The 51769-nt window shown below is 60.6% G+C and carries 73 protein-coding genes (1 of these 73 running past the window's edge); 37 read left to right on the top strand and 36 right to left on the bottom strand.

Features of this window, described 5'->3' with window-relative positions; genetic code table 11:
* The 14 genes from BM116_RS00615 to BM116_RS00545 form a co-directional block, all read right to left on the bottom strand.
* Positions 1–900 carry the 5' end (the start) of a hypothetical protein gene (locus BM116_RS00615; RefSeq protein ID WP_139222347.1) on the bottom strand. Its footprint begins 975 nt before the window's first position, so 900 of the gene's 1875 nt are visible here — the first part of the coding sequence; its start codon is at positions 898–900; its stop codon lies beyond the left edge, outside the window.
* Positions 897–2771 (bottom strand): hypothetical protein, encoded by a 1875-nt coding sequence (locus tag BM116_RS00605; protein ID WP_083728396.1) that lies wholly within the window; start codon positions 2769–2771, stop codon positions 897–899. Before BM116_RS00605 ends, BM116_RS00615 begins: the two co-directional genes overlap by 4 nt.
* 167 nt (positions 2772–2938) lie before the next feature.
* Complete coding sequence (locus BM116_RS00600; protein WP_139057005.1) at positions 2939–3391, bottom strand: hypothetical protein; 453 nt, start codon at positions 3389–3391, stop codon at positions 2939–2941.
* Positions 3384–3776: a phage tail fiber protein gene (locus BM116_RS00595; RefSeq protein ID WP_083728394.1), complete on the bottom strand. Its 393-nt coding sequence runs from the start codon at positions 3774–3776 to the stop codon at positions 3384–3386. The genes BM116_RS00600 and BM116_RS00595 overlap by 8 nt, the downstream gene beginning before the upstream one ends.
* A gap of 10 nt (positions 3777–3786) precedes the next feature.
* Complete coding sequence (locus tag BM116_RS00590; protein ID WP_083728393.1) at positions 3787–4299, bottom strand: hypothetical protein; 513 nt, start codon at positions 4297–4299, stop codon at positions 3787–3789.
* Positions 4296–5465: a hypothetical protein gene (locus tag BM116_RS00585; RefSeq protein ID WP_083728392.1), complete on the bottom strand. Its 1170-nt coding sequence runs from the start codon at positions 5463–5465 to the stop codon at positions 4296–4298. The genes BM116_RS00590 and BM116_RS00585 overlap by 4 nt, the downstream gene beginning before the upstream one ends.
* A gap of 3 nt (positions 5466–5468) precedes the next feature.
* Positions 5469–6107: a phage adaptor protein gene (locus tag BM116_RS00580; RefSeq protein ID WP_083728391.1), complete on the bottom strand. Its 639-nt coding sequence runs from the start codon at positions 6105–6107 to the stop codon at positions 5469–5471.
* Complete coding sequence (locus BM116_RS00575; RefSeq protein ID WP_083728390.1) at positions 6107–6535, bottom strand: hypothetical protein; 429 nt, start codon at positions 6533–6535, stop codon at positions 6107–6109. The genes BM116_RS00580 and BM116_RS00575 overlap by 1 nt, the downstream gene beginning before the upstream one ends.
* Positions 6536–6594: 59 nt before the next feature.
* Complete coding sequence (locus tag BM116_RS00570) at positions 6595–6990, bottom strand: hypothetical protein (protein WP_083728389.1); 396 nt, start codon at positions 6988–6990, stop codon at positions 6595–6597.
* A gap of 26 nt (positions 6991–7016) precedes the next feature.
* On the bottom strand, positions 7017–8123 hold the full coding sequence (locus BM116_RS00565; protein WP_083728388.1) for a N4-gp56 family major capsid protein: 1107 nt from the start codon (positions 8121–8123) through the stop codon (positions 7017–7019).
* A gap of 237 nt (positions 8124–8360) precedes the next feature.
* Positions 8361–9428, bottom strand: a complete 1068-nt coding sequence (locus BM116_RS00560; RefSeq protein WP_083728387.1) for a hypothetical protein — start codon at positions 9426–9428, stop codon at positions 8361–8363.
* Between the two features lie 23 nt (positions 9429–9451).
* Positions 9452–9631, bottom strand: coding sequence for a hypothetical protein (locus BM116_RS00555; protein WP_083728386.1), 180 nt, complete (start codon positions 9629–9631; stop codon positions 9452–9454).
* On the bottom strand, positions 9628–11781 hold the full coding sequence (locus BM116_RS00550) for a portal protein (RefSeq protein ID WP_235846660.1): 2154 nt from the start codon (positions 11779–11781) through the stop codon (positions 9628–9630). The genes BM116_RS00555 and BM116_RS00550 overlap by 4 nt, the downstream gene beginning before the upstream one ends.
* A 1-nt stretch (position 11782) precedes the next feature.
* Complete coding sequence (locus tag BM116_RS00545; protein WP_083728385.1) at positions 11783–13324, bottom strand: carbohydrate kinase family protein; 1542 nt, start codon at positions 13322–13324, stop codon at positions 11783–11785.
* A 174-nt stretch (positions 13325–13498) separates the two neighbouring features.
* Here BM116_RS00545 and BM116_RS00540 point away from each other — a divergent pair, with 174 nt between their 5' ends.
* Positions 13499–14047, top strand: coding sequence for a hypothetical protein (locus tag BM116_RS00540; RefSeq protein WP_083728384.1), 549 nt, complete (start codon positions 13499–13501; stop codon positions 14045–14047).
* Between the two features lie 2 nt (positions 14048–14049).
* Here the strand turns inward: BM116_RS00540 and BM116_RS00535 are convergent, their stop codons facing one another.
* The 6 genes from BM116_RS00535 to BM116_RS00510 are packed head-to-tail and all read right to left on the bottom strand — an operon-like array spanning position 14050 to position 16479.
* Positions 14050–14625, bottom strand: coding sequence for a hypothetical protein (locus tag BM116_RS00535; protein WP_083728383.1), 576 nt, complete (start codon positions 14623–14625; stop codon positions 14050–14052).
* A gap of 42 nt (positions 14626–14667) precedes the next feature.
* A complete protein-coding gene (locus tag BM116_RS00530) occupies positions 14668–15030 on the bottom strand; it encodes a hypothetical protein (RefSeq protein WP_083728382.1) in 363 nt (120 codons plus the stop codon).
* Positions 15027–15323, bottom strand: coding sequence for a hypothetical protein (locus BM116_RS00525; RefSeq protein WP_083728381.1), 297 nt, complete (start codon positions 15321–15323; stop codon positions 15027–15029). Before BM116_RS00525 ends, BM116_RS00530 begins: the two co-directional genes overlap by 4 nt.
* Positions 15324–15341: 18 nt before the next feature.
* The gene (locus BM116_RS00520) at positions 15342–15824 is read right to left on the bottom strand and encodes a lysis protein (protein WP_169847301.1); all 483 of its coding nucleotides are present in this window, start codon (positions 15822–15824) and stop codon (positions 15342–15344) included.
* On the bottom strand, positions 15821–16282 hold the full coding sequence (locus tag BM116_RS00515) for a lysozyme (RefSeq protein ID WP_083728379.1): 462 nt from the start codon (positions 16280–16282) through the stop codon (positions 15821–15823). The genes BM116_RS00520 and BM116_RS00515 overlap by 4 nt, the downstream gene beginning before the upstream one ends.
* Positions 16279–16479, bottom strand: coding sequence for a hypothetical protein (locus BM116_RS00510; RefSeq protein WP_083728378.1), 201 nt, complete (start codon positions 16477–16479; stop codon positions 16279–16281). Before BM116_RS00510 ends, BM116_RS00515 begins: the two co-directional genes overlap by 4 nt.
* Positions 16480–16609: 130 nt before the next feature.
* Between BM116_RS00510 and BM116_RS00505 the strand changes: the two genes are divergently transcribed.
* The gene (locus tag BM116_RS00505; protein ID WP_083728377.1) at positions 16610–16867 is read left to right on the top strand and encodes a hypothetical protein; all 258 of its coding nucleotides are present in this window, start codon (positions 16610–16612) and stop codon (positions 16865–16867) included.
* Here BM116_RS00505 and BM116_RS00500 read toward each other — a convergent pair.
* The 8 genes from BM116_RS00500 to BM116_RS00465 form a co-directional block, all read right to left on the bottom strand.
* A complete protein-coding gene (locus tag BM116_RS00500) occupies positions 16864–17187 on the bottom strand; it encodes a hypothetical protein (RefSeq protein WP_169847298.1) in 324 nt (107 codons plus the stop codon). The two genes, BM116_RS00505 and BM116_RS00500, sit on opposite strands and share 4 nt — an antisense overlap.
* A gap of 21 nt (positions 17188–17208) precedes the next feature.
* Complete coding sequence (locus tag BM116_RS00495) at positions 17209–17646, bottom strand: RusA family crossover junction endodeoxyribonuclease (RefSeq protein WP_083728376.1); 438 nt, start codon at positions 17644–17646, stop codon at positions 17209–17211.
* Complete coding sequence (locus BM116_RS00490) at positions 17634–18011, bottom strand: Ref family recombination enhancement nuclease (protein WP_083728375.1); 378 nt, start codon at positions 18009–18011, stop codon at positions 17634–17636. The genes BM116_RS00495 and BM116_RS00490 overlap by 13 nt, the downstream gene beginning before the upstream one ends.
* The gene (locus BM116_RS00485) at positions 18008–18529 is read right to left on the bottom strand and encodes a hypothetical protein (RefSeq protein WP_139057004.1); all 522 of its coding nucleotides are present in this window, start codon (positions 18527–18529) and stop codon (positions 18008–18010) included. The genes BM116_RS00490 and BM116_RS00485 overlap by 4 nt, the downstream gene beginning before the upstream one ends.
* The gene (locus BM116_RS00480) at positions 18516–19082 is read right to left on the bottom strand and encodes a hypothetical protein (protein WP_139057003.1); all 567 of its coding nucleotides are present in this window, start codon (positions 19080–19082) and stop codon (positions 18516–18518) included. The genes BM116_RS00485 and BM116_RS00480 overlap by 14 nt, the downstream gene beginning before the upstream one ends.
* Entirely contained in the window at positions 19039–19866 is an 828-nt protein-coding gene (locus tag BM116_RS00475; protein WP_139057002.1) for a DnaT-like ssDNA-binding domain-containing protein, read from the bottom strand. Before BM116_RS00475 ends, BM116_RS00480 begins: the two co-directional genes overlap by 44 nt.
* A 94-nt stretch (positions 19867–19960) precedes the next feature.
* A complete protein-coding gene (locus BM116_RS00470) occupies positions 19961–20425 on the bottom strand; it encodes a YmfL family putative regulatory protein (protein ID WP_083728371.1) in 465 nt (154 codons plus the stop codon).
* 46 nt (positions 20426–20471) lie between these two features.
* Positions 20472–20702: a transcriptional regulator gene (locus BM116_RS00465; RefSeq protein ID WP_083728370.1), complete on the bottom strand. Its 231-nt coding sequence runs from the start codon at positions 20700–20702 to the stop codon at positions 20472–20474.
* Here BM116_RS00465 and BM116_RS00460 point away from each other — a divergent pair.
* The 4 genes from BM116_RS00460 (at position 20701) to BM116_RS00445 (ending at position 23323) form a co-directional block, all read left to right on the top strand.
* Positions 20701–21555, top strand: a complete 855-nt coding sequence (locus tag BM116_RS00460; RefSeq protein ID WP_083728369.1) for a S24 family peptidase — start codon at positions 20701–20703, stop codon at positions 21553–21555. The two genes, BM116_RS00465 and BM116_RS00460, sit on opposite strands and share 2 nt — an antisense overlap.
* A 24-nt stretch (positions 21556–21579) precedes the next feature.
* Entirely contained in the window at positions 21580–21753 is a 174-nt protein-coding gene (locus BM116_RS18750) for a hypothetical protein (RefSeq protein ID WP_169847300.1), read from the top strand.
* 206 nt (positions 21754–21959) lie between these two features.
* The gene (locus tag BM116_RS00450; protein WP_083728367.1) at positions 21960–22409 is read left to right on the top strand and encodes a DUF6932 family protein; all 450 of its coding nucleotides are present in this window, start codon (positions 21960–21962) and stop codon (positions 22407–22409) included.
* Complete coding sequence (locus tag BM116_RS00445; protein ID WP_083728366.1) at positions 22406–23323, top strand: hypothetical protein; 918 nt, start codon at positions 22406–22408, stop codon at positions 23321–23323. The genes BM116_RS00450 and BM116_RS00445 overlap by 4 nt, the downstream gene beginning before the upstream one ends.
* Before the next feature lie 56 nt (positions 23324–23379).
* Here BM116_RS00445 and BM116_RS00440 read toward each other — a convergent pair whose 3' ends face one another.
* Positions 23380–23709 carry a hypothetical protein gene (locus BM116_RS00440; RefSeq protein ID WP_083728365.1) on the bottom strand — a complete coding sequence of 110 codons (330 nt, stop codon included), beginning with the start codon at positions 23707–23709 and terminating at the stop codon, positions 23380–23382.
* A gap of 415 nt (positions 23710–24124) precedes the next feature.
* Between BM116_RS00440 and BM116_RS00435 the strand changes: the two genes are divergently transcribed.
* From BM116_RS00435 to dapD, 24 genes are all read left to right on the top strand, one after another.
* A complete protein-coding gene (locus BM116_RS00435; RefSeq protein WP_083728364.1) occupies positions 24125–24331 on the top strand; it encodes a hypothetical protein in 207 nt (68 codons plus the stop codon).
* A gap of 11 nt (positions 24332–24342) precedes the next feature.
* Positions 24343–24564 (top strand): hypothetical protein, encoded by a 222-nt coding sequence (locus BM116_RS18605; protein ID WP_139057001.1) that lies wholly within the window; start codon positions 24343–24345, stop codon positions 24562–24564.
* Between the two features lie 290 nt (positions 24565–24854).
* On the top strand, positions 24855–25226 hold the full coding sequence (locus tag BM116_RS00430; protein WP_169847299.1) for a hypothetical protein: 372 nt from the start codon (positions 24855–24857) through the stop codon (positions 25224–25226).
* Complete coding sequence (locus tag BM116_RS00425; RefSeq protein WP_139056999.1) at positions 25204–25662, top strand: hypothetical protein; 459 nt, start codon at positions 25204–25206, stop codon at positions 25660–25662. The genes BM116_RS00430 and BM116_RS00425 overlap by 23 nt, the downstream gene beginning before the upstream one ends.
* A gap of 26 nt (positions 25663–25688) precedes the next feature.
* The gene (locus BM116_RS00420) at positions 25689–25877 is read left to right on the top strand and encodes a hypothetical protein (RefSeq protein ID WP_175494021.1); all 189 of its coding nucleotides are present in this window, start codon (positions 25689–25691) and stop codon (positions 25875–25877) included.
* Positions 25874–26089 carry a hypothetical protein gene (locus BM116_RS00415; protein ID WP_083728360.1) on the top strand — a complete coding sequence of 72 codons (216 nt, stop codon included), beginning with the start codon at positions 25874–25876 and terminating at the stop codon, positions 26087–26089. Before BM116_RS00420 ends, BM116_RS00415 begins: the two co-directional genes overlap by 4 nt.
* Entirely contained in the window at positions 26086–26358 is a 273-nt protein-coding gene (locus tag BM116_RS00410; RefSeq protein ID WP_083728359.1) for a hypothetical protein, read from the top strand. Before BM116_RS00415 ends, BM116_RS00410 begins: the two co-directional genes overlap by 4 nt.
* Before the next feature lie 111 nt (positions 26359–26469).
* Positions 26470–27522 carry a hypothetical protein gene (locus BM116_RS00405; RefSeq protein ID WP_083728358.1) on the top strand — a complete coding sequence of 351 codons (1053 nt, stop codon included), beginning with the start codon at positions 26470–26472 and terminating at the stop codon, positions 27520–27522.
* A 7-nt stretch (positions 27523–27529) separates the two neighbouring features.
* Positions 27530–28390, top strand: coding sequence for a hypothetical protein (locus tag BM116_RS00400; RefSeq protein ID WP_083728357.1), 861 nt, complete (start codon positions 27530–27532; stop codon positions 28388–28390).
* Between the two features lie 8 nt (positions 28391–28398).
* Positions 28399–29043, top strand: coding sequence for a lambda exonuclease family protein (locus BM116_RS00395; protein ID WP_083728356.1), 645 nt, complete (start codon positions 28399–28401; stop codon positions 29041–29043).
* A gap of 3 nt (positions 29044–29046) precedes the next feature.
* Complete coding sequence (locus BM116_RS00390) at positions 29047–29295, top strand: hypothetical protein (protein WP_083728355.1); 249 nt, start codon at positions 29047–29049, stop codon at positions 29293–29295.
* Positions 29296–29324: 29 nt separating this feature from the next.
* The gene (locus BM116_RS00385; protein WP_235846659.1) at positions 29325–29603 is read left to right on the top strand and encodes a helix-turn-helix transcriptional regulator; all 279 of its coding nucleotides are present in this window, start codon (positions 29325–29327) and stop codon (positions 29601–29603) included.
* 8 nt (positions 29604–29611) lie between these two features.
* Positions 29612–30109: a hypothetical protein gene (locus BM116_RS00380; protein ID WP_083728354.1), complete on the top strand. Its 498-nt coding sequence runs from the start codon at positions 29612–29614 to the stop codon at positions 30107–30109.
* Positions 30110–30388: 279 nt separating this feature from the next.
* On the top strand, positions 30389–31972 hold the full coding sequence (locus BM116_RS00375; protein ID WP_235846658.1) for a class I SAM-dependent methyltransferase: 1584 nt from the start codon (positions 30389–30391) through the stop codon (positions 31970–31972).
* A 24-nt stretch (positions 31973–31996) separates the two neighbouring features.
* Positions 31997–32209 carry a hypothetical protein gene (locus tag BM116_RS18600; RefSeq protein WP_139056998.1) on the top strand — a complete coding sequence of 71 codons (213 nt, stop codon included), beginning with the start codon at positions 31997–31999 and terminating at the stop codon, positions 32207–32209.
* Positions 32199–32453 (top strand): hypothetical protein, encoded by a 255-nt coding sequence (locus BM116_RS00370; protein WP_083728352.1) that lies wholly within the window; start codon positions 32199–32201, stop codon positions 32451–32453. Before BM116_RS18600 ends, BM116_RS00370 begins: the two co-directional genes overlap by 11 nt.
* Positions 32450–33217: a hypothetical protein gene (locus BM116_RS00365; RefSeq protein ID WP_083728351.1), complete on the top strand. Its 768-nt coding sequence runs from the start codon at positions 32450–32452 to the stop codon at positions 33215–33217. The genes BM116_RS00370 and BM116_RS00365 overlap by 4 nt, the downstream gene beginning before the upstream one ends.
* A 210-nt stretch (positions 33218–33427) precedes the next feature.
* Entirely contained in the window at positions 33428–33964 is a 537-nt protein-coding gene (locus tag BM116_RS00355) for a Lar family restriction alleviation protein (protein ID WP_083728349.1), read from the top strand.
* 183 nt (positions 33965–34147) lie between these two features.
* Complete coding sequence (locus tag BM116_RS18925) at positions 34148–34534, top strand: hypothetical protein (protein WP_211276302.1); 387 nt, start codon at positions 34148–34150, stop codon at positions 34532–34534.
* Positions 34535–34561: 27 nt separating this feature from the next.
* Positions 34562–34810: a hypothetical protein gene (locus BM116_RS00345; RefSeq protein WP_083728348.1), complete on the top strand. Its 249-nt coding sequence runs from the start codon at positions 34562–34564 to the stop codon at positions 34808–34810.
* A 17-nt stretch (positions 34811–34827) separates the two neighbouring features.
* Positions 34828–35091: an excisionase gene (locus tag BM116_RS00340; protein ID WP_083728347.1), complete on the top strand. Its 264-nt coding sequence runs from the start codon at positions 34828–34830 to the stop codon at positions 35089–35091.
* Complete coding sequence (locus BM116_RS00335) at positions 35045–36127, top strand: phage integrase Arm DNA-binding domain-containing protein (RefSeq protein ID WP_083728346.1); 1083 nt, start codon at positions 35045–35047, stop codon at positions 36125–36127. The genes BM116_RS00340 and BM116_RS00335 overlap by 47 nt, the downstream gene beginning before the upstream one ends.
* 67 nt (positions 36128–36194) lie before the next feature.
* The gene (locus BM116_RS00330) at positions 36195–36551 is read left to right on the top strand and encodes an ArsC family reductase (protein WP_083728345.1); all 357 of its coding nucleotides are present in this window, start codon (positions 36195–36197) and stop codon (positions 36549–36551) included.
* Between the two features lie 28 nt (positions 36552–36579).
* Positions 36580–37614: a 2,3,4,5-tetrahydropyridine-2,6-dicarboxylate N-succinyltransferase gene (gene dapD, locus BM116_RS00325; protein WP_083728344.1), complete on the top strand. Its 1035-nt coding sequence runs from the start codon at positions 36580–36582 to the stop codon at positions 37612–37614.
* 252 nt (positions 37615–37866) lie between these two features.
* Here dapD and tcdA read toward each other — a convergent pair whose 3' ends face one another.
* Positions 37867–38643, bottom strand: a complete 777-nt coding sequence (gene tcdA / locus BM116_RS00320) for a tRNA cyclic N6-threonylcarbamoyladenosine(37) synthase TcdA (RefSeq protein WP_083727249.1) — start codon at positions 38641–38643, stop codon at positions 37867–37869.
* 210 nt (positions 38644–38853) lie between these two features.
* Between tcdA and rlmF the strand changes: the two genes are divergently transcribed.
* The 6 genes from rlmF to trxC all read left to right on the top strand — a co-directional run bounded on the left by rlmF (position 38854) and on the right by trxC (position 43212).
* Positions 38854–39810, top strand: a complete 957-nt coding sequence (gene rlmF, locus BM116_RS00315) for a 23S rRNA (adenine(1618)-N(6))-methyltransferase RlmF (RefSeq protein WP_083727251.1) — start codon at positions 38854–38856, stop codon at positions 39808–39810.
* A 131-nt stretch (positions 39811–39941) separates the two neighbouring features.
* Positions 39942–41078 (top strand): succinyl-diaminopimelate desuccinylase, encoded by a 1137-nt coding sequence (dapE, locus tag BM116_RS00310; protein ID WP_083727253.1) that lies wholly within the window; start codon positions 39942–39944, stop codon positions 41076–41078.
* The gene (locus BM116_RS00305) at positions 41078–41881 is read left to right on the top strand and encodes a putative RNA methyltransferase (RefSeq protein ID WP_083727255.1); all 804 of its coding nucleotides are present in this window, start codon (positions 41078–41080) and stop codon (positions 41879–41881) included. The genes dapE and BM116_RS00305 overlap by 1 nt, the downstream gene beginning before the upstream one ends.
* Positions 41882–41907: 26 nt before the next feature.
* The gene (locus BM116_RS00300) at positions 41908–42285 is read left to right on the top strand and encodes a hypothetical protein (protein ID WP_083727257.1); all 378 of its coding nucleotides are present in this window, start codon (positions 41908–41910) and stop codon (positions 42283–42285) included.
* A gap of 5 nt (positions 42286–42290) precedes the next feature.
* The gene (locus BM116_RS00295; protein WP_083727259.1) at positions 42291–42752 is read left to right on the top strand and encodes an ion channel; all 462 of its coding nucleotides are present in this window, start codon (positions 42291–42293) and stop codon (positions 42750–42752) included.
* 34 nt (positions 42753–42786) lie between these two features.
* Entirely contained in the window at positions 42787–43212 is a 426-nt protein-coding gene (trxC, locus tag BM116_RS00290; protein WP_083727261.1) for a thioredoxin TrxC, read from the top strand.
* A 96-nt stretch (positions 43213–43308) separates the two neighbouring features.
* On the opposite strand, the gene BM116_RS00285 is transcribed toward trxC, so the two are convergent.
* From BM116_RS00285 to BM116_RS00265, 5 genes are all read right to left on the bottom strand, one after another.
* Positions 43309–43518 carry a cold-shock protein gene (locus BM116_RS00285; protein WP_065336063.1) on the bottom strand — a complete coding sequence of 70 codons (210 nt, stop codon included), beginning with the start codon at positions 43516–43518 and terminating at the stop codon, positions 43309–43311.
* A 148-nt stretch (positions 43519–43666) separates the two neighbouring features.
* Complete coding sequence (locus tag BM116_RS00280; RefSeq protein WP_083727263.1) at positions 43667–44635, bottom strand: DUF4340 domain-containing protein; 969 nt, start codon at positions 44633–44635, stop codon at positions 43667–43669.
* A 10-nt stretch (positions 44636–44645) separates the two neighbouring features.
* Complete coding sequence (locus BM116_RS00275; protein WP_083727265.1) at positions 44646–46487, bottom strand: GldG family protein; 1842 nt, start codon at positions 46485–46487, stop codon at positions 44646–44648.
* A 16-nt stretch (positions 46488–46503) separates the two neighbouring features.
* Positions 46504–47238 carry an ABC transporter permease subunit gene (locus BM116_RS00270; RefSeq protein ID WP_083727267.1) on the bottom strand — a complete coding sequence of 245 codons (735 nt, stop codon included), beginning with the start codon at positions 47236–47238 and terminating at the stop codon, positions 46504–46506.
* Positions 47235–48164 carry an ABC transporter ATP-binding protein gene (locus BM116_RS00265; protein WP_083727268.1) on the bottom strand — a complete coding sequence of 310 codons (930 nt, stop codon included), beginning with the start codon at positions 48162–48164 and terminating at the stop codon, positions 47235–47237. Before BM116_RS00265 ends, BM116_RS00270 begins: the two co-directional genes overlap by 4 nt.
* A 306-nt stretch (positions 48165–48470) precedes the next feature.
* On the opposite strand from BM116_RS00265, the gene plsB reads away from it, so the two are divergent.
* The gene (gene plsB, locus BM116_RS00260; protein ID WP_083727270.1) at positions 48471–50948 is read left to right on the top strand and encodes a glycerol-3-phosphate 1-O-acyltransferase PlsB; all 2478 of its coding nucleotides are present in this window, start codon (positions 48471–48473) and stop codon (positions 50946–50948) included.
* A gap of 28 nt (positions 50949–50976) precedes the next feature.
* On the opposite strand, the gene BM116_RS00255 is transcribed toward plsB, so the two are convergent.
* The gene (locus BM116_RS00255) at positions 50977–51765 is read right to left on the bottom strand and encodes a class I SAM-dependent methyltransferase (RefSeq protein WP_083727272.1); all 789 of its coding nucleotides are present in this window, start codon (positions 51763–51765) and stop codon (positions 50977–50979) included.
* Between the last annotated feature and the right edge of the window lie 4 nt (positions 51766–51769).

Here is a 51769-nt window from a genome sequence, read left to right as displayed (position 1 = left end):
GAAGCAGATGTTCCAGGTCAAGCCATCGACCGAACTCACAACATCGCCTTCAGCCCATGGCGCCGCGATCCCCTGCCCGACCGTATCACCCGGCATAGTGAAAAATGAGATGCCGTCGTAGGCTGGATCAGACCGGTCTATAGCTGAGGCAATGCGCAGGCCAGAAGGCAGGTGGCTCTGGAGCCATTCGCTGTCGATCTCCAAGCCTGGCCGTCCTGCAGTGTTGGCGGCGACGTTCGGCAACGCCTCCACATCCATCTCGTTCAGCGCCTGTGCATGCTGCAGATCGCAAACATCGAATGTGTAGACGGCCACCTTATCCACGTCTTCGGTTGTGAATGGGTAAAGGCTAGAAGTGTTCTGATCGGTAAAGGTCGGGCGATAGCCGGTTCGACCGAAAACGGCCAACGAGCCGTGCATTGTCATGCCGTGGTCGTCGTACTGATATGCTCCATAGCCCACGGACGACAACGCGACACCGCCGACCTTGGCGCGACGCAACGCCCGAAGCTCTGACGCCTCAGACTCCAAGGGTGGCGCGCCGGCAGATACCCAATGAAGTCGGTCCCGAGCTACTGCAACAAAGACACCTTGCAGCCCATGGCGGGGGTCACCCGCTTGCGGCTTGGACTGGTAGCCAAAAAAAGATCCCTCGTATCCATAGAACTCCTGCGCGCCTCTATCGCCAGCAACTGCATTGGGGCCGAATACGAACAAGCGCCCAATAGGGTCAATCACCGTCGCTTTGCGGTTCCCACCCACTCGACGCCCTTCCACAATATAGCCATCCAGTATTTCACGGCGCACGCCCACATTCAGCTGGATAGACAGAGCTAATGCCTTGGCTCGTCTCAGGAACCGCGCACCGCCGATTGAGTCACTTAGCAGCGGGCATCTCATCTTCCCGACCTCAAGCGGCGCTGGCTCACACCTATTTCAATCTCAACATTGTCCAGATCCGCATAGGCAGCATCGACCAGTTCCAGGCGCAACCGCCAGTGCCGGGCCGTTACGCCTTTGGCCGTGCGCGCGCGCCGCTCAACGCCATCGCCAACGGCCTTGTAGATAGCTTCCTTGCCGTCGTCGCCGGTCACTCGCAGATACACCTCGCCATCGGTGGCAATGCCTGCGTAAACACTGCTGATGCGCTTGCTGCGCGCCGTGCCAAAGTCCGAAGCACCAAAGTCGATCATCGCGTTGATGGTCTGGCCGTCGTCGCCCTCGGCACCCAGGCGATAAAGGCCCGCATCGGTAATGGCATAGGTTTCGCCTCCCATGCGGGCGAACTGCTTGAAGCCGAAGTTGCGGTATTCACTCAGGGCGCCTGTGACCGCGTTCACCGCGTACTGAAGCGCCTCGCGCCGGGCGTCTGCTGCACTACCGCTTATGCGCAGGCGCTCTTCGATAGCCATTTGCACGATGTACGACAGCGGCACATCGGCGTGAACGCCAACAAACTCCTCAATCTCAAAGTTGACGACAAGGAACACGTCAACGAACTCACCCACCTGCAACGACTCAGCCACGACAAAGAGCGCGCCGCCCTGCAGGATGATCTGGTCGTGAGCAACTACTACTCGCCCCGCGTCCATCATCCACGACGGCATGTATTGCCACCAGTTAGTGCCCTGGTAGCTGGTTGCAGCAGGCGCTACCCCGCCCATAACGAAGCGTTCCGAGCCTTTGCCTGCGCATCCAGCTGACCCGGCGCCCTGCATGCGGCGCAGCACCTTCAAGCGACCAACGCCGCTGCCGGCGGGGAATGCACCGAACCCTTGGGTGGGCAGCGCCTCTTCCCGATTAAGGCGCCCAAGCCCCCGCGCTGGCGGCAGCTCCCCGCGGCCAAACATCGGTTTAGCGGTAGCAGTCACGCCCATCATGCCCATACCGCCAGCGCCCAGGGCGCCATATCCGTAGGCATTGACGCCATTGGAGACGAGTCCGTCCCCGTCGACGTAAACAAAGCCTGTCAACTCAGCTGTCGCGTTAAAGATAGAGGTCGCGCCCACGGCATAGACCGCATGCGCGGATGCCTCTGACTTCACCTGCAAAGAACAGATGCCGCCTGTCAGCGTCAGGCCGTCCAGCTGAACCAGGGCCAGAGACTCAAGCGCCACCTCTGCCACGCCGCCTGCATCCTCGGCAAAAGCAGTCACAACGGATAGTGCAGCGGTGCCGCCTGTTTCGTGATACGCCCCGATAATAGGATCGTCCACAAAGTCGGCCACTGAGTAGAGGGTCACATCACCGTAGACCTTGCCTGCCGCGCGCACCGGGGAGTCATAAATGACAGCATCGTCAACAATCATCCGCACGCCGTCTTCGCGGCGGACCAGGCGAACAACAGCGCCCACTGGCTGCTCGGCAGCAACATCACGACCATACTCCACCGGAGTAATGCCCGACGGCCTGGCGACCAGTGCATGCGAGGCGTGGCCATAGCTATGGTCAAAGGCGCCATCTGACAGCCCGACAGACACGCCGTAAGAGGTCAGGTGCAGGCTCACCTGAAAGTAGCTGCCGACAGGAACCTGCTTTACACTCCGCGCGCCACCGTTCCACCCGTTATTTTCATGAATATCAATCCGGCCAGGGGTGCCGGGGATAGCCGCTCTCGCCGGGTAACAGACTTCAACCTCTTGGTAGGTCGGTATGCGGCTGGACGGCCTGGACATATCAACCATCCACCCGATCAGCTGCTGTACCGGCTGCCCGTCCTGGTCATAGCGAGTCTCGTAAACAGGCGTCACATTCCCGCCGCCAAAGTCCATATTGACGTCAGTACCTATCGCGGACACGAAAAACGGGCCACCACCCGACCTTCTTATATAGCCGGATAGCAGCAGTGTCATCTCGCAGAACGCTGGCCTCGCCGGAATGGCCGACACCGCCGGCACATAAGTGAGAACCGGCTGCTTTTGCAGTCGGTTAGCCATCCTCAGACGTACTCGATCAGGGCAATGGCGAAATACTCAAGAACGCGGGTCTCGCCCAGCTCAATGAGGGTCGTGCTGACGACAATATCCGCATCAGGCCCGCCGACCGTGGCTTGAACCCGCACCGACTCAGTTCCGGCTGAGCCAGTGTCGCCTGGCTTTTCGAGACGCATGAAAGCCATAGTCCCACCAGCGATAGCATCACCAGTCCAAATCTCGCTGAGCGACTTCTTTAGGGTCGCGCCTTCCGCGCTGGACTCAAAGGTCAGGTTGCCGCCTACGCTTGTCTTCAGCTCCAGCAGCAATGTGTTGCCAGACAACGCCGAATCAGAGGACGCCGGCACAGGCCCCGAGTAGAACCGAGCAACACACCCATCCAGAATGCTCTTGAGTGAACCGCTTACGGCCTGTTGCCGGCGCAGCTCGGTCGAAAATTTAAAAGCCATATCAAACACCTCGCACTTTGATCATCCCGGCAGGCATGGAAATGATGCCCCCTTCGACGACCGGGATCGGTACCGGCAACGCAGCAATGGCCAGGCACTCACCAGATGCACCGTCGCGAATCGTGTAATGGGTGGCGGTGTAGTCCGCGGCTGCAGAAGCCGCAGGGAACACCACGTCTGCGGCGCTCGCACCCTCCCAGTAAGCCCCCTGATCAGACGCAGCGAAGGTAACGGCCTGCCGCGCATAGTTGCCGTCCACAACCTCGTTGGCATCACCGGTGCCCGGGTTACCGGCGTGCAGCGCGATCACCCAACTGTTTGGGCGCGTGGCAACGGCGTCGCCGGTGTAGAAGTGTTTGATGTACTGCTCGCTGCCGTGCTTACTGGCTGCCATGTCAGGGCCCTCAGATCGAATCGACGGGAATGTAGGTCAGCGACGCGGCCGCCTCGGACGTTTGGCCAGCCTCCACCGATTTGGGTGAGGCAAAGCGCACACACGACAGGATTCGGCCGCTGCCGCTGCCCTTGGTGCTCTCCGAGACGAGAAACGCGCCCAGGATCGTGGCGTTCTGCTGGAAGGTGAACTGCGCCTTGTTGCCATCGTTGTGGTAGGCATCCGCGCCGTTGAAGGTGCGCGTCCATACAGGGCGTGTTGCTTGGGTGTAGCCGGCGAACTCACCCATATTGATCGGGATGTCAGTCGCCTTGGTCGAGTTGGTCGGCGAGTAGTTACCGGTGAACAGGCCGATGTAGAAGCTGCTGATCGGGGACATATCGCCAAACGGCGCCTGCAGCAGAAACGCCAGGCCTTCAGCCGGGATCAGATTGTGCTTCTGCTCGCGCTCAATGGGCTGGCCAGTAGTGTCAAGGATGCTGAAGTCCCAGACGAAGCCGTTGATGCCTACGCCTGCTTTCATTGGATAACCTCCAGGTCGATATGGTCAGCCGAGCGCAGGCCAGAGCCGCTGACCCCGCCTTGCATGGTGGTGACAACCATCTGGTTGCCGTTGTGCTCCAGCAGCCCAGCGGCGCCCCGTGGCGCGGTCAGGGGTGCATAGCTTTGTCGGTTGGGTAGCTCAACGCTTCCATCAGCACGGCCAATCACTTGGCCGTAGCGGCTGAACCAAGCCACAGCGCCGTCAGGTAACGTCAGCTCGGTACCGCCGATGCCTCCGAACTCCAGCACCGTGCGGCTGGTCATGTCGGGTCCGCCCAGCCCGGTGATGAAATAGGTCTTGTCCGCGCACACGAATACGCCACCCTCAACGCTGGCAATCAGGCTGATCGGTGCGGGGAATGGGATGTAGTCCGACTCGGGGTTGTGCAGATGCGGCCACATAGGGTGCGTGTGGTACAGAAACTTGCCCTGGGCGCCGACGATCAGCGCCTGATGGCTGATCAGGTGCTCGCAGAACGGCAGGCTGTAAAGCCCAGCCGTCTCAAGCCGCGCAGAATCATCGAGGATGCGGGGCGGGATTTTGTTGGTGCCATAGGCAATGCCTTGGTGATACAGCGTCAGGCCGTTGGGCGTGCTGCAGTACAGCCGGCAGTCGCGCGCATCGTCCACGTTGACCCGGATGGCCTCGCCCTCACCCACGCTGATAATCGCCGGCTGGCAGCCAGATTCAACGCCAGCCTCCACCGCGGTCACCGCCACCTTGTAGATGCCAGGGCGCATACTCCCCGCCTCCACACCTACGTCGAACGCCGGCGCAGGCACTGCCCAAGAGCGCCGGCTTTCGCCGATGCGCACGCTATCGGCCACGGTGTTCAGAAACAGCTCACCCGCATGCCAGACCGCAGCCACAGGGCCATCAGCAACGGCACCCAGCAGGGTCTCACCAACCGGCGTGACCTTGATCAGCTGGTCAGCAACAATCAGTGCCAGGGCATCACCGCCCATCTCAAACACCGCGCGCGTATCGGCCTCTTCGCGCACCGGCTCAAAGCCAGCCCGCAACTCAGCCTTGCCGCCAGCCGTAAAGTCGACATTGATCGCCTCAACAACGGCGCCTTCCGGCAGCCGCTCGGCCTTGGCAATGTTGTTGCTCCCGGTGAATTGGTTCTTGTTGATGATATCCATGCGTCACCAGCTCGATTTGATAAGACCAGCACCCGGTGCAGCGCGCGCGGTCTCAAGGTGCTCTTGGCACTCGCGCTCGAACTCAGCCAAGTAGTTGTCAGCCTTGGCGGGATCGAACAGCTCAGCATCGTGGACTCGGTAAGCGCGATGCTTCATGTACAGCAGCAGCGTTTCACGGGCGTGCGGTGGCACATCCGTGAGGCGCGATTCCAGCGTCAGCAAGCGAACAGGCCTGCGGATGACTTCTAGTTGCAGCACACAGTCGGTAGCCGCCGGCGGATACAGGCGCAGGTCGTGGCTATCAACCACCAAGAGCCGTGTCATGCCGGAAGTTGGCAAACAGGAGCGCGGGGTGCGCCCAGGGGGCTCAACTGCTAGATCGCGCTTGTTCGGCGGCGGAAAGGACGCTGAGACGATGTCGATGATGCTTGGGTGCCGAGGCACGCTGGTGTCCCCGGCTTTCAGCTCGGCACAGGTAAAGGGGCTGGTGCTGTCATAGACGCTGCGCGTTATCTCGCAGTAGCGGTCAACAGCCTGCCTGGCCCAGCGGACCAGCTGCGGATCACTCCAGAACGCATTGGGACCTGCCGCGTCCTTCTCGTCGTCCCGGAATGCTTCGACCAGCTCCTGTACGGTTTCCATCAGGCTTCTTCCGGGCCGTCGTCGTTTTCCAGCTCGTTAACGAACTCACCCCAAGCCTTGTTGAACTGGGTAGTGGTGACGTTGAAACCGACGATTTCGGACAGGACCTCAACCTTTGGGCGGTCATCACCCTGCAGCTGCTCCTTGTCGTCCTTCTCAACCACGGTGCGGATTGCGTCGACGATAAGAGACTGCTTGGTCGTCTTCTTCCCTTGGTCGGAAGTCTTATTCTCGTCGATACCCACGATGCCGCAGCCCAGCGCGACCGCTTCACGGCGGAAGCGATCAGGAATGCAGGTGCCACGCTCACCATCGACCGGCGAGACGGCGTGGACTCGGCAGGCGTGGCCGCTGGTCAGTGCAATATGGGTGCCCTCTGCCTCGTCTCCACGAGCAGGCAAAAAGCGCGGTGCGTTGGTGTTACTCATGATGAATGCCCCTGTGTTGGGAAAAGGAAGGGACCAGCACCAGCCGGCCCCCTACCAGATCAGCCCTGCGTCCACTCGGACTTGTTGGCCTCGATGTACTCGATCACCAACAGCAGTTCGCCTTCCGTGGCGGCTGCGCCGGTACTCGCGTAGGTGACGATTACATCGCCCTTCTCGGGCATGACGTAACCAGTCGGCACCAGAGGCTTACTGCCCGCGGCACTGACATCCAACGGGGTGCCGCTGTAGCGGTCGTCGTCGTCAGCATCGCCAACCTTCAGCGTGGCGGTCGTCTCAGCATCGAACGCGGTGGTCACCAAGGCGCTACCACCAACGACGATGGCGCCGGCCGGCAGCTCAATAGCTGCTTGCACGGCACCGTCGCTGAAAGCAGACAGCGCAATAGCGATGTGGGCCATGGCCAGACCCTGGCGGTTGTAGTTCTTCTGGATCATGTTGGTATCTCCTGTGGTACCCGGCTCTAGAAGCCCAGGTAGTGGTCGATAGCCAGCACGCCGAAGTCCTCAACCGAACGATCATAGATGCTGTAAAACTTGGGCTTGAGGAAGCCCAGCATCTTGTCGATCGAGATACCCGGTTTGCTGTCGTAGTCGAATTTTTTCTCGACCCACTCGGGCGTGCCCAGGTCAGCCATGCCCAGCGCCTGCGCGCCACACAGCAGAGTGCGGGTGCCATTAACGTCGCCAGCAGCGCCCCACTTCTCGCCATCAGCAGCGCCAGCAGTGTTGAACACCAGGCGGTGCTCGTGAATGACAGCGCCGTCGATGGTGACGGTACCGCCGGTGAACCACGGGCTTTTTGCGCCATCCTTCTGTGCCAGAGCTACGACTGCACGCTGGTAGTCGGGGTCTTTCTTCAGCTGAGCCAAAGTCCCCGGCTGCAGCAGGATGACGTAGTACTCTTTGCCGCCCGCCATCAGCGGCTTGATGTAGTGGGTCTTCGCGTAAGCGACGATGTCCACGATCATCTTGTAGTTGGCCACGAAGGCCACAGTGATCGCAGTGGTGTCACCAGGGATCAGAGAGGAGCCGTTCCACGAACGATGACGCTTGGACGAGGGGGCAGACACGTCGGCGGCAAAAGACAAGTTCGGGAACGGCGAACCGGTACGGGGGCGGCCATCGTTGTGATAAGCGTAGGACACACCCGACAGAGTAAGCATCGCCAGCTGGTCACAGCGATTGCTGAGCCAGTAGGACAGACGGCTTTTGGCCATTTCGCGGAAGCTGATAACAGTCTTCTGCTCGGCCATCTTGCCCTTGGATTTAACCTGGTGGCTGATCAGGTCGATGTTGATGACCTGCGCATAGGACATCATCTCTTCCTCGTTGCCCTCCCGCTGGTCGTCGCCTACGACGCCGTCCTCCACGAGATCAGCAACAAGGTGCATGATGACCTGCTCACCCTTCTCAGTTTTGGTGAGTTCGGTGATGCGCTGGATCATGGCGCCGTCGCCTTTGCCCAGGAATTTCTTGATGAACATCCCGTCGCGGGCGGCTTGCCATACGTCACGCGACCAGACGATCTTCTGCTTCGGCGTCAGCCGTGCAAAGTTGGTAACAGCCATTGCTGTTCTCCTTCGTCAGTTAATTTCGATGCGTGGGATGTGTCGCCACCCGAGCGAATACGGACGTTATTGCGTGTCCGGGACGCTGCAGCTTTACGCCCTGCGCGGCGAGGAACGCTGTGACTCAGCGAGCGAGCACCATGCGGTGCGGTGGTTAAGCAGGTGGCCCGAAGGCCACCCAGGCGCGGCAGCTACGCGCCGCCGACAGGTTGCAGTTGATGTGACTGAAACGCGGTGTCAAGAAACAAAATCGCCTCGCTCCTTGCGCTTGACGGACTCCGGCAGGTTCTCGAACTCTTCTTCGGTCAGGTTCTCCCAATCGATGTCAGAGGCACGCTCACCCAGGCCGCCATCGCGCGGCGGGATCTTCCGGGAGCGCTCGTCATTGCGGCGTAGCTGCTCGGTCGTCGGCTTGGCATCGGGCTTCAGCTTCTTGCCGGCCGGCTTGGCATCGCTATCGCCTGCATCGTCCTTGGAAGCGGTGCCACGACCGGCCACCTTGTCCGCTGCCTTGGTGATCGCCTCGCCGGGGCTCATGCCTTTCTGATGGATGTAGAAGTTGCGCAGTGCGACGACCTCCTCCAGCAGTTCCGGATCATGGCCTTCGACCTCCGGGTTCAGCAGCGGGTATTTGGTCATTGCTGCAGTTGCCGCAGCTTGCACCTCAGTCTGGATGCGCTTCGCTTCATCCGCCGCCTGGCGAGATTCGAACAGCTGCTGAGCCTTCGCCTCTGCGCGGCGCTCAAACTCGGCAGCTTTGGCCGCTTCAATCTCGTCTTCCAACTGCTCGGCCCGCTCTTCGTTGCCCTCGTACAAGGCGTCACGCAGCTCCTTGCGCTTGGCCTTGAAGTCGAACGCCGGCGGCTGTTCCTCGTCCTTGTCCTGTTGGGCGTCAGCATCCTTCGGAACACGGCCCCTGGTGCGAGCCAGCTCTTCCTCAAGCTGCAGGCGCTCTGCCCGCTCCTTCTTCAGCGCTTCGTTGACCTCGTTGAACCGGGCATGCGGGATCATGGACGGCTTCCTGTCACCACCCTCGCCAGCCAGATCGGCCAAGTCGTCAGCGTCGAAGTCATCCGCATCAGCATCAGCGTCGGCGTCACCGTCGGCGTCTTCACCGGGCAGATCGTCATCGTCGTCAGGCAGGTCAGGGTCTACTTCGTCGCCCCGATCTTCGTCCTCTTCCGGGTCGAACTCGTCGTCATCGTCAAGTTCTTCCTCCTCCTCTTCCTCCTCCTCGATGTCTAATGCATCCAGCAGCAGGGTTTCCAGCTCTTCAGCGATCATCTCTTGGGTTTTCTTGCTCATGGGTCTGCCCCCTCGGTTGTGATTTACTGCTTGGTCAAGGCCTGCATGTCGGCCATCTTTTGCTTCGCCAGTGCGCGGACCTTCGCCATACGCTTGGCGTCCTTCTGGATCTTCTTGGCCTCCAGCAACGTGCGCAGATCGTCCTGTGCGCGCCACTCGTCTTCTTCCTTCAGTGCTGCGGCCTTCACCTTGTTTGCGCTCATTGCATGGCTCCGTCTGTTTCAGGTGTGCGGATACCCCGAGTCACGCCGACGGCAGGGTTAGCGGGCGTGAGCGGGTCGGTATTGGTGGGTACTGATCCGGCTGCAGGGGCGAACTCAGCGGTAGCCCCATAGCTATCAACGACTGGTGCGCCGTTCTTGTCCTCGAAGCCAGCAGAGGCAAGCATCTCGTCAGCCAGTGGCGCGACTGCGGGGTTCTGCGCGACTACCCCGGCCGCCTGCATTGCGCTGTATAGCGCCTCGACGGCTTTGTTGACGGCTTCGCTCGCGGTCTTGTCCTTCTTCGAGGCTTCGGTCAGGGTCTGCGCGCGCAGCAGCATTACCTTCGCTTCCAGCAGTGGGTCCGGCTTCTCCTGAGCCTGGCGCTCCATGGCGTCGATCATTTCCTGCTTGTGCGCCAAGTTGGAGTAGCGCAGCACGAACGGCCAGGGGATCGGTGCGCCCTTCTCCATCATCTCCATGACTTGGACAAACTGGCTGTTCTCGAAGGTGATCTGCATCGGCTGCTCGGTGACCACCACGTCGTACTCACCCAGCGTCAGGTTGTTGAATATGCCGCTGCCGTCCTCAAACGGCATGTTGACCGGTAGCGACTGCGTGATGGGTCGGCCACGGTCATCTGTCTCGGTGATACGCAGAATGCGTGGCTCGTCGTAGAACGACTGGATGATTTCCAGCATGCGGCCGGCCAGCAGGTGCCGGGTGCGTGCCAAGTTGTCGAGCGGGACGGACAGCTGCTGCTGCGCTGCAAACTGGCGGGACTGGATGGCAATGCCGGACGTTTCCGGGCCGCGCTGCCCCATCATCGCCTCGTTGATGCCGGTAGCCTGCTCCAGCAGCATTGCGCTGCGATCGACAATGCGGTCGAGCCCCTGCGGGATCTGGTTCGGCTGGATCTTGCGCGGCATCTGCTCTTGCGGCGTCTTGGCCTTCATCTCGATGTGAAGGCCGCTCTCCGCGCCGCGCTCTTCCAGCTCGTCAGGTCGCATGTTGTTGATGGTGCCTGCCCAGGTGATCCACCCGGAGTTGGCCGTAGTGTTGATGGTGTGCAGGTACTGGCTGAGCGACTTGTTCAGCATCTGCTGCGGGCCAACCGCGTTATCCACCAGGCCCCGGGTAAGTCCGCGCCGGAAGAACGGGAAGAACGGCACGATCGTGAAGTGGTTGAAGGGTGACCAGTCGTCATGCAGGATGTGATTCATCGTGGACACAGTCCAGCGCACACGGCGGATGCGGCGCTTGGTACGAAAGCCACCAGCAGCGATGATGTCGGCAATGCGTTGCTCTGGCATGCCCTCGACCGGGCGGATGTCACCAGTGTCAGTGACAATGCACTCTGCCCGCTCCATGCGCCAATACTGACGGTCGACCACGCGAACGCGCTTGCAGCCATCCCCGACGGTCATCTCGCCCAGGCGGTCTACCCCGATATTGGTGCTGTCGCCAAAGCGGTTTCGCTCCTCGTCATCGAAGTCGTCGCCGAAGTCCTCTTCGTCAGGTGCCTCTACTTCCAGCTTGGCGCGGGCTTCCTCGCCATAGTTGGCCTCGATTTCGTCGTAGGTCATCCAGCGCAGGACAACGACATCAGACCAGCTGTCCGGGTCGTAGCTCTTGGCATCTGGGTCCGGGATAACGTCCATCGGGTCCAGCGCTTCAACGCTAATCTCGCCCAGCAATGAGTCTTCGTAATCGACCTTGATTTCAAAGTACCCGCGCTGCTGGATCAGCCCGTCGGCGTAGACCTGCGTTTCCTTCCAGTGCAGATCCACGTTGTCACCCACCTGCATCGCTACCTTCGACAGAGTGCCAGCCACGTCATCAGTGGCCTGGCCGTTGCGCGGCTTGAATGCGATGTCCATGCGATTGGCGATCTGGTAGCCCAGAGCCGCGTTCACCTTCGGCAGAATCTGGTTGAACTCGAAGCACGGCTTGCCCGCTTCGAGAAGTGCCTGGCGGTCTTCTTCGCTCCACTGAAGGCCGCCGCCGAGGTACATACCCTCATTCACTCGGGCAATCTTGCAGAACTCACGGTGCCCCCGCTCTCGGCCGTACTCGTAGCGGTGCCAGTTGCGACGTGCAACCGCTCGCTCGTCCCTCTCCATGCTCTCGGTCTTGTCGGTTTCGTCTGTCATGTCAGGCACTCATGGCTGATTTGCGGCGCCGGCTGCGCAGCAGCTTCTCGCGCCAGCTCTCGGTGTGTACGTCGTCTGCGGCCACAGGCTCGGCAAAGGTCAGGGCCAAGGCGTCGCCGTCGTCTGGTGAGCGCCCAAGCTCTTTCTTGATCTTTTCCTTCTCGATCAGCTTCAACTGGCCGTTGGAGCTGTACTTGTCACGGCTGGCGGACGTGAGGTCGCCGTGCAGCTGGTCGTCATCTGGAATGCTCGGAGTGATGTCATCCTCGACCCACTCGGCCATCTCGCCCCACATCTCCGCGCGCTTGTTGAAATACTTGCGGTCGTCGTTGGCTCTTGCGCCAAAGTTCACCGCGGTCACCCGCTCGCCATAGCCCAACTCGACAAGGCGGTCGTAGATGCCGGCACCGATGCCACCGATGTCGATGAACATCATGCGAATGGTCTGGTCGTCCTCCAGCATCCGAGCAGCGTGGCCAGCGACCGCCATGGTGTCGCGGATGTCGATGCGCTCGATTCCCCATGCAACACGGCCCTGGCGGTGAATGAACGTCGAGGTGTCGCCGCCGCGCGCAGGGTCGAGCCCGACAACGTGCGCGCCGATGCGGCGCATGTGCGCTTGGTTCTTCTTGCGGGCTTTCTGGACCTTGAGGGTGTTGATCAGCGCCTTGTGGCCGACCTTGAGGAACGCCATATCGGGCGTGGCTGGGTACTCTTGGTTGAACCAGTCCACGTCGCCGGTAAAGTCGGTGTCGATCTTCGCCTGCCGCCAGGCCATCTGTTCCATGTCGAGGTCAAAGGCCTCCATGTACTCGATGTCCTCGTCACTCAGCTCGAAGTCGGCAGGAACCTCGCGGCGATAGCCTTTCTCGATGAACCACGGGATGAACACCGACATGTAGTCGGACTTGCCGGCCACCGCCATCACCCACATCGAATGGAACTTGTTGCCGAGCCCGTTGGCGGTCGTCTCCATGATCGCCTCGGTACCCAGCTCCAGCGGTAGCGTCTGCCCAAGGCCGGCCATGATCTTCTCAGCGTTCGGCCAGAATGCGACCTCTGACCCATGGAACAGCTGAACGGTGTCGGACCGGCCGGCGTTCTTCGACCCTGCGGTGGCCACCCGGTAGTCGCTGCGAAGGCCGCCGAACGCGAGACTGGTGGCGCTGTCGTTCTTAGACTTGGGCTTGAGCGTCGCGTCCCCCAGCTCGTGGTACGTCTTCACCATGCCAAACAGGTTCTGCGTGGCCGCGTCCATGTGCGTGATGATCTGGCAACGTATGCCGAAGCTGGTGGTCACTCGTTTGTAGAAGCGCGCCGCAACGTAGGTAGAACACCCCTGCTGTCGGCCTTTCAGTACCAGGGCGCGCACCCACCCCTTCTCGGCCTTCTGCCGCTCCAGAGCTGTGTGCAGGATGCGCTGCGTGTCGTTCCACTCGAAGGCGACGATAGCGCCCGACTTCGTGCGGATCTTGAGGTTAATGCGGCAGTAAAGCTCGTCGTCGCTCAGCACCTGCGCCAGCATCTGATCAGCTGTGCTCATGCTGTCACCCGCGCACGCCAAAGCACCGGGCTGGCCGGTGGCTGGTCATCGATAAGGTGAAAGTGCGTCATGGCGGCCCATCGCTGAATTGATGGGCATGACGCTATGTGACTGAATTAGGGGTGCAAGGCTGAGCTGTGCTATAAACCTGAGCAGACATGGGAGGCGCACGTAATGGAATTCGAAACCAAGCACGAGCTACTTCAATGGCTCAGCGAGTTAGGTAAGTGCACAATTTTGGCGTTCAGCTTAATGAGTTCCGGCGCAAACCTTCATTCAAATATGCCCATGACACCAGAGCAAATGGGTTACACCCTAAATAGACAGGAGCTAGACGTAGGCGAAGGTCCGTATAGAGTGCGGGTTTCGACCCAAGCGAACGATGACCAGCTCAACATACAGCTTTCATTGCAAAATAAGATGGTGCTGTTTTGGGGCGACATGAGATACGCATCCTCTGGCGAGCCAATGGGAGGCTACCCGGAATTACTGGAAGAGCTCTCAGGCTTTGATTATGTATCACGAGAGACTCGAAAAGGCCGTGTCAGTACCGGCTGCTTTATCGTCCCGATACCCAGCGACCCCGTGCTGCTCAGTATTCTGCAGCGGGTTGCTGCCACTCATGCAATCACATGGATTGTCGAAGACGGCTCTGGCTACATTCACCCAGGCAACACATTCTTTGGCAATGGCAGTCAGCCAAGCTCTTGGCGCAAGGCGTAGTTTTATTCTTTGGACATCAGCCGCTTCAACCGCTCCTCATAAGTCTCTTCGGCGTTCGTCTCGTCCAGGTTGTAGGCCTGCCGCTCCAGCGGTATCAGGTTCTTCATGGCTGCGGACAAGTCTCTAACTACACCGGCATGAGTAGGCAGGCTCACGGCCTTCAGCATACTCGTGCGCCGGCGAGTAGATTCGTCGTCCTTGGTCTCTTCGTGAATTGCCTCTTCGAGCTCTTCACGCCTGGATGCAGCGTCAAGCAACTGCGCCATAAGCATTTCAGCCATGCGGGATGCCGCTCGTATGTCAGCTCGGTGAGCTCGCACTACAGAAACACCGGTTGCGGCAACGCTATCAACGACTTCGTCGTCATTCGCGTTGGGGTCTCGCACCTCGTCTCGCACCAGCTTTTCTCGTACCCGCTTCCGAACATCCGAGGCCAGGTCTTTTTGCCACCCCTCCTTCTTGGCGCGCTTCCGGATTGCAGACTCAGATACGCCGAACTTCTTGCCAAGCATCACATTCGATAGCTGTCCGGCACGGTACTCCTTCTTGATCTGCTCCCAGTCAGGTTCAGTCGCCACTGCCGCGCCCCCTTTCCATCAGGGCTTTCCAGATGTTCTGAGTCATGGCACCACCTTCATCGAAGCCTTACGGGCCTTGATCATCATGCCCCGCTGCTCGTTGATGATCAGGGCCATGATGTTCAGGCTCTCGGCCACAATCTCGTGCATCACGTTCCATGGCGCATTGGCCTTCCCGGTGTTCACCACCTCGTCCGTACCATCAGGCCGGGTGACCAGAATGCTGACCGGCCAGCGCGGGAGCCGGCCACCAACGCCCTTCTCGGGCTTGGACATGACCAAGCGGAACGTACCCAACACGTCCGCATCCTCTTCGTGGATGGTCAGCTGCTTTGCCGTGAAGACTTCCGGCACGCTGGCGTCCCGGTACTTCTCGGCGATCTGTTCGATTTGCTCGGGAGTCATTGGGCACCCCGCTTCATCCGCGCCAGCTCGATACCTAGGCGGCGATCGGCTTCAGCCTGGGCCGCTCGCCGTGTTCGCCACAGGTCGGTCTGGCTTACTGCATACACGGCAATCAGCGGGTGCATGCGATACGGATGCGCGGTACCCGGTTCCGGCTGGGGTTCGCGCTTGCTGGCCACCAGGTACTCGGCAACCCCGTAATGGTTCACCATCTGTCCCGGTACCCGGGTGACGATGAACAGTGTGGTGCCGGCGCGGATTTCCTCTGGCCGGTAGGTCTTGCGCTTCGACATGGTCTGCCCCCTTGTCGGTTATTGGTCACCCGGCATGGCCAGGCATACTGTCCTCACGTAATCCTGCAGCCCGGCCAATGCCAGCTCGGTGTCTGTCAGTTGGCGTCTGAGGGCGTGATAAGTTGATCGAGCAGCGGGATCGAGCTCGGCTGCGCTTTCATCAGTGCTGCGGGCGGTGCTGGCGGTAGTGGGCACTCCTGCTGGACATACCGCACTGACTCGCAACCGCTTAGCGCCAGCATCAACGTCAACGCGAAGACTCTCGTTCTGTTCTTGAGCATCAGCTTGTCCCTCGGTATGGTTCTGATCTATCCGGCCAACCTCGGAATACAGCTGTCGTTGGAGGCGCAGGGTGTTACGCAGGCTTTCAACGCGCGCTTGGCTTTGTTCGAGCCCCTTTGTGAGCTCACCGAGCTTCTCGGTGTTTTGGGAGTACTGCCACCAAAGCAAGCCAGTAGCGATAGCCAGGCCGGCGACGAGCGATAGCAACAGCCGATTCACTGCTCCAGCCCCTGCAGGCACAACTCCCGCTCAGCGGCTCGCCGACGCACCAATCCGGTCAGTTGCCTACCACCCGCATATACCCAGCGAGGTAACTCGTTGCAGGCGCCAACCAGATCCCCTGCCTTGGCTTTTCTCAGCAGGGTCGAACTGTTGAAGTTGCCGGCACCTGCGTTAAACACGAACGAGCCCAAAGCGGCCCGCGTCAGCGGAGGTAGGTTTGGTAGCTGGCTGTCTACTGCTGCAAGCGCCTCCCCCAGGTCCTGCGCCAGCAGTTGCTCGCACTCTTCCGCTGTGCGCTGCTGCCCAATTTCGGCAGTTGCGGTGTGTCCGTAGCAGACGGTTGGAATGCCAACCGGGTCGGCATACCCGATCAGCTCCCGGCCCTCGAAATAACCAACCAGAGCAACGGCAGCAGAAACCGATGCTGCCGCGACCGACTTCTGGACGATGTTCACGACTTCCGCCACTCCTTGAACATGGCCCGGTACTTCGGGACCAGCAACAGGATCTGCAGCACCATGTAGGCAGCCGTAAGCATGTAGGCGACATCAGACCAGTTGATCACCCCCGTAGCCCCGGTTGCGGCGACCCCAATGGCCGGAGCGGCCTTAACTGCGGCAACGGCCACATCATTCGCTACCTGCTGACTCATATTTTTCTCCACAGCCGTGCCCTCAAGTGATGGAGAAAACGCTATGTGACTGAATCACCCTTGCAAGCCAGAACCAGTCACATCCACTGAAAAGCCTCTGCCTAAACCAACCGACCAAGGGGCAATCCACATGGCAAACATCGACACAATCAGCGACGAGACATTCATGCAGGTCACCGAGGCCATGGGCCTTGCTGGCGAAGTGATGGAGCAGCACCAGACCGAAACCCTGCTGGTCGTCACCCTCTGCGAAGAAGGCAATAACGCCATCCTGGGCGGCGACACCTCTCCGGAAGCACTCGAAAAGCTGCAAAACATGCTGGATGAGCTGCTGGAGCGCGCGGGTACCGACGATGACGGCGAAGTCCTGCACATCCGCGGCAGCTAACCCATACTCCAACGCTGCATGTAGGTGTTGTGCTTCATCCCCGGCTGCAGGGCGTCGCGCCAGTTATCGCCCCGCAGCCGGCGCATCTTCACCGTCTGCCATTTCAGGCCGCGCTCAGTTGCCCACACAAGCGCCGGCTTTGTTACTCCATCCAGCGTTACTTCCGTAGCGCCCGCGCAGGTAGTCGATCGCCGCGGCGGTCGTGGAATGTGGTCGAAATACAACTCGATCTGCATACCCTTGCGCTCCTCTGGGGCCGACTCGTTCGGCCGTTTCCGTTTCAGCGGTACAAAGTGCAGGTCAAAGCCAAGCTGCTGCATGGATTTACCTGTCGTCCCTGGTCAGCTCGTGCCAGACCCACTCAGCGGCACGACACGAACGCGGACGCCAGGCGTCTCGCCGTAACGCTTACGCTGGTGACCATCGACGGCCTGAACGTCGTCCTTCCAAACGATCCCGTTGATACCGTCGTAAATGGCCTTGATGACGTTGTCTTTGTCCGGCTTGGTGGTCGGGAATATCTCGCCGGCCAGCGCCAGGGATTTCCGCTTTTTCGACCACGATTGAGGTATCTGGACGGTTATATCCATCTCGACCATTACCGGGCCGGTGATCAGCGCTCTGCCCTGCATCGCCTGCTGCGCGGCCATGGCCACCAGTCCTTCGTAGTTCACCGTCTTCTCTGGCGTGAACAAACGGGCATGCGCGCCGATCTTGCCAACGCGTGGCCTTCCCTTTCCGACCGGTTGCCCCGGCACAACAAACGTCACAGCTCGCATCTGGTTACTCCTCTGGTATCGGGAAGCGAAGCAAGAATGCCCGGCACTGGATCTGGCAAAACAAACCCCTTGGCGGCCAGAATCTCAGCGCACTGGCGCAGCAGCTCCAGCTGGGCCCCATAGCGCTGTTCGAATCGGAACTTGTTGATGTGCACGGCAATGACGTTACCGCCGGTGCCCTGGTGATGCGGCGCACAGAGCGGAAGCACCAGCCAATGGGCGTCCGGCTTGGTGCGGCCTTCGATGTGGTGGACCGAGCACCAGTTGTTCAGCCGGTCGTCTGCGCGGCATGCGATGCAGCCAACGTGATCACACAGCAGCGACCAATAGGCCTGTTGAGCCTTGGTGACAGGGGCGCCCTTCACACGGCCTCCGGCATGAACTTGGCCATCTCGGCAATCTGGTCCTGATTCATGGTCGGCCAGTACCGGTCGCTGATGTGCTGGCAGATACCTTTCCAGAGCGCCTGAAACTCGCCCTCGTCCATCTCGTCATAGGCGATGGTCTTTGCGACGTTGACCTGGATGGTGCCGATGCCAGGCAATACTATGTCCTGCACCTCACAGCACACGCCCGACTCACGCTGCAGACGCTTGATGACCTCGTGGCAGTCCACGCCGGTGAACTCCTCGATGTGATCCGCAGCCAGCGCGCCCAAGGAATGCACCATGCGGTGAAACCCTGAATTACGCGGCTTCTTCAGGTCCGCCCGCAGCTCATTGCCGACGCAGTAACCACGCTCTCGCATGATCCGCTGGTCAATCCGGTGTCTTGGCACCAGCGCGCCGACCTCCTCGCCAGTCGCGGGATCAACCAGCCGCCGGACCTGGAAATACACGGGCCGGCTTGGCTTCTTCGCGCGCTTCGGCTTAGTGGCTTGCATGGCTATCACGCTTGATACCAAGGGCCGCTAGCATCGCGGCGCGTGCTGCAGCAGGGTCGGACGGCACGCCTTGTTGCTCAATGCGCTGGCGAAGCAGCTGCTCGTGGTACTCGTTCGACAGCTCTGCCGGTGACTTCTGGCTGTCGTGACCAATCCCGGCCAGTACCTCGCCGGCCAATGGCTCGCCTTTGCGCAGACGCTGGCAGACAATCGAGAAGTTGCGATCAAACTGCTGCTGCAGATGGCGATCGCACAACCGAGCCTTGCGCAGCTCGAACGTGCCGGTCAGCTCTGCGGCCACCTTGACCGTTTCGTGTGTGTAGTTCCCGCTCAAGGCCTGAGCCCACGCCTCAACGGCAGACGGCAGCCCGGGAATGTGCAGGCACATGCGGCGGAACTCCGGCGCTGATGGCGGCCACTCCAGTCCACGCTCAACCAACACGTTCAGCCCGTTGGCAATCTCCCGGCCGTTCAGGCCGCCCAACACAGTCGACCACGCATGATCCTGGTCAGGGCAATCGCCGACACTCGCCGTCCAGCGTGTTCCATACATCTCCGTCATCTTCAGCCAGAGCTTGTCCAGCAGAGTCTGCGCCAGCTTCTGCTGCTTGTCGGTTGGCGATGTTCCGTTTGACGCGGTCGACGGCTGAGCTAGCGCCTTTTTTGCCAGTGCGCTGCCCTGCTGCGGGCTTGGAGGTTTGAGATTGGCCATTGCGATAGTTCTCCTTCAGGCGTTGAGCCAGTGCGTGCTCCCACTTCGCCTGCGTGCGGTGCTCGTCAGGTGACGCGGTCCAGAAGGACCGGAACTCAAGCAGAACATCTGCATCGAGCGTCACGTTGGTCAGGCCGTTCATGTGCAAAACGGCCTTGAACGTTTTGGGATCCGGCTGCCACTCCGGGTGCATGGCAAATCGCTTCGGCGCGCGCCCTGATGGTGGTGGTGTAGTTCCGGTATCCGGAGGTAGGTTGCTGATCGGGAAGTCGGCTGATTCTGATCCGGTTGCTGATCGGTCGTCCGAATGGCTGAAACCCGCGCCATTGCTGGTGTCGTCTTGGTTGGTGATCGGTTGCTGATCTGGTTGCTGATCTGGTTGCTCATTGGTTGCTGATGGTTTGGACGCACGGTCCCTACTGGCGAGCGGCAGCTCGTAAACCATTGGCCCAACAGGCACCATGATTCCCTTGGCGATCAGCCTGGAAAGCAACGAACGCACGTGCTGGCGGGTGGGTGAGCCTGATTTGTGTCGCCCTCTCAACGGCTCTATGTACAGCGTCTCAGAAAGCATCTGCTCGCTGATTCGCCGCTCAAGGCCTGACACGCCCGTTCGGTAGTTCATGTACCGACGTATGGCGCAGTAGACGCGGAATAGGTCTGAGCTCTCCCCATAGAAAGCCCCCCACTCTTCGTCGTTGATCTGGAATGACGGCATCTCAAGCCTGCCGCTGATGGGCCACGATCACGGCGTCGACTTCTGCGTGCCGAGCCGCCAGGTGCTTTGCATGAACCGCTCGAATCTCCGCCGCCTCGACCTCGTCAATCTCGCCGTCAGCCAGAGCCTTACGAATCAACAGATCCACGGTGCCGCGCGCCGTGCTCGTAGCAAACGAAAGGTCGTACAGATCGGCGTGCGTTACTTCAGCATCCGGCAACGGCACGAAGACGCCGCCGTACAGCGCGCAGATATAGTCCGGCAGGTGGGTTGTTCCCTCCTCCCGCTCCAGCACGCTGATTTCAGTGTCATCCAACGGCTTGACGCCGGCAGTTCCATAAATCTGGTTTTCCAACCGTTTGAGTGGTATTCCCAGCCGAGCTGCAGCGCACTCCCGTCCACCCTGATAACCGTTGGCGACCGCAATCATCACCGCACGACGGCTATCTAGAATCGGTGTTTTCATCGTCTAGTTTTCCCCTGGTGCCGTACCCGGCACCATGTAATCGTGGTCAGGCGGCTACCAGTTCGGGCCAGATAACAGCCCAGTCATCAGGACGAAGTTGTTTGCGGGTGACTTGACCGCCGGTGACGCTCTCAAGACGTGATGCAAGCTCAGCCGATGCTGTCTTGTTGCCGTAGGCGACCTGAAGCAAATAGCCGCGAGTGGTTTTGGTTCTGTCGATCTGCTCTTGGGTGGCCGTTTTGACCCACTTCAGCAGCGATTCTTGTCTGGTGCTCATGGGGTTCCTCCGTCATGCACCCTTTGATTATTACCGCACGGTAATCGAGTTGCAATACCGAATGGTCATTTACCAATCAGTAATGGAGGGCGAATATTGCGACATGGAAATTCGCGACATTCGCAGAGCCAACCTAAAAGCACTGATGGATCATTACTTCGAGCCTGGAAGTCGTGGTCAGCAATCGCGTTTCGGTGAACTGCTCGGCAAGCCACAGAACCTGATTTCTCGCCTGTTGATGGATCCTGAAAAGAAAGGCTCCAAAACCGTTGGCGAGGATTTGGCTCGAGACATCGAAACGTCTCTAGGGCTTGACCGCTATGCGATCGACGACCCGGAACTACCTAGGAGGTTGGCTGGACTTGTAACCAAGGAAAAGGAGAGCAACGTGATCGCTGCTGATTTCTCCAGCAAGAAGACAGGGATGGTCGACATTCCACGACTCAACGTGGCCGGCTCAATGGGTAGTGGTTTGACCCGGCCAGAAGACTATGAAGATGTAATAGATCGGATGCGCGTCAGCACTGGCTGGCTGCGGCGCAACGTCAACGCCACCGCCCCTTCCAACCTGGCCGTCATTACCGGTTATGGCGACTCAATGGAAGGCACCTTCAGCGACGGCGACCTACTGCTGGTTGACCGCGGCGTCACTGAAATCAAGATTGATGCCGTCTACGTTCTGTCCCTCAAAGGTGAGCTGTATATCAAGCGCCTTCAGCGCCGGCCGGATGGCGTTCTGCTCATGCTGTCCGACAACGAGAAGTACAAGCCCTACGAAATCAAGAATGGTGAGCTGGAGCAGTTCGAGGTGCTCGGCCGCGTGCTGCTGGCCTGGAACGCTAAGCGACTTTGAGATAACAGGCCAAAGGAGATGGCTGTGCAAACGAAAACCCAGCTACGCCTTATCGGCGGCGTGATTCTGCTGTTCAACTTCTGGCTGATCGGCACCTACGACCTACAGGGCATTCCTGTACTGCTGCTGACGTTTGGCTTTGCGGCGTGTTACGAGTACTTGGTTGTGCGACAGCTCACCGGAGCAGGTAAAACCTGATGTTCGGCCCTAACTTCCGGCGGGCATTGCTTGAGGGGAAGCGCAGGGCCAAGCGACAGTAGGCAGAGGCTCTGGTTACTTTGTTCGCCGCGTTGCTGTTCGGGTGGTTGGTGAGGACCTATACGTGACCCGCTACGCAGGCTGCGCGGCGGGTTTAGGCGTTCAGAACAAGATTATGGCGACGGATTCGCCACATAAGGCTTATCATGGTTAAACCTGACTTCCCGATGCTTCTTCAGCCCGGGGTCCAAAAACTATCAATGGCAGACTTGCATGCATTGGCTGTAGCGCCGTTTACGAGCCAAAGGCGTCAAGACCTTTTCCAGCTGTTTACCAATTGGCAAAACGCAATTCGCCAAGCTGGCGTTTCTGGCGCTCTCTGGGTGGACGGGTCCTACCTGACAGAAAAGCCTGACCCCGGTGACATTGACTGCGTTCTTTGGCAGCCTCAATGGACGAGGAATACGCCTATGACTCCAGCGGACCAACAGCAAATCGCGAGTCTAATGGATCATAACGGCGTGAAAGCTGTCTACCATCTAGATTTATATGTGGAACGTGTGGTTGATTTTCATAGGCAAGCCTATTGGAGCGGTGTGCTTGGCTTTAGTCATGATCGCACCACAGCAAAGGGCTTTGCGGAGATCACATTATGAGCATTGAGTTTCTGAGATCGCATGCTAAAAGGCTATCTGAGTTTGCCAAAGAGACTGAGCTCAAAGCCAAAGCAAACCCCGATGATTTTTTCTTGCAGATAGCCGCAAAAAATCAACGAGACGCTGCTGCCAGTGTCCGAAGTGAGTGCGCGCTATCAACCGCCGAGCGCAATGGTGCCCTGGTTGACCTACGCCTTATAGGGCCCAGGGCAGACGGGAGCGTGTCTCTTGAGACTTTTGTTAAGGCCATGCATCCGTTCGTAAACGCTTGCAAACTGGCTGCCTACAAAATCAGGAACGGTCAAGAGGCCGCAAGCAGGGTTTCCCGCGAAATATCGAGCACCCTCAATATAAAACTGGCGGGGCTCGCTCCTGGATCTACACATATCCTAATGACCGGAAATGCTTCGCCAGACCTTACTGGTGAGTCGCTTTTCAATGAAACGATCAAGCAGCTTTTCGAGTTATTAAACTCAGACAACGCTAGCTTTTATGACTCCATTGACACTGTTGGGGGCAAGGCCGCCCACCACATTAGCGAGCTGATGAAGTCTCTTGATTCAGCAGGTTTGGCTGCCGAGCTTTCGTGGAACGGACCTGGTGGAAGGAGAGTTTGGGCGGGAAGACCAGATGAGATCGTAAGGGTGAGAGCGCTTATCGAAGCAGTGCAAGAGCCCACTACCTTTGATGAGAAAATTGAGGGCACGGTCGCGGGTATTAGAGACACCGGGCGACTCCATGTGCGCACCGATGACGGGATGATATCGATTCGCTATCCTCTGAAGCTCACAAAAGAGGTGCAACTGTTGCGCATATCCAGTCCTGCAGTGCTTAACGTTAAGACTACTCGATACTGGGACGCAGCTAGCAAACAGCACGTTTCAAAACGAAGGCTGATTTCTGTTGTTCCATAGCCATTAGTACCCTCCCCCCAAGCCCGCCCCGCGCGGGCTTTTTTGTGCCCTGCGTTTTACCCTTCCCTTTTCGCACCGCACATCCTACAACGACGGTAGGGTCCGTATTTCCCGTCGAGTTTACTTTCGGCACCGCCACAGTTGGGGCAAGTGCCGACAATCGAGCCACGCTCCCAGCGGTCCATTTGAAACAGCGCCCAGATCATCCAGAAGACCCCGAACACAGCAGCACCCAGCCCACCGAAAGCCAGGTAAGGCGCCACACTCGCCAAGAGCAAAGCATCCTTCGCCTTCACTCCAACCGCGACCGATATGCCCCCAACCACCATTAAAAAAACCGGCAGCGCCAACACGCCAACGTACCGTTCAATCTTTGTGATGTTCATTCAGATCCATCCTTTGACCATTAGCAAGTAACCCGACCAATCGTAGCAACTGGCCATGCAGATGTCTTGGCTCCCCCCCCTGCCCGCTTCGGCGGGTTTCTTTTGCCTGCGCGAAATTATTACCATTTGGTATTGACTTTAATTATTACCGAGCGGTAATGTTTGTAGCAAGCCAGCACCAACGGCCTGGGCAGCGAGCCGGAGCCCGAATTCGGTACAGGGGATGCCTCACCCCGCCAGTGCAGCGTCGATCTGGAAAATTGAGTGTCGGCAGGAAGACGTGGCCGACTGTCGGGACCACAGGTCCCCCGAAAGCCGAAAGGCAGGCCAGCCCACCGTGCCGAACAACGGAGGCAACAGATTTCCTCATGCCGGTTCATTGAGCCGGCATCGGGAAGCGCAACAGGAGCAGCACATGAGAAAGCTATTCAAACCGATGCGCGGCTGCCGAATCTTCGCCAGCCAAAAGCACATGACAGAAAAGCCGGGCACCTTGCTCGGCTGGTGCGAAAAGGTCGACGGCAACATCTGCATCTACAAGATGCCAGCATCTGAAGAGACTGACCGCTTTATTTGGCGGACCAGCAACGGACTGAACGACTGGTATGAATATGCAGCTTGATAGGAGGCTTCATGAACACTGACATTGATTGGGACTTCTTCCCAGAAATCCCGCCCGGCCCCGCCCTGATTCACGGCGCAGCGCACTTTACCCAGCTGGAATGGGTTGAAGAGGTTTACACGGTATGCCGAGGCGGTCGCCCTCTTCCGGCGATCACCCATCGCTACCGGGTAACAGGTCACGGCGTCCGGTGCGGGTGCGATGCCAAGCATCACGTCTGCACCAAGCATTGAGCACGACTACCCCAGCCGGCGGAGGGGCATATATCACCGGCAGTCAGGGCGCGGTTTCATCGTCAATCACCTGCCGCGTGACCTGATACCGGCCCCAGCAGCTGTATATCTGCTGGGCATCGATTAGCACCTTGGGCAGGGCCTGGAGTTCCGGGCCGCAACGCCACCCGGGCAGGGTGCTATTCGATGCTACTCGCATCATGGCGTTCCTACACGGCTATTAACCCCGCTCCGGCGGGGTTCTTTTTCCCCTTCCCTACCCAGCGCCCAGAGGCATGCACGCTATGCCTGTGGGCGTTCATCTGGAGGTCAACATGATCAATGGACAGATTTACCGCGACCAAACGGCGTATGAGCTGGCGTTGCCGGCAGACGAGCCGGAACCACCAAACATGAGCAGCGAAATCGGCGACCTGATGGCAGGCGTTGATACCGAGCTGGTCAGCTACGAAGCGTTCAAGCGATGCGCTGATGAAGAGCTGTACGACCTGGTGCCGGACGGCTTTTGTGTCGACCTGATCCTGGCCGCCAGCCGGTCAAGCGATCCAGCCATGAAGCTGATGGCGAAGGCGGCCCGCAAGGCCTTGGAAAATCACGCCGGCACCATGTTGGATGCCGCATGGGAGAAGGAGCAAGGACGTGACCGCAGCAACAACTTCTAACCCTGATTTTTGGCGCCCCGTAAAGCTCAACCGCGAGCAGGCCATGAGCATCATCGAGTTGCGCCGGGCGCTGCTCAAGTCATCCAAGAAGGCGCAGCTTAACGGCTACATCGTCGCGGGCCGCGAAGAGCTGCGCCAGATGGTCGACTGCGGCGCCATCAGCCAACGCGAGCATGACGATCTTGAGATGGAGTACAGCCGGCTGTTCTCGGCTCGCCTGCTGGATTTTGTGCCGCTTTGCACGCCTACCCCGGTGACGCCGGCGGCCAATGAGCCAGTACCAGCAGAGCCCACACCGCGCCGCCGCATCACATGGCGCACAGCTGCTCTTGTCGCTGGCTCCCTGTCCCTTGGGCTGGTGGCCGGTATCTACATCGAAGAATGGCTGGGCATGCTGCTGACTGCGGCGTGCCTGGTGTTGGGAGGTGATCAGTGAGCGAAGTCGCAGAAATGTATGCGGGCATGAAGAGATTTAACCAGAAGCTGCGCGCCAAATACGGCATGCCCTGCCCTGAATGTCAGCGCCTGCTGCCGAAGGCGCACCCGAAAATCCTGCTGCCTGGGCATCGCTGCAAGATGCATCGCTACACCGACCCGCGCCCTGAGCTGACGCAGGCCGACTACGACGCGGTTTCAGGAGGTGATCAGTGAGCATTGACGACTTCAAACGATCAATGGCGATCGAGAAGATCCATAGCGCCCTTCGGTTGACGCGTAAAAACGACGGATTTTCATTCCTGTCGTATTCGCATGGCCTGATCGACGGTCTGCGCGTGTCCGGCATGCTCGACGCGCTGGAGGCTGACCGGCTCAGCGATCTGGCTTTAAACGCCCACCAGTACGCACGGAGGGACTCGCAATGACCATCCAAAGCACCACCGATGACTTGATTGCGGAGATTGAACTGGACTTCCAAAGCGCTCGCAAGCTGGGGCGTGAAGCCTATATCGACATGCAGGACGGCGAGGCGCTGATCGCCCGCATCCGAGAGCTTGAGGACGTTCTTCGCATGTACTCGCTCCCGATTGGCGGCGACCTGAATCAGGACTGTGCAGAGTTCGGTGGCGATGCCGTGCATAGAGAGATCATGCGGCGAACGGTGCTGGGCTTGCCCAAGGTAACGCCGCCATGATCCGCCGCATCTGCCGCAAGACGGCAGCCAATCTCACACTCTGGGGCGTCCTGTTTTTCGCATGGGCGCTGGTGGACGCAATCGAAACCGCATTCAAGTAGGTAATCAATCATGACAGCACAACAGCAACTGGTGTCGGTCGACGACATCAGCGAGGACAACGCGCCTCTGATTTATGTCTCTGGCGGCCTGAAGCCGTTTATTGATCGCGTTCGTGAAGAGGTGTCTGGCGAGGTGCCGGACCTGTCAACCAAGAAAGGTCGAGACCGCGTGGCCAGCCTGGCGGCCAAGGTGAGCAAGTCCAAGGTCGCCGTCGAGAAGCCTGGTCGCGAGTATCTGAAGCGCCTCAAGGAAATGCCGAAGGTGGTAGAGGCCGAGCTGCGCGAGTTCGTCACCAGCATGGATGACCTTCGCGACGCAGTGCGCAAGCCTTTGACCGACTGGGAGGCGGCCGAGGCGGCGCGTGTTGCGGAGCACAAGGCCAGCCTTGAAAGCCTGCGCAATACGGACACCACCGACGCCAGTGCGGCAATGATCAAGTCGCTGATCGCCGACATGGAGGCGGAAGAGATCGGCCCGGACTGGGAAGAGTTCGAGGCCGAGGCCCACCGGGTGAAGGCCGCCAGCCTAGCCACCCTGCGCGAAGCCCTGAGCAAGCGCGAGCAGCACGAAGCCGAACAGGCAGAGCTTGAACGACTGCGCGCAGAGCGGGAGGCCCAGGCACAACGTGAGCGCGAGGCCCAGCTGGTGCGTGAAGCTGAAGAGCGAGCCCGTCGCGAGGCTGAGCAGGCCGCCCAAGCAGAGCGCGAAGCTGTCATCCGCCGCGAAGCTGAAGCCAAGGCGCGCGAACTGTACCTGAAGCAGCAGGCAGAGGCAGCAGAGCGCGAGAAAGCGGTAGCCGAGCAGCGGGCCATGCAGGCGGAAATTGACGCCAAGGCCAAAGCTGAGCAGGCGGCCGCCGCTGAGCGCCAGCGCTATCTCGACGAGCAGCGCGAAGCCGCTAAGGCTGCAGCTCTGCGCGAAGCTGACCAGGCGAACCGGGCGGCCGTGAACCGCGCTGCGCTGGATGCCTTTATCGCTGGTGGATTGCCGGAAGAATGCGCAAAGCAGGCGGTCATCCTGATCGCCAAGAAACAGATCCCCAACATCACCATTTCATACTGAGGTTCCCATGGGACAAGAAATTGCAGTGGTCGCGCAGCGTGAGACTGCCGGCCTTGTTGCCAGCGAAGCGCACCGCTTCTCTGTCGTTGAGATTCGCCAGCGCGTGAACCTGGTGCAGGAAGTCATGCAGAACATCATGAAGCGTGACACCCACTACGGGACGATCCCCGGCACCCCGAAGCCCACGCTGTACAAGCCCGGCGCCGAGGTGCTGTGCGTGACGTTTCGCATTGCCCAGGAATACCGCATCGAGGATTTGTCGAGCGACGGCAACGCCCGCTACCGCGTGACCTGTATCGGCCGCCACCAGACTACTGGCATCACTCTTGGCGAAGGCGTTGGCGAGTGTTCGTCCGGCGAAGAGAAATACAAGTGGCGCAGCGCTGCCTGCAAGGCTGAGCTGGACTACACGCCCGAGAACATGCGACGCAAAAAGTTCTACAAGAACGGCAACAGCGTTGATCAGATCCGCACCGAGCCTGCCGACCTTGCAAACACCATCCTGAAGATGGCCTGCAAGCGCGCCATGATCGCCATGACACTCAACGTCACCGCCGCTTCGGACATCTTCACCCAGGACATCGAGGATATCCCCGAGGAACTGCGCACCGAAGAAGCCAGCCAGCCGGCAACCAATCCGGAGCTGACGGCCAAGTGGGTAACCATGGCGAACGGGGCGACCAACCCGGAGGCGCTTACCGAGATCTGGCAGGCGGGTGTCAAAGAGCTGCAGGACGCCAAGGATATGACCGCCTATAACGCCTTCAAGGCTGCGGTCGCCGCGCGCGGCGAAGCGCTCAAGAAAGAGCAGCAGCCAGCCCCTGAACAGCAACCAGCGTTCGACGATGACGACGTTCCTTTCGAGTGAGGTGACCCATGCTTGCTATCCAATGCCCGCAGGGCTCTGATCAATGGCACAAGGAGCGCGCAGGCTGTATCACGGCCAGCATGTTCGCCGACGCGCGCGCCACCCTCAAATCAGGCCCGAACAAAGGTCAGCCAACTGCCAAGGCGCTCGATTATGCATTCCGCCTGGCCGTCGAGCGCATCGGCGGCGAACCGCTGGACGGAGGCTTCGAGACTTGGCAGATGCGCCGGGGCCATGAGCTGGAGCCTGACGCCCGTATGGCGCATGAAATCAGAACCGGCCTGATCGTCCAGCAGGTCGGCATCGTCAAAACCGATGACGGCGTGTTTGGGGCCAGCGCTGACGGCTTCATCGGTGACGACGGGGTGAGTGAGTACAAGTGCTTCCTTGCCCCCGAAAAGCTGCGCGCCTTCCACATCGACCGCGACGCCGACAGCATCAAAGACCAGGTGCAGGGCGTTCTGTGGATCACCGGCCGCAAGTGGGCTCACATCGGCATGTACTGCCCTGCCCTCAAGTCTGTTGGCCGAGAGCTCTGGCTTGGCGAGTACGACCGCGATGAAGAGTACATCGAGGAGCTGGAAGCCGATCTGTGGAAGTTCAAGCTGCTGGTCGATGAGTACGAAGCCCGGCTGCGCGATAAAGCCGCTTAACCCATGGCCAAGTCAGCCAAAGAGCGTAAGCGGGAGCAGCGGGCGCGGGAAAAGCTCAAGGCAGAAGAGCGCCGCGCCCGCCTGCTGGCCTACAGCCTCAAGGTCGACGTGTACCAGGGCACCGCCGACAACATCGAGCGCATCAAGCAGGTGACCGGCATCGACGAGGTGCAGGACCTGCTGACCCGCGCAATCCACAACATCAGCCGCCTTGATGACGACGCGCTGCGGGCCTTTCTCGCTGAGCCGTAGTGTCACGGCGGCATGTCACGGAGATAGATATGGGACTACAGCAAACACGCCGCGACAGCAAGATTCGCGCGCAACAAATGATAGATGAGGCAAAGAATATGACGAAGCAAAGCAAAGAGTCTCAGCGCCGCATCATGCGCTTCCCTGCCGTCAAGGCTGCTACCGGCCTGCCCCGCTCCACCCTCTACGACATGATGAAGGACGGGCGTTTCCCGAAAGGACGCCGGATCGCCGGCAGCAATATCACCGGCTGGGATAGCCTGGAGGTCGAAGCCTGGATCGCCAAGCAACTTGACTGCGAAGAATGAGGTCGGCCATGTCCAGACCAGCAATCAACAACGAAAAGTCAGACGACCTTGCCGCCCAAGTAGCGGCCTTTACCGCCGCTGGTGGAAAAATCACCCAGGGGCCAGAGCTCAAGCAGGTGCCACGGCGGCAGCGATCAGAGCCAAAGGCCGCCGAGCGCCCCAGGCCGCCATCCACGCCAAAGCAAGACGAAAGCAAAGCCAAGAAGCGCCAGCGCCAGCACGCCGAAATCATGCGCAGCTATGAAGGGCGCCTGAGTGCGGAAGAACTGGCCGCCATCCTCTGCGTATCAACCAGTCAAGTGCGCAAGCTGGCAGAGACCTACGGGGTCGAGATCTTGAAGAAAGGCAGCAGGGCGGGGCCTTCCGCTGAGCAACTGGCGGAAATGCGGCGCCTGTCTGCCGAGAACTCCACCCTGCGGGACGCTGCCAAGTGGATTGGCGTGCGACCACACACCCTGCGGCGCTGGGGCGATGATCGCGGCATTACGTTTGGTCGCAAGCCATGAGCTGCACCGTAACCTGCATCAGCGTCGACGGCGTAACGCGGCGAGACAGTGCACACCCTTATACCCATCGTTGGCGCCCTTATCGACAGCCTGATAGCTGACTGCGGCAACGTGGTCACCAGCGCAGGCTGGAGCGCCAGCACGCATTAACGGCCGTCCGGCCAGAGGTAGATCATGAATGCAGTCACCCATGTCGGCGAACTGGTCGACGACGTGGCGCAATTCTTTGCGCCTGTTTCATCCGATCTGGTGGATAGCCTGGTTGGTGAGTATCGCGGCATGCGTGAGCGTATCGAGGCGTTGGCCGCAGCAGTTGAGAAGGAAGAGCACGCCGGTGCGCTGACGCACTTCATCAACGGCAATTTGCGCGATGACCGCAACGTCATTCCGCATCACATCGGCAACCTCTTCGATCTGGCCGGCGCTATCGGTCACCTGAACGGCATGTACTGGAACAAGGCGCTGCACATGACTGACGTGCTGGACTACATGCCACAGGCGCGGCGCAGAGAGTGGGACGAGCAGATCCGCAACCCGCTGGGCATCAAAGCCAACTCCCGCACTGGCGAAAAAGAGCAGCCGCCACTGCCTGAGTTCGAGGAAGAAACGGTCCGATCCACGCTTTCACACTTGCTGCACAGCCGGTCGCAATTCTTTGCTGAGCGTATCGACGGCATCTTTCGGTCATTGAGCAAGACACACGTCACCAACTGCCCGGAAGGGTTCAGCAAGCGAATGATTCTGAACCGGGCAATCACCCATTACGACACGGTAGACCATGATACTGCGGGGGTTATCAACGACCTCCGCTGTGTGATCGCCAAGTTCATGGGGCGAGAAGAGCCTAAATACTATGTCACGGGTGATACCGTCAGCCGCTGCCGATACCCGAACGGCCAGTGGCACACCATCGACGGCGGGGCGCTGCGCATGCGCATATACAACGGCGTGGGCACCGCCCACCTTGAGGTTCACCCCGATATAGCTTGGCGGCTGAATGGGGTACTGGCGAGCATCTATCCAGCAGCCATTCCCGAGAAGAACCGGACCCGGCCAAAGCGTCAGCGCAAGATCAAAGATTTTGAGTTGATGGAGCGGCCTTTGCCCTTCTCGGTCATCGGCCTGCTGTCCGGAATGAAGCCAGCCGTTCGCCCGCGCGAAAACCCCGGCTTCCAACAGTCTCGGTTTGCCGATATACCGCATACGCTTCGATTCGCGCACGGAGACCACGATAAACACGCTCTGGCTGAAGCCGAGAAGGTGCTGGAAGCCATCGGCGGCGTGCCAGACAAGGAAGATAATTTTTCGTTTTGGCGATTCGATTACGAGCCGAGGCAGGTTATCAGCGAGATTATTGTCAGCGGCTGCATTCCTGACCACAAAAGCCACCAGTTTTACCCGACTCCGACGGCGCTGGCAGAGCGCGCAGTTGATCTGGCAGGCATAGGCCCGGAGGACGACTGTCTGGAGCCATCGGCAGGCACAGGCAACCTGGCCGAGCTGATTCACGGGGCGCACTCGCTTTGCTGTGTTGAGGTCAGCCCGCTGCACTGCAAGATTCTGGAAGCCAAAGGCTTTAAGCCGCTGACCACCGACTTTCTCAAGTGGCATGCACCCATCGGCTTCGATCGAATCGTAATGAACCCGCCATTCGATCAAGGGCGCTGGCAGGCCCACCTGGAGCACGCTGCATCTATGCTGCGGCGCGGAGGCAGGCTGGTTGCAATCTTGCCCTCTGGCGCCAAGAACAAAGACCCGCTGCCAGCCCTCCAGTGCCAATGGTACGGGCCTTACGACAATCAATTTGCCGGGGCTTCCGTGTCTGTTGTGATTCTCGTCGCCGACCGCAGCTACACCGCTTAACCGCCCTTCCCCGAGGTAACCCCCATGACCACCCAACTCACAGCCCGGCACATAGCCGGGCGCAACGGGCAGCCCTTGGCCGTAGTAAACGGCCTGCCGGGGCTTGATGCCCGGATGACGCCAACTCAGCTGCGCCAACTGGCGCGGCAGGCAAATCAGATCGCTATCGACAGCGAGTCAGGCGTTCGCGGCATGCGGCGCTATCCAGAAACTGAGGAGCAGAGCAATGAAAACTGAGCAGCAACATGAGGTCGTCCCGCAAACTGAGCAGCAGCGCATTGAATGCGCGATTGATACCGCGCTGCTGAATGCCGATCTGCTGCGGGAGCAGGTAGCAGAGCTGGAAGCGGCACTTTTGGCAGAGACTCAGGCCAAGCATGAGGCGGTGGAGTGTCTGCGCCGGGTGCTGGATGGCGAGCGCTCCGAGGCACTGGAACGCCTGATCGCGGGCATTGTTGGTAAGCACCCGGAGGCGGCATGACTGGAAAAGAAGAACTGACCCGAGGCGATGCGCTGGCACGGGTGGCTGTGCTGGAGGCTGAGAACGCAGCCCTTCGCAAGCGGGTTTGTGTGCCTGACGCGACCGCCGCACTTGAAGAGCTCGTAACTGCATGCTGGGATTTTTCAAGCGAATCAGTTGAGTGTAAATACGACGGATTTCATTCAGAGGTTGTTGCTTCTCGCGAATGGGACAAGTTTCGCGCTGCGGTTGAGGCGGCTGACGGCGTGCTCGCCGCCGCCCCTGCGCCTGTTGAGCGCTGCGATACCTGCCACGGGTATGGTGAAGTGCCAGCAGGTGAGACGCAGCGCTTCGGTGACTTGCAGCCGCCTGAGCCGATTATGATGGCGTGCCCGGAGTGCGACGGGCAGGCGCCTGTTGAGCGGGTGGAGCAGGAGACCCGGAGCGCCGGGAACCTCCCATGCCCTTTTTGCGGCTGCGATGTAGACCCGAAAGGGTGGTTGCGAGGCGACGGCGTGCGAGGCCCGGAGTGCGATAATTGCGGGGCAACTGCGGCCAGCTTGGAAGCGTGGAATAAACGCACCACCCCACAACCCGCACCCACTGCCGCGCAGGATGTGGCGGGGCTGGTTGAGGCGCTGCAATCTATTTACGACGAGGACTATCAGGTGGGTCACGACGCCACAGATTCAGAGGTATCAATCGCCCGCAAGCAATGTATTTATCGCATCCGACGTAAAGTGAAAGACGCCCTCGCCGCCCACCAGAGCGGAGGTGCTAAGTGATGGAAGGATTTATTGTTGCGTGCATGGCAACAGCCGCCGCCGCCATATTTGCTCACACGGTAACGACGCGGACCATTGAGCCGGAGGACTGGGCGGAGGCGGAAGAGCTGTGCGCTCAGAACGATGGCGTCAGAAATATTCGTCTCGGTAACGGGCCGCCTGAGATCAGGTGCACCAACGGAGCGCAATTCGTGATTAAGGAGCAGCCCCATGAGTAAGCCGGAGGTGTTGCCATGCCCGTTTTGCGGAGCGGAGCCGTTGATGCGCGAAATCGAGCCGCATACCCATAGCGGCCCACTTAAAGCACTGGGCATTCCTGATCACCCTGGCTCGCACGTCATCGAGTGTGGCTGCGGCGCAGGCATGATTGCCGAAGCGAAACAGGCCGTCAGGGATATGTGGAATCGTCGGAAAATGTACAGCTACGTCCAGCCACGCGCGGGCGTGCCTGATGTAGCCGGGTACGACGTGTTTGAAAGCGAAAGCTGTTCGCATGTTTTGTTGCTACCGGAAGAAATTGCCAAGGTTCGGTTGCGACTTTCAGCGTCAGCAACTGCGCTTATCCGCCTGACTGACCACGAGACCGCCCGCGCAGCAGACAAGGCGCGGATAGCGGAGCTGGAGGCGGCTCTGAAGGCCGTCAAGAGCTACATCCAGTATGGCCCGCACGGGGCGCATCCGGCGCTGGAGGCAATCGCTGCCATCGACGCAGCCCTATCCCAGCAGGGCAAGGAGGGTGAGACGTGAGCACACTGGTTTTCTTTGCGTACGTCTACGTGATCTGGCCGCTGCCTTTCCCTCGATACTGCGCCGCGTTGCTCATGCCATTCTTGATTGGCGCGCTCGCTACCGGGCAGCAATAACCCACCCCGCTATACCCGCCCTATCCCCTATTCCAACGTATCCGGCAGCGCCGGAGGGAGAAGTATTGTGTCTGACATTGAAAAGAAGGTTCTGCACTGGATTGCCACCGGCAGAGTTGGGTCCAGCTCGAAGGCAATGGCGCTCGCTGCGTGCGAAGTGCAGAGCGCCAAGTCGTACCCACTGGACCCCGGCGACCTGAATCGCTGCCTGCTGATGCTCCAGCAGGTGCCTGAGGTGCGCCATCATTTCGACAAGATTGCCGCGCTGAGCGAGGTATGGGGGCGGCTGATTGATCGCTGGGGCGAGATTGAGGCGACGTTCCTTGAAGAGGCCGGGCTCGACTGGTCGAAGCAGCGGCGCGCACCAGATACCTACCGGCTGATGAAGGAGGTGATCGGCAACGACCCCAATGTGATCCAGCTTGGCCCGGGCGCCCAGATCCGATTCCAGTAACCACCCTACACGCCGGGAGGCATAGCAATGCGTACAAGCAAGTCATTCAGAGCCAGGAAGCGCGAACACCTGACTCCCCTGCTCTACCTCCCGACCTGGGAGACGATGGCAGCGATAGACGAAATGAAACCGAGAAAGCTGCGGGCATTGTTGAGAGTTATGGCCGAGCTGAACCAGTTCAATTGCTGGTGGGCTGAGTATCAATTCGCCGAGATATTCCGTTGCCGTGTCATTGCGCAACTGGGTATGGCGACAGAAAAACGCAGAACGAACTGAGCCGGGAGGCATGACCGATGAAACTCATCACGCTTGAGGCGTGGGCCGAACGGCTCGACCCGCCGCCCACCATCAATACGCTGCGGGCATGGGCTCGTAGCGGCAAGTTCGACCCCCCGGCCCAGAAGATGGGCCGCACCTACTACGTTGACGAGAATGCCGAGTATTGCGACTCTGACCCGCTACCCGATATTCCTGACGCCCCATTGATCAACCGAATCGAGCGCGCACGCCATGGCACCCAGACCCCGCACGGCAGGCTCCAAGGATCTGCCGCCTAACCTGTACCGCAAGACCGACAAGCGCAACGGCGTGACGTACTACACCTACCGCGACCCGATGACAGGGCGGTCGTTCGGGTTGGGGGCGGACAAGGCCTCCGCCATCCGTGAGGCTCATGCGGCGAACGCGCATTTCAGCCCGGCCAGTCTGGCCCAGCGCATGCAGGTCGGGCAGCCGTTCCGGGCATGGTGCGACGAATACCGTCGCATCATTGATGAGCGAGATATTGCCGTTTCGACCCGTCGCAACCTGGGCATGCGAATCAACCGGCTGACAGAGCTGTTCGGGGATCGGGATATTCGGGATATCAGCACGCGGGAGGTGGCCGACTATCTGGGCGGGCTGGCGAAGGAAGGCAAGGCGCAGATGAGCCGGGCCATGCGTTCGCTGCTGAGCGATATGTTTGCCGAGGCGATAGCGGCAGGCTGGACCGATGCCAACCCTGTGCAGGTTACCAAGGCCGCCCGGGTGAAGGTTCAGCGCTCGCGCCTTTCGCTTGAGCTGTGGAAGGCCATCTACGACCGGGCGAAGCAGCCGTGGCTGCAACGCGCCATGGAGATCGCCCTGCTGACAGGGCAGCGCCGCGACGACATTGCAGGAATGCTGTTCAAGGACGTTGTTGATGACCACCTGCAGGTCATCCAGTCGAAGACCGGTCAACGCCTGCGCATCAGCACTGCCGTGCGGCTGGACTGCATTGGGCTTGATCTCGGCACGGTGATCCAGCGGTGCCGCGACAACGTGCTCAGCAAGCACCTAGTCCACCACGCCCGCCGGGTTAGCCGGGCAATGCCTGGGCAGCCGATCATGCTGGATACGCTGAGCAAGGCGTTTGCCGATGCGCGTGACGCCGCCATGGCTGACCTTGGGCTGTCGTATCCCATGCCGCCGAGCTTCCATGAAATGCGCTCTCTGGCCGCCCGCCTGCACTCTGCCGAGGGGCGGGACGCACAGGCCCTGCTGGGCCACAAGTCCAGCAAGATGACCGACCTCTATCGTGACTCCCGTGGTACAGAGTGGATCGAGGTGGCATAATTCCGCATCGAGTTTTGACGGTATTTTGGGGAGAATTGGGGAGGCTGTTTCACCCCTTTATAAATCAATGACTTGCACTCTCTACGGCATCAAGGCCTGTGACACCATGAAAAAGGCCCGAACCTGGCTGGACGACCACGGCGTCAACTACCAGTTTCACGACTACAAGACCCAAGGCATCGACGCCGAACGGCTGCATGCCTGGTGCGCCGAGCACGGTTGGGAAGTGATCCTCAACCGCAAGGGCACCACCTTCCGCAAGCTGGATGATGCGGACAAGGAAAACATCGATACAGACAAGGCGGTTGCGCTCATGCAAGCCAACCCCTCGATGATAAAAAGACCGGTACTGGATATCGGCTCGCAGCGCCTGGTCGGCTTCAAGCCGGAGTGGTATGCCAGCGCGTTTGAATCCAATGCATAGACAGCACTAGCATCAAAGGAACCGCCCCATGAGTGAATGTTTCAGTCTGGCCTTTGGCATCGGCACCCAGAACAGCGCAGGTGACTGGCTGGAGGTGTTCTATCCTCAGCCCCTGCTCAACCCCGGCAACGCCCTGATCGACGTGGTCAAGGCCGAGCTTGGCTACGCCGAAGGCAACCAGGCCATCAGCTTTGCCGCCAGCCAATGCGGCGCACTGAGCCAGGCACTGAACGCGGCCGGTTTCAGCGAGCAGGCCGCACTGGTCGCACAGATGGCCGACAGCGCCCGCCCGCTGGTTGCCACTGTGCTGGCCAGCGACGAGGCGCCCAGCTCCACGCCGGAAGCCTACCTCAAGCTGCACCTGCTCTCGCACCGTCTGGTCAAACCCCATGGCGTGGTACTGGCCGGCATCTTCCCGCTGCTGCCGAACGTTGCCTGGACCACCCAGGGCGCCATCGACATCAGCGAACTTCCGCAGCGCCAGATGGCTGCCCGCATGAAGGGTGATTCGCTGGTTGTGCACAGCATCGACAAGTTCCCGTCCATGACCGACTACGTCGTACCGGCCGGCATCCGCATCGCCGACACCGCCCGCGTACGCCTGGGTGCCTACGTTGGCGAAGGCACCACCGTCATGCACGAAGGCTTCATCAACTTCAACGCCGGTACCGCAGGCACCAGCATGGTTGAAGGCCGCATCTCGGCTGGCGTGTTTGTTGGCAAGGGTTCCGACCTTGGCGGCGGCTGCTCCACCATGGGTACCCTGTCCGGTGGCGGCAACATCGTCATCTCCGTTGGCGAAGGCTGCCTGATCGGCGCCAACGCTGGTATCGGTATCCCGCTGGGCGACCGCTGCACCGTTGAAGCCGGTCTGTACATCACCGCCGGCATCAAGGTCGCGCTGCTCGACGACGCCGACAACCTGGTCGAAATCGTCAAGGCCCGCGACCTGGCCAACCAGTCCGACCTGCTGTTCCGCCGCAACTCGCAGACTGGCGCCATCGAGTGTAAGACCAACAAGAGCGCGATTCAGCTGAACGATATGCTGCATGCCCACAACTAATCGCCTCCTGCGATCAGTTGTGGGAGCTGTAAGCGGCAAGCTATAAGCTGCAAGCAGCCCGCGAAGAGGCCCGTACCGGTGATCGGTTCGGGCCTTTTTTAGAGCTACAAGTCTCAAGCGGCAAGCTACAAGCCAAAAGCGCTCTGTGGTTTCAGGTTTACCCCGCCGCGCTTGCAGGTTATAGCGCTGATAACTCCCGTCACTCGAACTGCTTGTAGCTTGCCGCTTGAGGCTTGCAGCTCGCTTGCCGCGCTAGCGGAGCAAGCGCCCAACAGCCTGCGCCGCAGCCACCATACCGAAGGTGGCAGTGACCATGGTGACCGCGCCGAAGCCGCCGGAGCAATCCAGCCGCACGCCCTCGCCAATGAAGGATTTCTGCGTGCAGACGCTGCCGTCTGGCTTGGGATAACGCAGCTGCTCCTTGGAGTAGACACAGGGCACGCCGAAGCTGCGCTTGCTGTCGGCGCGGGGGAAGTTGTGGTCACGGCGCAGCAGTGAGCGCGCCTTGGCGGCCAGCGGGTCGTTAACGGTCTTCGAGAGATCCGCCACGGTGATCTGTGTCGGATCAATCTGCCCACCCGCCCCACCGGTGGTGATGACCGGAATCTTGCGGCGGCGGCACCAGGCAATCAACGCGACCTTGGCGTTAACGCTGTCGATGCAATCCACCACGCAGTTGATATCGTCCGTGATCAGCTCGGCCAGATTGTTCGGCGTAACAAAATCCATCACCGCACGCACCTCGCAGGTCGGGCTGATCGCCCGCAAACGCTCGGCCATCACTTCAACCTTGGGCTTGCCGACCTGACCATCCAGCGCGTGCAGCTGGCGATTGACGTTGCTGACGCAAACCTCGTCCATGTCGATCAGACTGATACGACCAATGCCGGTACGCGCCAGCGCTTCAGCCACCCAGCTGCCAACCCCACCGATACCCACCACCACCACGTGGCTGCAAGCCAGACGCGCGAGCGCCTCCGTGCCATACAAACGGCCAATTCCAGCAAAACGGGGGTCTTCGGTGATCATCTGCGGGCTCCTGAAAACAGCCGCACAGTATACCAGCGCCCTCCCGCGCTGCATTGCGCAAAAAACAGCCAGTTCTGCGCAGCCACCAGCGTTACTGGCATTGGCATGGATATCCTGCAGTTATCCACAGCTTCATCCCCAGCTTCTGTGAACAACGGGTGACAAGGCGGCATCGGCGTGGGATGCTCCCCGTCCAATTCAGGAGCCAACATGTCGCGCCGCCCATCCAAGCCACCAGCACTGCATCCGCGCAACCGTTATCAGGGCCGTTACGACTTCTCCCTGCTGGCCCGTAAGTGCCCGCCATTAAAGGCTTTTATCCGCGAGGGCAAGGATGGGCAGACAACCATCGACTTCACTGATCCGGCCGCCCTGCGCTGCCTGAACGGCGCCCTGCTGCAGCACTGGTATCAGATAACCGGCTGGCAGATCCCCGACGACGCTCTGTGTCCGCCGATCCCGGGGCGCGCCGACCTTATCCACCACCTGGCAGATCTGCTAGCCAGCAGCCACGACGGGGTTATCCCCAGCGGTGAACAGTTGCGTGGCCTGGATGTGGGCACCGGGGCCAACCTGATTTATCCACTGATCGGCAATGCCGAGTACGGCTGGCAATTTGTGGGCAGCGATATCGACGCCGAGGCGCTGGCTAACGCCGAGCAGATACTCACAGCCAACCCAAGGCTGCAGGGGCAAATTACGCTGCGACTGCAGAGCGACGCCAAAAGCATCTTCGACGGCATCATCGACACAGGTGAGCAGTTCGATTTCACCCTGTGCAATCCCCCCTTCTACGCCAGCGCCGGGCAAGCGCAGCAAGCCAATGAGCGCAAATGGCGCGGGCTTGACAAGACACCGAGCGGACGCAACTTCGGCGGTCGCGCCAATGAGTTGTACTGTGACGATGGCGAGGCCGGGTTCTTGCAGCGCATGGCCGCGCAGAGCAAGACCTTTGCACAGCAGGTGTTCTGGTTTACCAGTCTGGTCGCCAGCGCAGACAGCCTTAAAACGTTGCCCGAGCAACTGCGGGCCCTTGGCGCCACAGACGTGCGCGTTATCGACATGAGCCAGGGCAACAAGCGCAGCCGCCTGCTGGCGTGGACCTATCTAGACAAGAAGCAGCGCCGCGCATGGCGCCGGGCGCGCTGGCCCGCCACGCGAATCTGAACAACCGCTGCAGATCTTGCCCACCGACCGGGACTGCACAGCCCTCACTTGCAACCACCCTGATCAGACGGGAAGAGCGCCGCATGACTCTGGTATGATGGCGCCTTCCTCTGCCCAGACGAACCGGAACCATGACTGAGCTATCCCCTACCTTGCAGCTGGCCTGCGACCTCATCTCCCGCAACTCCACCACCCCTGAAGACGCCGGCTGTCAGCAGTTAATGGGCGAGCGTCTGTCGGCGGTTGGCTTTGAACTGGAGTCGCTGCGCTTTGGCGAGGTCGACAACCTGTGGGCGCGCCGCGGTAGTGAAGGCCCGGTACTGTGCTTTGCCGGTCACACTGACGTAGTACCGACTGGTCCGGTCGAGCAATGGCAAACCAACCCCTTCATCCCGCAGATCGTTAACGGCATGCTGCACGGGCGCGGCGCGGCCGACATGAAAGGTAGCCTGGCAGCCATGGTGGTAGCGGTTGAGCGCTTTGTTGCCGCGCACCCGGAGCACAAGGGCTCCATCGCTTTTCTGATCACCAGTGACGAAGAAGGCCCGGCGACCGAGGGCACCGTCAAGGTAGTGGAGACGCTGGTGGAGCGTGGTGAAAAGGTCGACTGGTGCATCGTCGGCGAGCCCTCCAGCACCGAGCTGGTAGGCGATATCGTCAAGAACGGCCGCCGCGGCTCGCTCAACGCCCGCCTGGTCATTCGCGGTAAGCAGGGCCATGTGGCTTATCCGCATCTGGCGCGCAACCCGATTCATCTGGCCGCCCCGGCGCTGGCCGCACTGGCTGCCGAAGTCTGGGACGAAGGTAACGCCTTCTTCCCGCCGACCAGCTTCCAGATCTCCAACATCCACTCCGGTACCGGTGCCACCAACGTGGTGCCGGGCGAGCTGGAAGCACTGATCAATTTCCGCTTCTCGACAGAATCCACTGTGGAAGGCCTGCAACAGCGCGTGCGCGACCTGCTGGACAGCCACGGCCTGGAATACGAACTGCACTGGACCGTTTCCGGCCTGCCCTTCCTGACCGAGCCAGGCGCCCTGCTCGACGGCGTCTCGGCAGCGATCAAACAGGTCACCGGTCGCGACACGCAACCGTCCACCTCCGGCGGTACCTCAGATGGTCGTTTTATCGCCACCATGGGTACGCAAGTCGTTGAACTGGGCCCGGTCAACGCGACCATCCACCAGGTCAACGAGTGCATCAAGGCCGATGACCTGAACCTCTTGACCGATATTTATCAGGCCACGCTGGAACGGTTGCTGACCTGATGCTGCAACTGATCTGCCCCCATTGCCACGCCCCGCTGAGCAACGTAGACCGCCAGTGGAGCTGCCCTGCAGGCCACAGTTACGATCAGGCCCGTCAGGGCTACCTGAATCTGCTACTGGTGCAATTCAAGAACAGCAAGCAGCCGGGCGACACGCCGCAAATGCTGGCCTGTCGTCAGGCGTTTCTCGATGCGGGGCACTACCAGCCGGTCAGCGACGCGATCAACCAGCTGTTCGCCGAGACCAGCCCGCAAACGCTGCTCGACATGGGCTGTGGTGAGGGTTATTACATCGAGCGTCTGGCCAGCGCGCTGCCCGACACCGCCATCGGCGGCTTCGATATCAGCAAAGACGCCATCATCAAAGCCTGTCGGCGCAGCCGCAGCATCCGCTGGATGGTGGCCTCCAGCGCTCGCCTGCCGGTTGCCGACCAGAGCCTGGACGCAGCTCTCAGCGTGTTCAGCCCCTGGTCTGCCGACGAGTGCCTGCGCACCGTCAAACCCGGCGGCCGCGTACTCATTGTCGGCCCGCACGGCGACCACCTGCTGGCGCTGCGCGAGCGGCTCTACGACCAGATCCACCCAACGCCCGCGCTGATCAAGTCATTGCCTGATGGCCTGCGCATCGCCTCCGAACAGACCCTGCGCTATCCTCTGCAACTGACAGGCGAAGATATGGGCAATCTGATCGGCATGACGCCGCACGGCGTGCGCAGCCGCCCTGAGCGCCAGCAGGCCATCGCAGAGCAAGGCATCGACGGGCTGGAAGTGGCCATGCAGATGATCATGCTGGAACGTTGCTGACAACAAAAACACGCCGAGGAATAACCGTGCGCCAACCCGATATCGAGATCTACCTGCGCGATGACCACGTCAACGATCTGCTGGACTGGCTGCACCAGGCCATGGGGCCGCTGACGCTGGACGAGCCCAAGGGCTTGACCCAACACGGCGCCCTGCGCGGCGATCAGACCATTCCGCTGATGGTCGTGCGCAAGGCCGCCGGCAAGTGGGCCAGTATCTGGTTTGACAGCGATGCGACCCCCTGGGAAAGCGACCGCGACTGCGCACGCGCGGTGCACGCGGCCATCGGCCACGAAGTGCGTTGTTCGGTGGGCGGCTGGGAAGAAGCCGATGGTGAGGCCGACGCCGACCGCTGGCTGAAGGTCAACGCCGAAGGCGAAGCCGAATTCAACTGGGCGCAGTAAGGCGCATGTTGCCCGACATAGACAGCTTTCACTGGATCACCGTCGGCGTCAGTTGCCTGATTGTCGCCATCGCGGTGATATTGCATTACGAGGTGCTGTCGCGGCTGCACCGCTTCCTCGATACCACCCGCATGGGCGATCGCCCGCGCATTCTCACCCTGATTTTTGTGCTGCTGTTTACGCATATCGCCGAGATCTGGCTGTTCGGTCTAGGCGCTCTTTACCTGCTGCAAACGCCGGAGCTGGGCGGCATTGCAGGCATGCAGAACATCACCCTGTTCGATACCGTCTACCTGTCTGCCACCACCTACACCACGCTCGGCTACGGTGACCTGACGCCAACCGGCAATATTCGTTTTCTGTACGGCACCGAATCACTGACCGGGCTGGTACTGGTGACCTGGTCTGCCTCGCTGACGTTTATCGAGCTGCAGCGCCAATGGCAAGGCATGCGGCGCAAGCCCTGAAACGCTGCCCCCTGAAACACTGACGAGAGACCTCATGCTGATTTGCTGCCCACACTGCCTGCACAAAAACCGCCTGGAGGCTAACCGCCTGACCGCCAACCCGGTCTGCGGCGCCTGCAAACAACCCCTGTTCAACGGGCAGCCAAGCGCGGTTGATGCCGCCGGGTTTGCCCGCCATGCCAGCGCAGACCTGCCGCTGGTCATCGATTTCTGGGCCAGTTGGTGCGGCCCCTGCCAGCAATTTGCGCCCACCTTCAGCCAGAGCTGCGCCGCCACCGAACCGCGGGCGCGCTTTTTAAAAGTGGATACAGAAGCAGCCCCGGAACTGGCCGCTCGCTTTGCCATCCGCAGCATTCCGACGCTGCTGATCGTTCAGCATGGCAAGGAGCTGGCACGGGTCAACGGTGCCCTGCCAGCCGGCGAATTCGCCCGCTGGCTGCAACAGCACCTGCCTGGCTGAGAAAACAGCGCAGGACTCTAGAAAAGAAGCGCAAGCAAGCCCCAGCCAACACGCAGGCTGGCCGGACAGGACACGGGGCTGACTTGGCAGTCGTGTCTAGAGCTTGGTCACGTCTTCGGCTTGCAGGCCCTTCTGGCCCTGGGTCACGGTAAATTCAACCTTTTGACCCTCTACCAACGTGCGGTGCCCGTCACCGCGAATGGCGCGGAAGTGCACAAACACATCCGGTCCGGATTCGCGCTGGATAAACCCAAAGCCCTTGGCATCGTTGAACCACTTGACGGACCCCTGCTCACGCTCAGCCATTCCTACATTCCTCACAACACCGATCTGATCCGTTGCCGCCGCGCAGCAACACGTACACACCCCGCCTGTTGGCAGGGTATTGTTGGAGTCTAGTAGAAGATACAGGGGCCGCAAGCGACCACCGAGCAGTGGCCGCCGCAACGGCGAGTTACTGCTGGGCGGGCGCTTCTACGGCCTGCAGATCGGCCTGACGCAGGGCCATGCGATCATGCTGGGCGACGCCCAGCTGGAAGGCCCAGCGCGCGTCATCATAGACCTTGAGCGGCTGTTCCTCACTCTGGGTCAGCGCATCGATGGTCAGCCAGTAGGCGCCATCGACTTCATACATCGACGCCTTGAGCTGGGCACCTGACCAGCTGTCGAGCTGCATCTGCAAGCTTGCTTGCGGCAAGGTCAACGTACTGCGCAGCGCCACGTTCTGCGCCCGCAGGTCGGCCAGTGCCAGCACCATGGAGTTCAGCTCGCGCTCATGTCCGGCACCCTCGGCCTCAGCCAATCTGAAGTTGTAATCACCTTCACTGGCCTTATCCAGCTGCAGGGATTCGCCATCGGCGTATTGCCAGTGGGCGCGAGCCACCTGTTCCAGCGGAATCTGACTGACTTGCAGGTCCAGCCAATCCTGCGCATTGACCGACATGTTCAGGGCCCGGTTGATCAACCAGACCTGATCTTCGCCGTCCATGCGCACCAGTTGATCGCTGCCCACGGGGTTACCGAACAGCACGCCGTATTGGCTTTGATCCGCTGCCACGCTAACGCGCAGGGCGGCATCACTGGCCAGCCCCAGACGGGCGTGGTACTCGGGGTTGCTGGTCTTGGCCTCCAGCACGCGAGCCTCACGCAGCGCCAGCAGCAGCGCAGCCAGGCGTTCGCGCTGCAGCGGATACTGGTCACGGTTGGCAACCGTCCAGTCGCTACCCTCACGCTGCAGCACGACTTGCTGCTCGCCGCGTGCCAGGGTGAGCTGGTCAACATCGGCCAGAGCAGCCTGCTGAGCCTCATCCAGCAGCGGACGACTTTCAAGGTCCGCAACCCGGTCACTGTCGCGCACCTGCAGCGCCACCGCCACCATGGCGATGGCGACCAGCAGCAGGGCGATAAGAATGATCTTGCGCATGACTATCTCCTCACCCCTTGCGACGCGCGCGACCCAGCAACCACCAGAGCAGCACAGCCAGCGTCAGCAGCAGCGGCATCAGCATGGTGTTGAGCAGCTTGAGCTGGGTACCCAGGGCATCGATGTCGGCATTCAGCTGGAAGCGCACATCGCGCAGCTGCTTGCGAATCGCCACCTTCTCATCCAGGAAGGACTGAATGGTCTCGCGCTGCTCGGCGGTCAGTTCGCTCAGCTGGGTCGGATCCTGGCGCTGCTGCAGCTGTGCAAGTTTCTGGTCGGTTTCGGCCAAGCGTTCCTGCAAGCGCTGCTCGCTGGCGCGGAAGCGGCTTTCTGCCTTGCGCTGCAACTCCTCGACAACGGTGAACGGGCGGCTGAAATCGCCACGCGAACGCACGCTGATCAGGGCATCGGAGCCGGACAGGTTGTCCAGCGCGTTGACCAGCAGGCCGCCGTTGTCTGCCCAGGGCTGGGAGATGCGCTGGCCGAACAGATCCTGCACCTGCACCCACATGCGATCAGTCAGCATGTCGGTATCGGCCACCAGCACCACGTTGATGTTGTCAGCCTGCTTGAGGCCGGGTTCGCGCCCTTCCATGCCATTGGGGAAGGCGGAAGCAGCAGGCCCGCTCAGACGCGCCGCCAAGGTGTAAACCTCGGCGTCGGGGGCAAAGCCCTGCAGCAGCTCTTCCGGGTCCTGCAGCTTGGTAAAGCGCTCGCTGGGCACCAGTGCGCTGTCAGCGGTGCTTTGCAGCAGCGGGGTGAATTCGGTCTGGCTACCCTCGACCGGCACCAGCGCGCCGCCGGTGGCCACGGTCAGCAGCTGCAGCGGTGCGGTGATGGTGTCTTCGCGATTGATCTGCGCGGGCTCAACCTCGAGCCAGCCGATGTGGCGCGCCGGACGCTGGCCCTGACCACGGCCAACGGCCATGCCCTGACGCGCATCCACCACCACCCGCTCCGGGTTATAGGCAACGCCCCAGGCCTGTAGCAGCGGGCCCAGATCCGACGCCTTGCCGTCAGCCATGCCTTCGATCATCGCTTCCATGCCCTGATCGGCCTCGGCGAACGGGTCAACAAAGGCCAGCAGCTTGCCGCCACGCAGGACGAACTGATCGACCGCGTAGAGCGCAGCCTCGCTGAGCGCTTTGGGGTGAATCAGCAGCAGGACCTGAATATCCTCGGGAATGGCGTCCACATCCTCGGCCAGGGTTTTGACTTCAAACACCTGACGCATCTGCTCCAGCGCGACCCAAGGGGCCTGTGGCTGCTGCGAGTAGGGATTCATGCCACCGTCTACCGGCAAGCCGCTGATCAGGCCGACCTGCGGCTTGTCGGGCTTGGCCAGCGTGCTGACCAGACGGCTCAGCTCGTACTCGAGCATGTTCTCCTGCTCGAGTGCGAAGAACGGGATGATCTCGCGCTGGGCCAGCTCGTTGGTGCCGGCCAGACCAAAGTACAGCGAATCACCGCTCTCGCTCAGCGGAATGGCCTGCAGGCCAAACTCGGCTGCGCGATCCTCCGCTTCGGAGAAGGGTTCAGGGTCGATAATGTGCAGGCGGATCATGCCGTCGGCGCGGCGCTCGTACTCCTTGAGCATTTCCGCCACGCGGCGCTGGTAGTTGCGCAGCACCACCAGATCCTTGCTGGCGCCCTCGGAGAAGAAGAAATACAGATCAATCGGCTCTTCCAGCTCTTGCAGAATCTCCCGGGTACCGTCCGACAGGGTGTACAGCTTCTGTTCGGTCAGATCCAGGCGGGCACCGGGCAGCAACACCCCGGTGGCCATGTTGAAGGCAAAGAAGGCCAGCAGCAGTACCAGCAGGCCGGCACCAGAATACATAATACGTTTCATCTCAAGCTCCTTTGCCTCAATCGGCCTTTTTCAGGTCGATGACAATCGCCGTGGCAAACAGCCAGACGGCCATCAGCGAGAAGAAATACAGCAAGTCACGCAGATCCAGCACGCCCTTGCTGATGGCATCGAAGCGAATCAGGAAGCTGAATGAGGCAATGGTGTCCAGCACCCACTGGGGAGCCCAGCCGCTAAACAGATTCTGCACCATGGACACGCCGCTGACGATAAAGACGAAGCAGGCGACCACGCTGACAATAAAGGCAATCACCTGGTTCTTGGTCAGCGCCGACATGCACGAGCCAATCGCCAGATAACCACCCGCCAGCAGCCAGCTGCCGATGTACCCGGTGATGATCGCGCCGTTGTCCGGGTTACCGAGATAGTTGACCGTCAGCACCATCGGGAAGGTCAGCAACAGGGCAATGCCCACGAATACCCAGGCGGCGAGAAACTTGCCCAGTACCATGGCGCCGCGGGACACCGGCAGGGTCATCAGCAACTCGATAGTGCCGGACTTGCGCTCCTCTGCCCACAGGCGCATGGCAACTGCAGGGATCAGGAACAGATACAGCCAGGGATGGAAGTTGAAGAAGGCATTCAGATCGGCTTGACCGGCCTCGTAGAAGGCGCCCAAATAAAAGGTAAAGACCGAGGCCAGCACCAGAAAGATCACGATGAAGATGTAAGCCAGCGGCGTTGCAAAGTAGCCGCCCAGCTCACGCTTGAAGATCACACCCAGATTGTTCATGCCGCCTCCCCGGAGGTCAGGGTACGGAAAACCTCATCCAGGCGACCGCGTTCCACCGACAACTCATTGACCTGCCACTGCTGTTCACGGGCCACCTGCCCTACCGCCGGGAAGATCACCTCGCCCGGTTTGGCGAGCACGGTCAGCAGCTGACCGTCACGCTGCGACTCAACCGCCAGCACGCCCGGCAGGCTCTCCAGCGGCGCGGTGGACACCGCCTGCCCCAGCGACAAAGTGACCGCCTGGTGATAGCGCGAGCGCGCCTCCAGCTCATCCGGCGTGCCATCGGCCAGCAGACGCCCGCGACCGATGATCACGGCGCGCGAGCAAACCGCGCTGACTTCTTCCAGGATATGGGTGGAGACCACCACCATCTTGTTGCTGCCTTCAGCCAGTTGCTGAATCAGACGGCGGACGTGGTGCTTCTGGTTTGGGTCCAGACCGTCGGTTGGCTCATCCAGAATCAATACCTGAGGATCGTGCAGGATGGCCTGGGCCAGACCAACACGGCGTTTGAAGCCCTTGGACAAGGTCTCGATGCGCTGGCCGAGTACGCCCTGCAGCTCAACCTGCTCGACCGCCCGATCCACGTGACGCTTGCGCTCGGCACCACGCAGGCCACGCACATCGGCAATAAATTCAAGAAAGCCCCTGACGCGCATGTCGCCATAGCAAGGCGCCCCTTCGGGCAGATAGCCCATCTTCTGCTGGGCTTGCAGGGTCTGGCGCTGAATATCAAAGCCGCAGACCGAGGCAGAACCGCCATCGGGTGTCAGAAAGCCCGTCAGCATTTTCATGGTGGTGGATTTGCCGGCCCCGTTGGGCCCGAGAAAACCGAGCACTTCGCCCGGCTTGACGTCAAACGACAGATTGTCGACGGCGGTGTGATCGCCGAAGCGTTTGGTCAGGCTGTTTATGCTTATCATGCCTTTTATTGTTCCCCCAGAATGGTCATTCGTGCGCTCCCCGGCATCCAGCGGTTACCTCGCAAACATCCATGCCGGACTACGACAGCCCAAGCGTGAGCTGGTTCACAGTCGGCGGATAAATGCCCGGCCAGTCGGCCGAGGCGGTCGCGCACGAGCCAGTGACTATATGAATCCCACCCCTGCATTTCAAGGGCCGTAAACAGCTGGCGACGCCCGTGCCCGGCGAACGCCGGAGCTGCTAGAATCCACAGCATTCTTCGCGTCGCGCCTTTGGCCGGCATCACTGCCCAGTTCGAGAGTCCCATGTCCACTTCCTATGCTTCCCTGTTTGGTCGATTGCGCTTTGGTCTGGCCCGCAGACTGCTGTATCTCTGGGCGCGTTCCAGCCGCATTGGTGACAGCAACGAGGAGCTGGCAATCGACCCGCAGCAGCCCGTCATCTATGTATTGCCCTACCGCTCGCTGACAGACCTGATCGTGGCCGATCGCGAATGCGTGCGGGCTGGCCTACCGCGCCCGGTACGGGCACCTTTGCCGCCGCTGGATGAGCGTGACGCTTTTATTTTTCTCAGTCGCGAGCGCTCCTGGGTCGGGCGACCCGATCCGCGTGGCCAGTCGCCGCGGCTGGGTAAGGTGCTGGAGCACCCCGACAGCGTGCAGCTGATCCCTATCACAGTGTTCTGGGGACAGTCACCAGACAGCGAGTCATCGGCCATCAAGTTGCTGTTTGCCTGGAACTGGGTGGGCGGGCGCCTGCGCAAGCTGCTGGCGATCATGCTGCATGGGCGCAAGGTGCGCGTGCACTTTGGCCCACGGGTCGCATTGCCGGAGCTTATTCCACCAGCCCTTGATCCCGAGCGTCGCCTACGTCGCGTCAACCGCGTGCTGCGTGTGCACTTCCGCCAGCAGCGCGCCGCAGTGGTCGGGCCGGAGCTGGTGCACAGACGTACCCTGCTCAAGGGCTTGCTGCACGCCCCGCTGGTGCGCGCCGCCATTGCACGTGAGGCCAGCGAAAAAGGCATCGACGAGAGCAAGGCCCAGGCCATTGCCGCGCGGTACGCTAATGAGATTGCCTCGGACTTCACCTACACCATCATTCGTTTCCTTGAGGTAGTGCTCAGCTGGTTCTGGAACAAACTGTATGACGGCATACGGGTCAACAACCTCAAGCGCATCCAGGACATCGCCCGCGGCAACGAAATCATCTACGTGCCCTGCCACCGCAGCCATATCGACTACCTGCTGCTGTCCTACCTGCTGTTTCGCAACAGCATGACGCCCCCGCATATCGCTGCCGGCATCAACCTCAACATGCCGGTCATCGGCGGTATCCTGCGTCGCGGCGGGGCTTTTTTCATGCGCCGCAGCTTCAAGGGCAACCAGCTCTACACCGCTGTTTTCAACGAGTATCTGCACACCCTGTTCAGCCGCGGCTTTCCCGTCGAATACTTCATTGAGGGCGGCCGCTCACGAACCGGCCGCATGCTCAGCCCCAAGACCGGCATGCTGGCGATCACCCTGCGCAGCTTCCTGCGCTCCTCGCGTCGCCCTATCGTGTTCGTGCCGGTCTATATCGGTTATGAGCGGGTGCTCGAAGGTCGCACCTACCTGGGCGAGCTGCGCGGGCAGGCAAAGAAAAAAGAGTCAGTGTTTGACCTGTTTCGGGTGCTTTCGGCGCTCAAGCTGCGCTTTGGCCAGGTCGCGGTCAACTTTGGCGAGCCGCTGGCGCTGGCCGACTTCCTCGACCGCGAACAGCCGGGCTGGCGACAGCAGACACTGGCCCCCGACTACCGTCCAAGCTGGCTGAACGAAACCACCAATACCCTGGCACGCGAGCTGACCAGCGGCATCAGCGCCGCCGCCGACGTCAACCCGGTCAACCTGGTCGCCCTAGTGATGCTGTCCACCGCCCGCCTGGCGCTGGACGAAACATCTCTGGCACGGGCACTGGACCGCTACAAGGCGCTACTGGAAACAGTCCCCTACAGCCCGGGCGTGACCCTGACGAATCTCGACGGCCAGGCGATGATCGAACACGTCGAGGCGATGCAGATGATTGGGCGCCAGTCCGATGCCCTGGGCGAAATCATGCGCCTGGACGAGCCCCAGGCGGTATTGATGACCTACTACCGCAACAATGTGCTGCACCTGGTGGTGCTGCCGGCGTTGATCGCCTGCCTGTTCCAGAACAACCCGCGCATCAAGCGCGACCAGATAGAGCGGCTGGTCATGGGCATCTATCCGTATCTGCAGGGCGAGTTGTTCCTGCAGTGGCGTGAAGACGAGCTGCCAGCGGTTATCCAGCAGTGGATCGACAGTCTGGTCGAGCAGCAGTTGCTGCGCGAGGCCGACGGGCAGATTCACCGCCCGGACCTGAGTTCGGCCGAGTTTGTCATGCTCAGCCTGCTGTCACGCAGCATCATCCAGATTCTGGAGCGTTTCTACATGGCTTCGGCACTGCTGCTGAACTACCCCAACGGCAGCCAGACCGCCGAACAGCTGGAAGCACGCTGTACCATCATGGCGCAGCGCCTGTCGATTCTGCATGGCCTGAACGCGCCGGAGTTCTTCGATAAGACACTGTTCCGCCAATTCATCCAGCGACTGACCGATGAGCAGGTACTGCGAGCTGACGATGAGGGTCGTCTGCACTATGCCGCCGGGCTGGAAGACATTGCCGAAAACACCGCCAAGCGGGTGCTCAGCGCCGAGGTGCGCCTGTCAATTCGGCAGGTGGCGCGCAGCGCAGAAGCGGCGGACAGCCCGGCTACAGCCCAATAGTCCTGGACTCCCCCGGAACCGTCGGCATTCAGTCCAGCTTCTTCTTGCCGTAGATATCGTAGCGGCTGGACTGGCCGGCCAGCTCGGCGCTGGGCCGCTGGCCGGCAATCGCCGGTGCCTTGCGCGGGCGCTTGACCGCCACCCGGTGACTGGCCAGCTGCAGCGCCGCCGCCAGCAGCTCGGGCGCGTCATCGTCATCACCGGCCAGCGGCCGGAACAGGCGCATCTCTTTTTTCACCAACGCGGACTTGTCCCGGTGCGGAAACATCGGGTCCAGGTGAATGACCTGGGGCGTTGGCAATTGCCAGTCGCCCATGGCGGCAATCGCATCGCAGTGCAGCAACTGCATGCGCGCGGCGATCTCAGCCACTTCACCACCAGCGGCCCGGGCTCTTTGCAAGCCGTCTTCCAGCAGCGCCGCTATCACTGGCTTGCGCTCCAGCAGCGTCACTTCGCAGCCCAGCGCGGCGATCACAAAGGCGTCGCGTCCCAGACCTGCGGTGGCATCCAGCACGCTGGGCCTGACGCTACCGCGAATACCCACCGCCCGCGCGACCATCTGCCCCGCCCCGCCGCCAAACTGGCGACGATGCGCCAGCGCGCCGCCAACAAAGTCCACCCGGACCGCACCCGGTGCGCCGGCTTCAGTGCTGCGCAGGGCCAGCCCGGCCGCACCCAGCTCAAGCAGCAGCGCCACATCAGCTGCCGATTCGGCCAGCACCGGCAGTTGCAGGCGTTCGGCCAGCGCCTCGGCGCTGGCTTGCCATTGCGGGTCGGACCAGGTGACGGCCAGTGACAGGGGGGCGTGTTCGCTCATGGAT

The sequence above is a fragment of the Halopseudomonas pachastrellae genome, assembly GCF_900114765.1.
In the GTDB taxonomy this organism is placed as follows: Bacteria; Pseudomonadota; Gammaproteobacteria; order Pseudomonadales; family Pseudomonadaceae; genus Halopseudomonas; species Halopseudomonas pachastrellae.
The sequence above is the reverse complement of the archived record's forward strand: the minus strand, read 5'-3'. Positions and strand labels throughout refer to the sequence as shown.

What these genes read in the sequence shown, in the direction of transcription:
- BM116_RS00585 (WP_083728392.1), bottom strand. Translation starts at nt 5,465, where the DNA reads ATGGATATCATCAACAAGAACCAATTCACCGGGAGCAACAACATTGCC.
- BM116_RS00505 (WP_083728377.1), top strand. Translation starts at nt 16,610, where the DNA reads ATGGCAAACATCGACACAATCAGCGACGAGACATTCATGCAGGTCACC.
- BM116_RS00540 (WP_083728384.1), top strand. Translation starts at nt 13,499, where the DNA reads ATGGAATTCGAAACCAAGCACGAGCTACTTCAATGGCTCAGCGAGTTA.
- BM116_RS00295 (WP_083727259.1), top strand. Translation starts at nt 42,291, where the DNA reads ATGTTGCCCGACATAGACAGCTTTCACTGGATCACCGTCGGCGTCAGT.
- BM116_RS00380 (WP_083728354.1), top strand. Translation starts at nt 29,612, where the DNA reads ATGTCCAGACCAGCAATCAACAACGAAAAGTCAGACGACCTTGCCGCC.
- BM116_RS00510 (WP_083728378.1), bottom strand. Translation starts at nt 16,479, where the DNA reads ATGAGTCAGCAGGTAGCGAATGATGTGGCCGTTGCCGCAGTTAAGGCC.
- BM116_RS00375 (WP_235846658.1), top strand. Translation starts at nt 30,389, where the DNA reads ATGCGTGAGCGTATCGAGGCGTTGGCCGCAGCAGTTGAGAAGGAAGAG.
- BM116_RS00595 (WP_083728394.1), bottom strand. Translation starts at nt 3,776, where the DNA reads ATGGCAGCCAGTAAGCACGGCAGCGAGCAGTACATCAAACACTTCTAC.
- BM116_RS00385 (WP_235846659.1), top strand. Translation starts at nt 29,325, where the DNA reads ATGGGACTACAGCAAACACGCCGCGACAGCAAGATTCGCGCGCAACAA.
- BM116_RS00465 (WP_083728370.1), bottom strand. Translation starts at nt 20,702, where the DNA reads ATGAGCACCAGACAAGAATCGCTGCTGAAGTGGGTCAAAACGGCCACC.
- BM116_RS00605 (WP_083728396.1), bottom strand. Translation starts at nt 2,771, where the DNA reads ATGGACTTTGGCGGCGGGAATGTGACGCCTGTTTACGAGACTCGCTAT.
- BM116_RS00410 (WP_083728359.1), top strand. Translation starts at nt 26,086, where the DNA reads ATGACCATCCAAAGCACCACCGATGACTTGATTGCGGAGATTGAACTG.
- BM116_RS00525 (WP_083728381.1), bottom strand. Translation starts at nt 15,323, where the DNA reads ATGTCGAAGCGCAAGACCTACCGGCCAGAGGAAATCCGCGCCGGCACC.
- BM116_RS00340 (WP_083728347.1), top strand. Translation starts at nt 34,828, where the DNA reads ATGAAACTCATCACGCTTGAGGCGTGGGCCGAACGGCTCGACCCGCCG.
- BM116_RS00475 (WP_139057002.1), bottom strand. Translation starts at nt 19,866, where the DNA reads ATGAACTACCGAACGGGCGTGTCAGGCCTTGAGCGGCGAATCAGCGAG.
- BM116_RS00265 (WP_083727268.1), bottom strand. Translation starts at nt 48,164, where the DNA reads ATGATAAGCATAAACAGCCTGACCAAACGCTTCGGCGATCACACCGCC.
- BM116_RS00580 (WP_083728391.1), bottom strand. Translation starts at nt 6,107, where the DNA reads ATGGAAACCGTACAGGAGCTGGTCGAAGCATTCCGGGACGACGAGAAG.
- BM116_RS00405 (WP_083728358.1), top strand. Translation starts at nt 26,470, where the DNA reads ATGACAGCACAACAGCAACTGGTGTCGGTCGACGACATCAGCGAGGAC.
- BM116_RS00435 (WP_083728364.1), top strand. Translation starts at nt 24,125, where the DNA reads ATGAGAAAGCTATTCAAACCGATGCGCGGCTGCCGAATCTTCGCCAGC.
- BM116_RS00345 (WP_083728348.1), top strand. Translation starts at nt 34,562, where the DNA reads ATGCGTACAAGCAAGTCATTCAGAGCCAGGAAGCGCGAACACCTGACT.
- BM116_RS00445 (WP_083728366.1), top strand. Translation starts at nt 22,406, where the DNA reads ATGAGCATTGAGTTTCTGAGATCGCATGCTAAAAGGCTATCTGAGTTT.
- dapE (WP_083727253.1), top strand. Translation starts at nt 39,942, where the DNA reads ATGACTGAGCTATCCCCTACCTTGCAGCTGGCCTGCGACCTCATCTCC.
- BM116_RS00395 (WP_083728356.1), top strand. Translation starts at nt 28,399, where the DNA reads ATGCTTGCTATCCAATGCCCGCAGGGCTCTGATCAATGGCACAAGGAG.
- BM116_RS00555 (WP_083728386.1), bottom strand. Translation starts at nt 9,631, where the DNA reads ATGAGCGCAAACAAGGTGAAGGCCGCAGCACTGAAGGAAGAAGACGAG.
- BM116_RS00450 (WP_083728367.1), top strand. Translation starts at nt 21,960, where the DNA reads ATGGTTAAACCTGACTTCCCGATGCTTCTTCAGCCCGGGGTCCAAAAA.
- BM116_RS00270 (WP_083727267.1), bottom strand. Translation starts at nt 47,238, where the DNA reads ATGAACAATCTGGGTGTGATCTTCAAGCGTGAGCTGGGCGGCTACTTT.
- BM116_RS00550 (WP_235846660.1), bottom strand. Translation starts at nt 11,781, where the DNA reads ATGACAGACGAAACCGACAAGACCGAGAGCATGGAGAGGGACGAGCGA.
- BM116_RS00355 (WP_083728349.1), top strand. Translation starts at nt 33,428, where the DNA reads ATGAGTAAGCCGGAGGTGTTGCCATGCCCGTTTTGCGGAGCGGAGCCG.
- plsB (WP_083727270.1), top strand. Translation starts at nt 48,471, where the DNA reads ATGTCCACTTCCTATGCTTCCCTGTTTGGTCGATTGCGCTTTGGTCTG.
- BM116_RS00545 (WP_083728385.1), bottom strand. Translation starts at nt 13,324, where the DNA reads ATGAGCACAGCTGATCAGATGCTGGCGCAGGTGCTGAGCGACGACGAG.
- BM116_RS00335 (WP_083728346.1), top strand. Translation starts at nt 35,045, where the DNA reads ATGGCACCCAGACCCCGCACGGCAGGCTCCAAGGATCTGCCGCCTAAC.
- BM116_RS00440 (WP_083728365.1), bottom strand. Translation starts at nt 23,709, where the DNA reads ATGAACATCACAAAGATTGAACGGTACGTTGGCGTGTTGGCGCTGCCG.
- BM116_RS00275 (WP_083727265.1), bottom strand. Translation starts at nt 46,487, where the DNA reads ATGAAACGTATTATGTATTCTGGTGCCGGCCTGCTGGTACTGCTGCTG.
- tcdA (WP_083727249.1), bottom strand. Translation starts at nt 38,643, where the DNA reads ATGATCACCGAAGACCCCCGTTTTGCTGGAATTGGCCGTTTGTATGGC.
- BM116_RS00365 (WP_083728351.1), top strand. Translation starts at nt 32,450, where the DNA reads ATGACTGGAAAAGAAGAACTGACCCGAGGCGATGCGCTGGCACGGGTG.
- BM116_RS18605 (WP_139057001.1), top strand. Translation starts at nt 24,343, where the DNA reads ATGAACACTGACATTGATTGGGACTTCTTCCCAGAAATCCCGCCCGGC.
- dapD (WP_083728344.1), top strand. Translation starts at nt 36,580, where the DNA reads ATGAGTGAATGTTTCAGTCTGGCCTTTGGCATCGGCACCCAGAACAGC.
- BM116_RS00330 (WP_083728345.1), top strand. Translation starts at nt 36,195, where the DNA reads ATGACTTGCACTCTCTACGGCATCAAGGCCTGTGACACCATGAAAAAG.
- BM116_RS00370 (WP_083728352.1), top strand. Translation starts at nt 32,199, where the DNA reads ATGAAAACTGAGCAGCAACATGAGGTCGTCCCGCAAACTGAGCAGCAG.
- BM116_RS00400 (WP_083728357.1), top strand. Translation starts at nt 27,530, where the DNA reads ATGGGACAAGAAATTGCAGTGGTCGCGCAGCGTGAGACTGCCGGCCTT.
- BM116_RS00480 (WP_139057003.1), bottom strand. Translation starts at nt 19,082, where the DNA reads ATGTATGGAACACGCTGGACGGCGAGTGTCGGCGATTGCCCTGACCAG.
- BM116_RS00495 (WP_083728376.1), bottom strand. Translation starts at nt 17,646, where the DNA reads ATGCGAGCTGTGACGTTTGTTGTGCCGGGGCAACCGGTCGGAAAGGGA.
- BM116_RS00285 (WP_065336063.1), bottom strand. Translation starts at nt 43,518, where the DNA reads ATGGCTGAGCGTGAGCAGGGGTCCGTCAAGTGGTTCAACGATGCCAAG.
- BM116_RS00470 (WP_083728371.1), bottom strand. Translation starts at nt 20,425, where the DNA reads ATGAAAACACCGATTCTAGATAGCCGTCGTGCGGTGATGATTGCGGTC.
- BM116_RS00390 (WP_083728355.1), top strand. Translation starts at nt 29,047, where the DNA reads ATGGCCAAGTCAGCCAAAGAGCGTAAGCGGGAGCAGCGGGCGCGGGAA.
- BM116_RS00575 (WP_083728390.1), bottom strand. Translation starts at nt 6,535, where the DNA reads ATGAGTAACACCAACGCACCGCGCTTTTTGCCTGCTCGTGGAGACGAG.
- BM116_RS00560 (WP_083728387.1), bottom strand. Translation starts at nt 9,428, where the DNA reads ATGAGCAAGAAAACCCAAGAGATGATCGCTGAAGAGCTGGAAACCCTG.
- BM116_RS00485 (WP_139057004.1), bottom strand. Translation starts at nt 18,529, where the DNA reads ATGCAAGCCACTAAGCCGAAGCGCGCGAAGAAGCCAAGCCGGCCCGTG.
- rlmF (WP_083727251.1), top strand. Translation starts at nt 38,854, where the DNA reads ATGTCGCGCCGCCCATCCAAGCCACCAGCACTGCATCCGCGCAACCGT.
- BM116_RS00420 (WP_175494021.1), top strand. Translation starts at nt 25,689, where the DNA reads ATGAAGAGATTTAACCAGAAGCTGCGCGCCAAATACGGCATGCCCTGC.
- BM116_RS00565 (WP_083728388.1), bottom strand. Translation starts at nt 8,123, where the DNA reads ATGGCTGTTACCAACTTTGCACGGCTGACGCCGAAGCAGAAGATCGTC.
- BM116_RS00530 (WP_083728382.1), bottom strand. Translation starts at nt 15,030, where the DNA reads ATGACTCCCGAGCAAATCGAACAGATCGCCGAGAAGTACCGGGACGCC.
- BM116_RS00280 (WP_083727263.1), bottom strand. Translation starts at nt 44,635, where the DNA reads ATGCGCAAGATCATTCTTATCGCCCTGCTGCTGGTCGCCATCGCCATG.
- BM116_RS00305 (WP_083727255.1), top strand. Translation starts at nt 41,078, where the DNA reads ATGCTGCAACTGATCTGCCCCCATTGCCACGCCCCGCTGAGCAACGTA.
- BM116_RS00460 (WP_083728369.1), top strand. Translation starts at nt 20,701, where the DNA reads ATGGGGTTCCTCCGTCATGCACCCTTTGATTATTACCGCACGGTAATC.
- BM116_RS00570 (WP_083728389.1), bottom strand. Translation starts at nt 6,990, where the DNA reads ATGATCCAGAAGAACTACAACCGCCAGGGTCTGGCCATGGCCCACATC.
- BM116_RS00500 (WP_169847298.1), bottom strand. Translation starts at nt 17,187, where the DNA reads ATGCAGCAGCTTGGCTTTGACCTGCACTTTGTACCGCTGAAACGGAAA.
- BM116_RS00255 (WP_083727272.1), bottom strand. Translation starts at nt 51,765, where the DNA reads ATGAGCGAACACGCCCCCCTGTCACTGGCCGTCACCTGGTCCGACCCG.
- BM116_RS18600 (WP_139056998.1), top strand. Translation starts at nt 31,997, where the DNA reads ATGACCACCCAACTCACAGCCCGGCACATAGCCGGGCGCAACGGGCAG.
- trxC (WP_083727261.1), top strand. Translation starts at nt 42,787, where the DNA reads ATGCTGATTTGCTGCCCACACTGCCTGCACAAAAACCGCCTGGAGGCT.
- BM116_RS00590 (WP_083728393.1), bottom strand. Translation starts at nt 4,299, where the DNA reads ATGAAAGCAGGCGTAGGCATCAACGGCTTCGTCTGGGACTTCAGCATC.